The following is a 57,671-nucleotide window of genomic DNA, read 5'->3' as shown; positions in this document are numbered from 1 at the left end:
GCCCAGTTGTCGGCGCAGCAGCTCACCGCCGTGGCCCCGCCACTTTTCTACCTGCTGTAGCAGTTCGGCCCGTTGTCGCAGGCGTTTGCACTGGGCCTGGCTGAGGGATTCGGGGATCAGTGTGAGCAGCTTCTTGCCCCAGCCACTGTCAAACTGTGCGAGCTTGTCACAAATAGGCTCGAGCACCGCGCGCGCGATTCGGATATGCGGCGCGGTCAACCACTCGTAAATTCCCTGGCTGCGGCGCTTGATTGACTGCTCCGCAAAGCGCCCGGCCGCGATATTGAGGCTCCAGAACAGTGGTCGCAGCTCTCGTCGCGACAGCACCGTATTGCGGCTGCCCGAGCGGTAGGGAATATTGTTGGCCAGCAGTGCCAGCTCCAGGGGAGCGGCGAGGGACCACAGCCGCACCAGAATAGCCATGTCCCGCAGTGATTGACCGCTGTTGATACTGCGTCGCACATGTTCCACCAACCATTTGCCTTCGTTGTTGGTGGTTACCTGCTGTAATTGCGTTTCTGCTTTCGGGTTGCCGGAAATACAGAAGATGTCTGCGCGTTCGCGATTGTTGTGAATGAAGTGGTTAGCGGCCAGAGACAGGCTGTGGCCGTAGCGGAATGTGCGGCTCAACTGGTAGACGTTGGATGGGGGGAAATCCCCATCGAACAGCCTGAGCAAAAATTCTGGTCGCGAGCCTCGCCATTCGTAAATGGTCTGGTCAGGATCGCCAATGGCAATCACGTTGCCGGATTTCCCATAGAGTACCCGCAGCAAATAGTGCTGGATTTCATTGATGTCCTGGTACTCGTCTACCAGGATATCCTGGTAATAACTGCCGTATTCCTCGGCAATTTCCGGTTGCAGGCTGAACTGGATGGCGGGGTCGTAAATCAGGTCCGCGTAAGTCACGGCCTTCTGTTGACGCCGCCAGTCTTCGAAATGGCGGAATACTTTCAGAAAGTACATGTACTCGTCGCCGAGCTTGAGCTGCTGGAAAGCGTTCAAATCACCGCTGAGGATGGTTTTGGTGTAATCGATAAAGAACTCTGCCGCTTCGGTTTCCGACTGCTTGCGTGCACGAATATCTTCCAGATCCGCCGGCGCCGCACAGGCCTCGATGGCTTTCCAGATCTGTAATTGCACCAGCGACTGGGGAAGTGGAGTGAGGTTGGCATGGTTGATGTGACCCCGGGCGATCATCCGCTGGTACAGCCGGTAGCCAATACTGTGGAAGGTATTCACCGCCGGTGCCCGGAGCCCCTGGTGGATGTCATCCGGCGTTTCACTCTCGGTGCGACAGAGGTCTTGCAGGCGCCTGCTGAAGTCGTCCCGCGCCCCGCGGTTGTACATGAGAACCAGCATATGTTGTGGGCTGATCCCTGCATCCAGGCGGTTTTTGATGTAGTGAAGCAGGGCCGTGGTTTTCCCTGAGCCCGCTACGGCGATAATTTTCGCGTGTCCACCTGGGTGATTGGCGATGGCCAGCTGTTCTTCCGTGAGGAGTGCGGTATTGCCTGACATGAACGCTCTGTACTTCCGGGTTGGATTTTGTGAATCGGTATTCCGCAACGGGTTTTGCGAATCGGGCGCTGTTTAGATGAGTACTGGATATTCTGCCAGTATTGTTCGTAGTCGTACAGTTTTCGGAAACACCGGTCGTGGCTATGTAGTAGTTTTCGGTGGGGGGGTGGAGGGTGTTTCGGTTGGCAGTGTTTGTGGGGCGTGCTTAAGGGTGGGGGCTTCCGCTTTCCTGGCTGGCGCTGAGGTCGTCTCCATCCTCTGCAGGGGCTTTGTCTGCGGCTTCCTTTTCATGTTTTTCTTTCTGCAGGGCCAGTTCGGCGATGTAGGTCGACAGAAAGATCCTTCCGGTCAGTTTTTCCAGTAGTTTGGAGCGGCTGAGTCTGTCGAGCACGGGCCCTTTGACCTCAGTCAGGTGCAGGCGGATATTCCGGTCCCGCAGGTCTTTGTTGATTTGGTGCAGTCGTTCCAGTGCTGTGCTGTCGATGCGGCTGACGGACGAGAGGATAAGTACCAGTTCCCGGGTGTCGGGGTGGCGCTTCAATTCGCTCAGCAAGCGGTCCTCGATCGCGCTGATGTTACTGAAAAACAGGCTCTCGTCGATTCTGAGAAAGACAATGTCCCGGTGGGTTTCCACGTCGTAGCGCAACACATTGCGGAAATGCTCGGTGCCCGGCATACGACCCACCACGGCAATGTGTGGCCGGCTGCTGCGCCAGATCAGGGTGGCAAACGACAGGCCAATACCGAGCGCGATACCGACTTCCACACCGAACAGCAAGACGCCGACAAAGGTGCACAACATAGCGATACCATCGGTGCGGTCATAGCGCCAGTTATGGATAAACCCCCGAAAATCAAACAGGCTGGCGGCAGCGACGATGATGATCGCGGCCAGTACCGTCAGTGGCAGCTCACTGAACATTCCGGTGAGGTAGAGCAGCACTGGCACCATCAACAGTGCAGCAAGTACCCCGGCGAGGGGCGAGACGGCGCCGGCTTCTGCATTGACTGCGGTGCGGGAGAAACTGCCGGCGACCGGTAACCCGCCCGACAGGCTACTGGTGATATTGGCGGCGCCGAGCCCCAGTAGTTCGCCATCGGCATTCAGGCGTTCGCCGCGCCGCGCCGCCAGTGCCTGGGCGATCGAGAGACTCTCCACAAATGTGAGCAGGGCGATGATCAGCGCCGGTAACAGCAGGCGGTAGATCAGGTCCCAGTTCCAGTCCGGCGCAACCAGTTTGGGGAGGCCCGCGGGAATGTCGCCCACAATATCGAGCTTCTCGCCCAATTTAAGCCAGTGGACCAGGGCGATGGCGCAGAGCACCAGCAACATCGGCATTACCCGGGCCGCCAGTCGTGCAAATTGTTTTGGCGTCCCCAGGCGAAACAGCAGCATTGGCAGCCACAGGCGGCTGAAGATCAATATGGTGGCGGTGGCCACACCAAATGCCATGGTGGGCAAATCGGCGTCCGGCAAGTGCTCCAGGATATGAAATAACTTTACCGAAGCCGTCTCGCCATCGGCTTTTACCCCGAGCAGTGCGGGAAGCTGGCCGACGATAATCAGCGCTGCTGCGCCGGATACAAAGCCACTGATGACCGGGTGGCTCAGGAGGTTGGACAGGGCACCCAGTTTGAACAGGCCCATGGTAAAGAGAAACGCACCGCTTAAGAGGGTGAGCAGTATGGCGGCGCTGATGTATTCGGGGCTGCCAGTTGCCGCCAGGGGGCTCAACGCGGAAACCGTCATCAGTGAAAGAACCGCGGCGGGGCCCACAGACATGGCACTGCTGCTGCCAAAAACCGCATAGGCGATCAGGGGGATCAGGCTGGCATAGAGTCCGACGTGGGGGGGCAGGCCTGCCAGCAGTGCGTAGGCCAGTCCCTGGGGAACCAGCAGCATGCCGGAAACCAACGCCGCGGTGAGGTCGGGAAGCAACCACTGGCGACGGTAGTTTCTAAGCCATTTCGGAATTAGTCGGGTTGCCCGCATCACTTGTGCAGTTATGGTCCTGAGGGCGGATGAAATTCACCGGGGAATTTGATCAGGATAGCCTCTGGTGCGGGTAGGGGGCCAGTTTGGCCCCGTGTGGTGTGGTCAGGCCTGTCGGCTCTCTTAACCGTTCGCGTGGCGGCTCTCCAGCCCGCGGAAAACCAGCATGCCGGTCACCATGGCCAGCACAAACACCAGTCCACCGATCTCCAGTGCGCCTGTGGCCACAATACCCGGGCCCGGGCAGAAGCCGGCGAGACCCCAGCCGATGCCGAATACCAGACTGCCAAGCAGTAGGCGTTTGTCGAGCTCGCGTTTGCCGGGGAGGTTCATCGGCCCGCCGAGCACGGCTTGTTCGCGCTTCTTAGCGATCGCAAACGCGGGCAGGCCCACGGCGATGGCGCCGCCCATGACCAGCGCCAGCGATGGATCCCAGGCGCCGAACAGGTCGAGAAAGCCGAGGACTTTTTCCGGGTTGGCCATCCCGGACAGCAGCAGTCCGAAGCTGAAAATCAGTCCAGAAACAAATGCGGAAAGAGCGACTTTGTTCATCACTTTATTCATGGTTTCAGGCTCCTATGAGATGGCGAATGACGTAAACAGTGGCGAAGCCGCCAAACATGAAGGTCATGGTCGCCGCCAGTGATCGTGGAGACAGTCGCGACAGGCCGCAAACACCGTGCCCACTGGTACAGCCGGCGGCATAGCGGGTGCCGATGCCAACGAGCAGGCCAGCGGCGATCAGTACCGGGTAATTGGCGCGGATCTCGATCGTCGGCAGGGCGAGAAACAGGCCCCAGATCGCCGGGCCGGCAAGCAGTCCCAGAATAAAAGCGAACTGCCAGCCACGGTTACTGGATCCGTCGCGTGCGTTACTGAGCAGGCCGCCGAGAATGCCGGAGATTCCGGCGATACGCCCATTCATCAGGATCAGCCAGGCGCTGGCGAGTCCGATCAGGACGCCGCCGGCGAGGGCGGTCAAAGGGGTAAATGCATTCCAGTCGATGTTCATGGTGCTGAGTTACTCCGCGCAATACAGTTGATACAGGGTTTGTAGCAGAGCCAGGACTTTCGGGTCGGCTACCTGGTAGTAGACCCGCTTTCCCTCCTTGCGGGCTGTGACTAGGCCTTCCCGTCGCAAAACCCCCAGCTGTTGCGACAGGCTCGGCTGGCGAATGGCCAGTCGCTCCTCGATGTCGCTGACGCACAGCTCTTCCTGGCTCAATTGGCACAGCAGCAACAGTCTGTCCTGGTTTCCCAGGGAGCGCAGCAGCAGCGACGCCTCTCCTGCAGCGGTGCGCATTTTGTCGAGCTGGAAATCACTGGTATCGGGCATGGTGGTTTCACGGTTGAGTTTGCTTCTGGCAAATCTGGTGGTTTCACTAATGGTTGCGTAAAAAATATTATATTGAAAAGTATAATATTGGAAGGTATATTTCCCGTAGTTATTAATTTATTCCTAAATCATCTATAGTCCTTCCCATGATGGCTAGAACGGGAGCAGACCATGACCGCAACAGATACTCGCCCGCTTGTGCAGGCCTTTCTCGATCCGGCGACGGAGACCTGGAGTTACGTGATCTTCGATCGGGTCGGCGGTACCGCGGCGGTGATTGACGCTGTGCTGGACTTCGATCAGGCATCTGGGCGTACCAGTACCGAAGGCGCCGAGAAGATTGTCGCCTTTGTGCGTGAGCAGGAGTTGACCGTTGACTGGGTGCTGGAGACCCACGCCCACGCGGATCATCTGTCTGCGGCGCCTTTCGTCCGCGAACAACTGGGTGGCAAGATCGCCATTGGCGAGCATATTCGCCAGGTCCAAGGCATCTTCCGCGACGTCTTCAACCTGGAAAAAGAATTCCTGGTCGACGGCTCCCAGTTTGACCACCTGTTCCACGATGGCGACACCTTCAATATCGGTGATCTGGAGGGGCGGGTGATCTACGTCCCCGGACACACACCGGCGGATATGGCCTGGTTGATCGGCGACGCCCTGTTTGTGGGTGACACTCTGTTCTTGCCCGACGTGGGCAGTGCCCGCTGCGATTTCCCAGGGGGCGATGCCCGCGTGTTGTATCAGTCGGTGCAGAAACTGCTGTCACTGCCGGAAGGCACCCGTATGTTCATGTGTCACGACTACCCGCCAAACGGGTCCCGTGAGCACGAGTACGAAACCACGGTGGGGGCGCAGAAGCGCAGCAACATCCACCTGCACGATGGCATCAGTGAAGACGAGTTCGTGAAAATGCGCCGTGAGCGCGACGCCACCCTGGGAATGCCGCGGCTGATCCTGCCGTCGATCCAGGTCAATATCCGCGCCGGGCAAATGCCGCCGGCGGAAGACAATGGCACCGTGTACCTCAAGGTGCCCATCAACAAACTGTGATTGTCGGAGTGATCGAATGATGGATAGCAAACAATTGGACGCGCAGGTATCCGTATCGGCGGAGCCGGCACTGGATGAAATGGCGACCCTGGCAAAAGCCGGAGTGGAAGTGGTTGTGTGCAATCGCCCGGAGCAGGAAGCGGAAGGGCAGCCGTCCTTTGCCGAGCTGGAGCAGGCGGTTGCGGCGGAGGGCATGACGTTTGTCGCCATTCCGTTTTCCCGCGGCCAGATGCAGCCGGCGCACAGTGAAGCGTTTGCCAAGCTTTTGAGCAGCGGCAAAAAAGTGCATGCCTTCTGCCGTACCGGCAACCGCTCGTGCAACCTGTGGGCCGCGGCCGGCTGCCTGAATAGTGCAGACAAGAAACTGCTGCAGCAGGCCGCGCAAAAGGCGGGTTTCGATATTAGCGGCGTGTTGGTGACCTATTAAGGTTTCACCTGAGGACTCATACCGGTGAACGAGGTATTCAAAAGCGGTTCTGGGCGCCTGCTGAGCCGGTTCCTTCCCGCAGCTCGCTGGCTCCCCAATTACTCCCTTGCGGCTCTGTCCAGGGACTCACTGGCGGCGGTGATTGTTACCATCATGCTGATCCCGCAGTCATTGGCTTACGCCTTGCTGGCGGGGCTGCCGGCGGAAGTGGGGCTCTACGCGAGTATCGCGCCGCTGGTGGCGTATGCGCTGTTCGGCAGTAGCCGCACCCTTTCCGTGGGGCCGGTCGCGGTTGCCTCATTGATGAGTGCCGCTGCACTGGGGCAGGTAGCCGCACAGAATTCGGCGGATTACCTGCTGGCAGCCATGCTGCTGGCAACACTGTCCGGCCTGTTCCTGCTCTTGCTGGGTGTATTGCGCCTTGGTTTTCTCGCCAATTTCCTTTCGCACCCGGTCATTTCCGGTTTTATTACCGCATCCGGTGTGCTCATTGCATTCAGCCAGCTCAAGCACCTGATGGGGGTTTCTGCGCAAGGCGACAACTTGCCAGAGTTGCTGCACTCCATGTTCACAGGGCTCGGTAACCTCAACCTCTACTCCCTATTGCTGGGTGTTGGGGTTGTGCTGTTCCTGTTCTGGTCGCGCAGTGGTGCGGTACGTCTTTTGCAGCGACTGTCTCTGTCACAAAATTCCGCGGCACTGCTGGTAAAGGCCGCGCCGGTGGTTGGGGTGATCATTACCATTTTCCTCGCGGCAGGTCTGAATCTCGAGGACAAGGGTGTGCAACTGGTAGGCGTCATCCCCAGTGGGTTGCCGAGCTTCGGCTGGCCGAGTTTTTCACTGGCACTGATTGAGCAGCTCTGGATTCCTGCAATCATGATTTCGATCATTGGCTATGTGGAATCCATCTCCGTTGGCAAAACCCTGGCCGCCAAGCGCCGCCAGAAAGTCGATATGAACCAGGAGTTGATCGGGCTGGGAACGGCGAACCTGGCCGCGGGATTTTCCGGTGGTTTTCCGGTTACCGGTGGCTTTTCCCGTTCCGTGGTCAACTTTGATGCGGGTGCGGAAACGCAACTTGCCAGTGTACTGACCGCCATTGGTATCGCGCTGGCCGCGATGTTTTTGACCCCTTATCTCTACTACCTGCCGAAAGCCACCCTGGCGGCCACTATTATCGTGGCGGTCCTGTCCCTGGTGGATTTTTCCATTCTGCGAAAGACCTGGCGTTTTTCGCCCAGTGATTTCTTTGCGGTGCTGGTCACCATCGTGATCACCCTGCTGTTCGGTGTGGAGGCGGGGGTGTCTTGTGGGGTTGGGGCCTCCGTGGTGTTGTTCCTGTATCGCACCTCAAAACCGCATATTGCCGAGGTGGGACTGGTGGAGGGCACCGAACATTTCCGCAATATCAAACGGCACAAGGTGCTCACGGTACCGCAGATTCTCGCGATTCGTGTTGATGAGAGTCTGATGTTTTCCAATGCGGCCTTTCTGGAAGAGCGCATTTACGCGGATGTGGCGGCCAACCCGGCAATCCGCCACGTGATCCTGATCTGCAGTGCGGTGAATGAGATCGACTGGAGTGCGCTCGAAACACTGGAATCCGTCAATCTCCAGTTGGCGGAGAGTGGGATTTGCCTGCATCTCTCGGAAGTGAAGGGCCCGGTAATGGACAGCCTGCAGCGCAGCGGCTTCCTTAAGGAAATTTCCGGAAAAATTTTCTTTACCCAGTACCAGGCGTTTACCGAGCTGCGTGATAACTATGCCGGCTGTTCGGGGTAACCGCGGGATGTCAGGGCGAAAACAGGTAGGGAAACAGCGCGCGCTTCTCGCTGTCCGTCAGCGCTTCCACCCGCAGGATATTGTTGTGGGGGATGCTCTCCGGGTCCGGGTAGTTCTTTAAGCCCCGCTCCAGGCTTTCTTCCCGCAACAGGTGAAGAATAGGGTAAGGGGAGCGATTGGTGAGGTTTTCCCCGTCGTCCGGCCGGGTGCCAGCGAACTGGTAGTGGGGGTGAAAGCTCGCGACCTGGTAGGTGCCCTCATAGCCTTCCCGCTGTATAAGCAGCTCTGCTTCCCCCAGGAAAAAATTGTAGTGGTGAAAATCCTGCAGGTGGGTGGGCAGGATCAGTAGAGTCGTTTCCACTTCCTCTGGTGACGTGCGGTCCAGAACCTGGAACTCATCCTGCAGTTCCTCCAGCAACACCTGATCACTGGTGGCGTCGCTCACCACAAAGCGAATTTGTCCCGCGCGCATGGGCTTGCGCGCGAATGGGCACAGGTTGAGTCCGACTACTACATCCTGCAGCCACTGTTCGACCTGGGCGATGACGGGGTCTGTATCTGTCATGGCAAAAACTGCGGTATTACCACATCAGGTCGTCGGGAATCTCGTAGCCCGCGTAGGGATCATCCTCGTCTACGACAGTGCTATTCTCCGGCGGCTGGACAACCATGGCCGGATTGCGCTCGGCGATTTTGTCGGCAACGACACGTGGCACCAGCTCGAACTGGTCTCCCTCTCCCACAATCAGAAGTCGTCCTGCGGTGAGGTGTTCCTGTACCGCGCTAGAGACGTAGATCTTTTTCACTTTCTTGTCGAAGGTGAAGTGGTAGGCGATGTCGTCCTGGCCTTTCGCGCCCTTGGATTGCTTGTGGCGCTCGATCAACTGCTTGATCTGGGCGGCAACCGCCTTTTGCTGCGCGGCGGCTTCGCGTTCGGCATTCAGCTCCCGGTCGCGGGTAATCTTGGCGGCACGCGCTACTTCCGCGGCCTGTTTGGCCTCGTCGACCTGGGTTTCGCCAGACTTCTTGGCCACTTTGTTCTGCTTGCGCTTTTCCTTGCTGATCTGCTTGGCTTTCTTGCCATCTACCAGGCCTGCCTTGAGCAGTTGATCCTGTAGTGATGCCATGGATACATACCTTTGATCGGGTTTCGAGTGATCGGGTTTCGAGATGGTGTGGATTCTAGCGGATTTGTGGGAAAGATCGCAGGGGGAAGATAGTGGGGGGAAGATAGTGGGAGAGGGGCAAGTCCGGGGATTCGAACGCTACTGGAGGTGTGGAAAAGCGGTATCGCCCCGCAGTGCGTCGCAGTCTGCGGGGCGAAGGGGCTGATTAGCCCTGTTTGAATACCAGTTTGACTGTCACCGGTACGATGGGGCTGATGCTGTCGAGACCCGCCACCTCACGCAGCTTCTCAATACCTTCCAGCAGTTTGTAATTGCCGGCATTCACAATAATGGGGGCATTGGTGGTTACCTGTACCTGGTTACCCGCGAGGCCGGTCACCTGGAGGTCGGCCTTCTCGGTTTTCTGCTGGCCGTGCACATCCACAGTGACATCCGCACTCACCGACATGGACTGCCCGAGCTGAAGGCCCTTCAGCTTCGCCGCGTCCACACTGGCAGATATGGTCGCTTTGGCAAACTGTGCTGTTTCAAACAGCAACTTCTGCATACGTTCATTGCGAATCGGGATATTGGTCTCGACACTCGCGAGATCAATGCTCAGCTCAGCCTTGCCGTCGTCGGAAATACTGCCGCTCAACCCCTTGAAGTGGTGGGTTTCGGCGATGGTCGATTTCTTTACCGACACGAAGTTGACACGGGAGTCATCGCCGACCAGTTGCCAGTCGGCAAAAGCAGATACGGGTAGCGCGAGCAGGGCGGCAATGGCGAGAGACTTAAAACGCATCGGGTATTTCTCCTGTTCCAATCGTTTGAGGTGCCTGTATATTCCGTGACCGGGACAGACTGCTGAGTTCTGAGGCTAAACACTATCAGTCGCGAATTCCAGTGGCCAGTAAAGGATTGTTAAAGGCCTGTGACCCAGGCTCCACATAACCGTCGATTAGGCGCTCGAATCGAGGCCAGGGGCCATCACCACAATCCACACCGCAATCCGCACTGCAGTTTGATCCATGGTCTGAGTCAAGGTCGTGACCAGCGCATTGTATGGCGGATTATTCATCGTCCTGTATAGACGGTATTTGCACCGACAGAAAATCCAACATGGCTTCGTTCACCCTGTCTGGCTGCTCCAGCGTAGACAGGTGTCCGGCGTGTTTGATCACCACAAGTTTTGCATCTTTCAGTCGCTCGGCGATCGCTGCGGAGCAGGGTGGCGGCAGCGAGATATCTTCCTCGCCAACAATCACCACCGCCGGTTGGGAAATTGCCGCCAGACGGGATTTCAATGAATCCCGGCCACAAAGGGCGTCGACCATGTTTTGTATGGAGACGAGTGGCATCGCGGCAAACTTCTCTTTCCAATGTGCCACCAGATCCGGCTTTTCACGCAGGGTATGCCGACCGAACATCAGCTTGCTCACAATGTTCAGCATCGGGCGGATTCCCAACAGTTTTGCCAGCAACACCAGTGTTTTGTACTTGGCAATCTTGAAGCGGGTTTCGGTACCCGCGTGGGTGTCCAGCAATACCAGGTGACTGACCCGCTCGGGTACGCTAAACGCGGCACGTAGTGCGATCATGCCGCCAATGGACAGTCCCGCCCAGGTAGCACTTTGAATGCCTTCCTGGTCCAGCACCGCCACCACATCGTCCACCAGATCATAAATATCCAGTGTGGCGTCAGCGACGTCGGAGCGACCGTGGCCGCGGATGTCGATATTGATTACCCGGAAGTGCGCGGAGAGCATCTTTACCTGTGGTGACCACATTTCTCCATCGCACAGGAAGCTGTGAAGAAGGACAATGGCCGGACCGGATCCGTGACACTCATAGTAGATTTGGTAATTTTTATTATTGGCAAAAGACATTCTGTATTCATCATCCTTGTTGCTGTGATCTCACTGTAGAGGAATGCTTCTGTGTAAGTAAGGGGCATCAGGTGAAAGCGGGCGGAAGACGAGTAAACAGCGCAGACAAAAAAAGCCGGCTGGCGCCGGCTACAAGCAATCATTGAGGATGTTTCCCAGAGATGGCGAGCGGGGTGCGCCCGCCGGGAGAGGACCGGATACCGCTGGGAAACCGGCATCCAGGTTTGGGTCTAGTATTGCGCTCAACTCGCCATCGACAGGCTTTCTTCCGCTTCGTCACTGACAGAAGTGCGGATCAGATGGTCGAAGGCTCCTAGCGCGGCAGTGGCACCGGCGCCCATGGAAATCACAATCTGCTTGTAGGGCACGGTCGTCGCATCACCTGCAGCGAACACGCCGGGCATTGAGGTTGCACCGCGACTGTCGATCTCGATCTCGCCCATACGGTTCATGGCCAGGCCGCTGTCTTTCAGGAACTCGGTATTGGGTACCAGGCCGATCTGTACGAATACACCGGCCAGTTCCAGTTTTTTGCTCTCGCCACTGACGCGATCGGTGTACTGCAGGCCATTCACCTTGCTGCCGTCGCCGAGTACTTCGGTGGTCTGCGCGTTAATGATGATGTCGATATTCGCCATGGAGCGCGCCTTGCGTACGAGGACTTCGTCCGCTCGCAGGGTATCGGCGAATTCCAGCACGGTAACGTGCTTGACGATACCCGCCAGGTCGATTGCAGCCTCGATACCCGAGTTACCGCCACCGATCACCGCCACATGCTTGCCCTTGAAGAAGGGACCGTCACAGTGCGGGCAATAGGCCACACCCTTGGTGCGGTACTCGGCCTCACCGGGCACGCCCAGTTCGCGCCAGCGGGCGCCGGTAGCAAGCACCACGGATTTGCTCGCCAGGGTGGCGCCGCTCTCCATTTGCAGCTCGATCATCTGTTTGCGTCTCAGCTCGGCCGCACGCTGACCGGTGATGATGTCTACACCGTATTCTTTCACATGCTGCTCGAGGCTCGCCGCCAGTTTCGGGCCCTCGGTATAGGGCACCGAGATAAAGTTTTCGATACCCACGGTATCCATCACCTGGCCGCCGAAGCGCTCTGCCACCAAACCGGTGCGAATGCCTTTACGCGCCGCGTAAATCGCAGCCGCGGCGCCGGCGGGACCACCGCCCAGCACCAGTACGTCGTAGGGCGCGCGCTCGTTCAGCTCTTCCGCCTTGCGCGCTTCGGCGCCGGTATCAATCTTGGCCACGATTTCTTCCAGGCCCATACGGCCCTGGCCAAAGTGTTCGCCGTTCAGGTAAACAGCGGGTACCGCCATGATCTGGCGCTCGTCCACTTCTTCCTGGAACAGGGCGCCGTCGATCATCTCGTGGGTGATGTTCGGGTTCAGTTTCGCCATCAGGTTCAGGGCCTGAACCACGTCCGGGCAGTTCTGGCAGGACAGCGAAATATAGGTTTCAAAGTGGAATTCACCCTGGATGTTGCGGATCTGGTCCTGCAAAGCCGGATCTGCCTTGGATGGGTGGCCGCCGGCCTGCAGCAGGGCGAGCACCAGGGAGGTGAATTCGTGTCCCATGGGGATGCCAGCAAAGCTGACGCGCGGGGTTTCTCCGGCGGGGGCGATGGCCATGCTCGGAGTGCGCTTGCGGCTCTCCTGCTTCAGTTCAATCTTGCTGGAGAGGCCGGCGATTTCACTGGCGAGGTTGTTCAGTTCAACAGCTTTTGGGCTGCTGTCGGCGGACACACTGATCTTGATCGGAGTGACGATATTTTGCAGATAGGTGTCCAGTTGTTTCTTTACGTTTGCGTCCAACATCGGTGTGTCCTGAAATTCTTGGGTAGTTCTTTTCAAGCGTTGTGGCGGTGCTGCTACCGGGTACAACCTTGTGAGACACGCCGTAAACCCATCCATGGGGGCTCGGCTGCGGCCGTCCTGGCCGCAGACGGTCTCACAAGGTTGTACCCGGTATCAGCACCTTCCCAGCAAGCGTATTACTTCGAATTTGCCGGGGCGGGGAGGCTTTAAATTTTGCCTACGAGGTCCAGAGAAGGAGCCAGAGTTTCTTCACCTTCCTTCCACTTGGCCGGGCAGACTTCACCCGGGTGGGCGGCAACATACTGGGCGGCCTTGATCTTGCGCAGCAGATCCTGGGCGTCGCGGCCGATACCGCCGGCGTTGATCTCAACGATCTGGATCTTGCCTTCCGGGTCGATGACGAAAGTACCGCGGTCCGCGATGCCTTCTTCCTCGATCATCACCCCGAAGTTGCGGGTGATTTTGCCAGTGGGGTCGCCGATCATCGGGAACTGGATTTTGCCGATGGTTTCGGAAGTGTCGTGCCACGCCTTGTGGGTGAAGTGGGTGTCGGTAGATACGGAGTAGATCTCAACGCCCAGCTTCTGGAATTCGGCGTAGTTGTCCGCCAGGTCACCCAGTTCGGTCGGGCACACAAAGGTGAAGTCCGCCGGGTAGAAGAAGACCACAGACCACTTGCCTTTCAGGTCCGCGTCAGACACATCGAAGAAGTCACCAGACTGGTAAGCCTTGGCGTTGAACGGTTTGATTTCGCTGTTGATGTAGTTAGCCATGGTATTTCCTTATCTCCTGAGAGAATTTTTGCCCCGTCGTTTTGGGGCCGTTTTTGAAAACAGGTTATCGGGTACGGGAAAAATACTATTGGATGTGAGTTGTTGATAAAAATTATTGATTTTAATGGTATTGATAGTTTTACCTGATCATTGTTTTTTGTCTGATAGTTTTAGGCCTGGTTGGCTCTTGGCGCGGGGTGCCGCAGACTCTTACCGGGTATAGTCAGGGCGCCAGTGGAGCGAAGACGGTATGGTCACAAATTCAAGGAACCGGTAGATGATGAAACAAGCAGGGGGCGAGGCAGCCGTGGCCGTGCAAGCAGAGAAGGATGAAAAAACGGTGCGCGCGGAAAGTGTGTCGACAAAGCGGATCCTGGTGGCCGCACTCGCCGTGCAACTGGTGGCGCTGGCCATTGCCGGGGTCGGGCTCTACTTCAGTGATGTGACGGTGTTCTGGGGCATCAATGCCGGGACTTTGTCGAGTGCGTTCGGGGCTATTGCATTGGGCATAGCGGGTGCGCTTGTGAGCTACTGGGTTGGCCGTGGGATTACCCGCTCGAATACCGGCGTCGGCGCGACGATGCGGGCCCACTGTGAAGCGCTACATAGTGTATTTCGCCATTTGAGCTGGTGGCATATCTGCGTGTTGGCACTGGCTGCGGGCGTTTGTGAAGAGTTGCTGTTTCGCGGCTTTTTACAGCCCTGGATAGGGTCTTTCAGTACCCCACTGGTGGGGCTGGTGGTGGCGTCTGTGATTTTTGGTTTGTTGCACTACGCCTCGTTTATTTATTTTCTGATTACGGCCGTCATGGGCCTGCTACTTGGCGCCGTGTACTGGTTTAGCGGCAGTCTGCTTGCGGTCATTGTCTGGCACGCTGTTTACGATTTGACCGCGCTTGCCGTATTGGTGAAGTTTCCGCGGGTGCTTGGGCTGGGAGAGTCCCCTGCAGGCTCCGGTCACTCAAAGCCAAATCTGTAACGGGAGCGCAGCGAGCAACCCCGTTACCATCAGTGCAAGTAGAGCAATCAGGCCGTCGTGCGCAACCAGTGCCAGCCCGAATACCATCAAGGCAAGACCGGCGATGCTCGCGGAGAAGGGAAGAATTTCCATTACCGGTAGCGCCAGTGCCAAAGCGGTACAGACCAGAGCAATCAGGTAAGTACCGCCGCGATGCACCAGCCAGGGCAAGCGCGGTTGCAGCCAGCGGTCAACAAACATCGCCGGTCGTTGCAGCCAGCGCAGGCTGCGCTGAAATTTGGCGCCGTTGATGGATTTTTGCAGCATCCACTGGGGTAGCCAGAAATGGCGGCGCAGTAACAGCATTTGTAGGGAGGCCAGCAAGATCAGCAGGCCCATTACCGTCGGCATGCCCGGGATGCCGGAAAGCGGTGAGAAGAGTATCAGCCCGGCTACAAGAATCAGGGGCGCGAAAGAGCGTTGCCCCAGCGCTTCCAGTACCAAGGCGAGGGTAACGCGGTCACGCCCTTGCGAACGCTGTTCCAGCTGCCGCAGTAGTTGGCTCAGGTTATTGATCTCATCCTGCATCAGGGGGCGCCGGAGTTGTTCTGGCCGCGATTGCTCTGGCTGTCTCTGGCGGCGTGTCGCTCATGTCGCTCGTGCCAGTCCAGTGCAAATACGGTGAGCGCCGGAAGCAGGGTCAGCGTTACGATGGTCGCACCGATAATACCCGCCATCACGATGACGCCCACCCCGCGATAGAGCTCAGTGCCGGCACCCGGTAAAAACACCAGCGGCGCCAGGCCACAGATGGTGGTCATGGTGGAAATGGCGATGGGGCGCAGACGGGAATCCACGGCTTCGGATACCGCTTCTACGGCGTGCATGCCCTCATCTTTCAGGTTGGAAATCGCCCGGTGCACGATCAGTATCGGGTTGTTCACTACCGTGCCCATCAGGATCAGGAAACCCAGCATGGAGATCATGTCGAACGGCTGGTGAATCCCTTCAAACCCCATGCTGCGCAGAATGGCCCCCACCAGATTCAACAGCGCGAGGCCGGCAATACCACCGGCAATGCCCAGTGGAATCGTGGTCATGATTAGTAGTGGATACCCCCAGTGAGCAAAGATCGCCACCATCAGTAAATAGATGATGGCGAGCGCTACCAGGTAGTTGCTCCCCAGTGATTCGCGAGTGGCATCCAGCTGATCCGCGGCACCGGAGATATTCATGGAAACACCGAGCGGCACCTGGCCGTTGTCGCGCATAAATTGCACGAGCTCCGAGCGCACAGCCTCCACGCCAGTTTCCAGGGCGACGGAGCGCGGTGGAATGATATTCAGGGTGACGGTGCGGCGGCCATCAATACGGCGCACCGTAGTGGTATCAACTGTTTCCTCGATGTGTGCAAGTTCCGACAGGGGCAGCACGGCGCCGGTGGGGGTGTAGACGGAAATCTGCTCAAGGGTTTCGATGGTCGCTTCCGGCCCCTGCTGGTTGTAGAGGTACATATCGATCTTGTCGTCGTCGAGAAAAAACTCGTTCACGAAAGCGCCGTCGGTCAGTGCCGCAACGGCAAAGCCGATATCTTCCGCCGTCATGCCCACTTCCGCCGCGCGTTCCCACCGGGGTTTTACTTGCAGTAGCGGTTGCGCCAGGGACAGGCTGGTGGGCTGGGTCTGGATGTTCGGATTATCGAAGATCTCCTGGGCACGGCTGTAGGCGGTGCGCGCGACCTGGTAAAGGTCGGCGAGGTTGGCCCCGGAAATGTCCAGGCTGACACTGCGGGTGCCCCCATCATTGCTGCTAATGATGGAGCCGCGGGTAGCAAAGGCGCGCATACCGGGATAGCGCTCGTACTTGCGCACGATAATCTCCATCAGCTCGTCGATATGCCTGGGGTCTGTGGTTTCAGCAATGATGCGCAGGCGCTGCGGAGACACGCTGATAATGAAAAATTTCATTGCCGGTACCTCGGCCTCGCCGGCATTGAATAGGTCCGGGTCCTGATCCACAAATGGCAGAAAATAATCCTGTAGTTCGAGGCCAATGGCGTTCATGGTGGCGAGGTTGTAGCCCGGCGGTGCGTTCATACTGGCGAAGGTTTTGGCTTCTTCGCCTTCGGGTAAATATTCCGCGGGTGGCGTCAACAGCAGGGCAATGGCGAGGCTGATGGCTGTGATGAGGGCGATGCAGTAAAGACGCCTGGTGGCGGTAGCAAGCAGCCATTGAATCCGTCCCACCATCGCGTGACGCAAGCGGCTGTGGGTAATGGTCTCCTCTATTTTTTCCTCTATGTTCTCCGCGCGGTTGCCGTCAAACTTGAGGCGTGCGCTGGCCGTAGGGATGACGGTAATGGCCACCAGCATCGACACCAGAATGGATGCGGAAATGGCGATGGCGATGTCGGAATAGAGTTGCCCGGCCTCCTCGGCAATAAACACCACCGGCAGAAACACCATCACAGTGGTCAGTGTCGATGCGAGTACCGCAGGCCACACCTTTTTAACACCGGTAATGGCGGCCTGCAGCCGATCCAGTCCACGGCGACGTTCCAGTTCGATACTCTCCAGCACCACGATACTGTTGTCGAGGGTCATGCCGATGGAGAAGGCCACGCCGGCCAGTGAAATGACGTTAATGGTGCGTCCGGCCAGCAGCAGGCCGATAAAGGCGGCAATGGTGCAAATGGGAATGCCCACCACGCCCAGCGCGGTAGTGCGAAACGACCGCAAGAACCCGTACATGATTGCGGTGGCAAGCAGCGCACCCAGCAGCAGGTTCTTCCAAACGTTGAACACCGACGCTTCCACATAGCCCACATCGTCAGCGGTGAGGGCCATAGTCATCCCCTGGGGTTCCAGAAGTTCGCGATTGATCCTCGCTACCTCTTCCACCATGGCCCGCTTGATATCGATGACATTGGATCCACTCTCCCTGCGTATGGACAGGAAAATCACCGATTGTCCGTTCACATAAGCGCGACTGCGGATCTTGAAGTGGTCCAGCTGGATTTCGGCGACATCACCCAGGCGCACAATACCGTCGCCATCTCGGCGCAGAATCAGTGCGCGCAGCTCTTCCTGATCTTTGAAGCGGCCGAGGGTCCGCAGCAGGTAACGGCGCTTGCCGCTTTCCACTTCGCCACCGGAGATATCCCGGTTGCGCGCGCTGATCGCTGCACGCACCTCGGCCAGCGTGAGATTGCGTTCGGCCAGCCGCTCAGGCTTGAGGCGGATCTGGATTTGCCGTTCGGCACCGCTGCCCACATCCACCTGGGCTACCCCCGGGACGCCAGACATCCGCGGGCGCACATTGTCTTCCACGTAGTCCCGCAATATATCCATGTCCAGATTGCGCGGGTTGCCCGGCAGTGGGTAAATCCGGTAATACATAAACGCGTTGGATGAAAAGGAAGTGGCGTAAACCCGCGGCTCGTCGACATTTTCTGGGTAGGAGGGTACCTGGGTGAGGGCATTGTTGACGCGAATCTGGGTTTCCAGGATGTCCACCCCGAAGGGGAATTCCAGCTCGATATCCGCGGAGCCTAGGTCAGCGGTGGACTGCAGCTCCTGCAGGTAAGGAATGTTGCGCAGATTCTCGACCTTTTGGGGTGATCTGTAGGAAAACGTTGCTATATAAGGGTTTTCGAGATTTTCGCGTGGCGCCAAAATCAAATTAGGTAGTCGATTAGGTAGTTTTTTGTTTTTAGGTTGTTGGTCAAAAAGTGACCGGGGCCAAAGCAGGTAGTTTTCAGCCGATAGGGGTAGGTGGCGGGACAATGCCTGCAGGGGTAGTGGGGCGGGGTTCCTTCCGGGGTAGTCCATCTTGTCCACGCTGCCGGGGGTTATCGAGCTTGCCTAAAAGCCATGCCCGGTCGATTGCTGAGAATGGCCCGACAATCTCACCTTTGAATCCAATGTATCCGTACTCAGTTCGCTGCCTGATTTCCGGTTGAGGTTCTGGGGTCAGTTGGCGAGGCTCTTCACCGGGTCGGCACGCGACGCCAAACCGGGAAGTGTTATCAGGCTGCCAGTCTTCCGTTCCGTCGCTCATATCGCCACCGCCCTGAAGTCAGCACCGCCACCAGTCACGCGCGGTTCCTGTCCGTTGCTGGTCACTGCGACGCGCTGGAACAGCGGGTAGCCATCCAGCCCCCAGAACCATGCACCAGCGGGCACGACTTGCCCGGTGGCGTTGTAGAGTCCCGTCGCGGGGTCTCGTTGCCCAACAGGTATGTCAGTGCTGGCCTGAATGAATCGCGTTTGAACGCCTTGCACCAATATCTTGTCTTCAGGGTCGCTCTGACCTATGCCGATATGCTGGCCCATCAGGTTTTCAAAATATATCTGCCGCCACCATCCTGAAGTCAGCTCTTGATTCAGATTGTAGCTGCCAGTGTGGACGCCATCGGCGTTGCTGTTACTGCCACCGGGGTTCAAGCCGCCATCCAAGTCTGCCGCTGTTGGGTTCGCCAGCTCTGACATTCTCGGGGTCAGCCGGGGTTCTGCCGGTAGGTTTGACGGTCTGTTCTTTGCCATCAGTTCAATACCTTTTCCGGGCGGTTGCGTTGTATCCAGCGCTGCGCACCTGCAGCGAGCATTTCACAGAATCGCTCTTCGGCTGCGTAGGCTTCGCGAGGGCTTAGATGGCCTGCGTAAAATGTTTGTGCGACCGTGCCAGCGAGTGAATACGCAAACTCATCAAGATTGATTGGGTCGGGGTTCTCTTCAAAATGTTCCCGGTATCCCATCGCGGCCAAATCCAAAATTGCCTGTACGCCTTCTTGGTTAATTTTCATCGTCGCCCCCTGTAATGGCACTGGCACGCAATGCAGCCGCCAGCGCCCGCTGTCGGCTCATTGGGCTAGGGCTGGTGCCGGTCAGTAGTTTGCGCATCGGTTCGGACGCCATAGCGCGAGGTATGCCATACGCTGCCATCATCGCCGCCCCGGTCGCAGTGGGATCAATCATTGCGCCAGCACCGCCGCCCAGTACCGCGCCGGGATATGTCACTGCCTGCAGGGGAAGGCCCATAAACGTGCGCTCTGTGAGTGGCCTTCCCACGGTGTCCCTAAACAGTCTGGACGCATCCTGTAGCAGTGCCTCGCCTTCCGCCATCTTGCCGCCGCGACCACCTTTAGCGACCGCCATTGATAGCTGCCGGGGGCCAACTACGCCGCCGCGATCTTCCGAGGCGATGTATTCCTTGGCGTCACGCAGTCGCACATATTCCGCATACTTACCATCGACAAACCTTAACGCCTGCGCCTGCTCTGGAAATGCACGATGAAAACTGTCGCGTAGCCCGGTAAAGAATTCTTTTTCGAGCTGTCTACCAGAATCGGAAACGGCGGCTTTGAGGTCTTTATCAAGGTCTTTGATGATCTGCGGGTTGCCGGTCTGTTTAAATTTAACGATCTGGTCTTTAACGTATTCGATCGTATTGCTTGCCGTTTTCACGTTGTCTTCTGGTAGCTGCGGAAAATAACGACCAGAAAGTGACGCTGCCCCTTGCTCAAAACTCTGTTGATCGAGCGTTTCCGGTCTGATACCGGCGTATACATCATTGTATGCGTCGTTAAATTCTGCTTTTAGTTGCTTTATGGCGGCATCGGGATCACTTGGGCCGGAACGGCCATAAGGTGACACGGCCCGATAAATAATTTTTTGTGCGCCAGCGGTTGCGGCGTCCTGCATTTTCCCAATTGGGCCAGCGGCGCCCGGTATTGCACCGGCCACCTTTTCGAGAACTGCAGGGGCATCGCTTTTGTAGGCCATGCCGGGGGACAGGGGAATCCCCTGATCCAGCATTGCCTGTGCTTCCGGCTTGATCTGGCTGCGGGCGAGTGCGCGAGTAAGGACAGACGCACCGCGCCCCGCTTCATGCGCACCGATAGGCGCAGCAAGGCCACCAAGCATTTCGCCTACCTGTCTTCCGGTGTCACCACCGATACGTTCGCCAATAGCACCACCGGCAACGGCACCGCCACCTGCAACCGCACCGGCAACGGCTTCACGCCCCGGTGTACTGCCGCTCATGCCGCGTAGCGCTTGCGCCAACAGGTTTTGGTAGGTCGGCATTTGTCCCGGCGCGCTCATTGCTTCAAAGGCGGCGGGGCCTGCAGACTGTGCGGCACGGGTCGCAATGCCAGCGCCAGACAATGCGGCGGGTACGACTTCACCGGCACCGCGCACAATGTCACGGGCCAGTCCCGGTTGCATAAAGCCGCCAGCGGTCGCTGGTGATAATGTTTCCGTGATTGAAGGCATTCGGAAATCACTACCCATCAATTCGGAAACGGCGTTGACCTGATCTGTCGTTAGAAAATCCGCAACGTTGGTGACGCCGCGATTGACTGCCGCTGCGAATTCGGGCGCCCACGCGAACATTTGATCGTATTCGGGAATTTCTTCTGACTGCGGCGACGGTGCGGGCGCTGCAATTTCTTCGCGGCCCAATGTCTGCCGCAATTGCTGAATGCGCTGTTCGTCTACGGGTTCTGCAGGCGCGGGCACTTCCTCAACAGACAGGCCGAGTCTTTCCCGCAGTTCACGCCTGCGCTGTTCTTCCTCTTCCGAAAGTGCCATTGTCGTTACTCTTGTTGTTGTTTTGCCCGTTTTTCAAGGCGATTAAGTTCTTCCTGCATTTCGTACCACTCGCTTTCCGTTCCCTTGTTTTCCAGAAAGCGCGCATAGGCAGATATGCCGTTTGCAAGGCGCTGTTGTGCGGCAATGCGATCCTGTGCCCACTTCCGGGTTTCTGCAGGGGACAGGCCCGGCGGGACTGCCGTTTGTTGCAGCAATTTCACATCGGTATCACTTGCAGGGCCAGTGAGGAAAGTATTCAGCATCTTCAAACCGAGGCGGTTCTTCACGTTGTTAAACAGAATCGAACCTTGGCGGATTGTTGGCAGAAAATCTGAAACTTTTCCTGTCCATGCCCCCTGATCTATCGCGCTAATCAAGCCCTCATATTCAGGGATCGTGGACGTTAATTCCTGAGCCTGCTTAAACAAGTCGGTTGCGCGGTCTTGCCGATTGGCTGCGCCTCTTTCAGAGCTGGAAATATCACCGGCTGTTTCCGCTACGGTTTCAGGATCGACAATCGCGCCTTTGTTTTCACCGCTGGCTTGATCGTAGGCATAGGTAACACCGCCAACGTTGACCGTTTTTAAATCCGGGCGCAGTTTCAGTGATGACAAACTTCCGGTGTTTAAATACTGGTCATAGCTTTCGCCGGTATATAAATCCGGGTTGGGGGTGCCGCGCTTGATCTTGTTCCCGTTGCTGGTCAATTTGTACATCGCCTGCAGGGCCTGAAGTTCGGACGCTTTTTCGTTTGCCGCCTGTTGCTTTGCAAGTAGTGCCTCTTCGCGCTTGTCAACGTTGTAGTTGTTGAGCAATACATCAGCGGCTTTGAACGCAGAGGGGGCGGTGGCGGCCATACCTTGACCGCGCACGCCGCCCAACTGTGACCGTCGCTTAAAATTCCGGTTGCGCTCATCTTGCAGTTGTTGTGCTTGCTGCTCTGCGCGAATACCTTCCCGAATTTTATTGATAGCCATTTTGGGAATTCGCATTCCCCCAAAATCTTCGTACTCTTCCACGGTATCACCTCATTAGTGAGCCAAGTGTGAGCGCAGCAAGGCCAGCCCATCCAACGGGGCCAAGGGCACCAAGGCCAGCACTTAAACCGCCCTGTGCCATCGCGGCTGCTGCAGGTTTTGCGACTGAACCGAGTGCAGTTGTGCCAAGGCCCATAATGTCGGATTGCAACTGGGCTTTGCGTTCCTGTTCGGCTTGGTCATACGCTTGCTGAATTCTGGCTTGCCCATAGGCTGCGTCAGCAAGTGCGGGGGTTCTTGCGCGTTTAGCGAGTGCAAAGTTCATGGCCATTGTCGTTCCCTCTTAAAGTCCGTGTTTCTGAAAGGCGGCGGCGATGTCAGCGGTACGACTTGGGATTTCTTCGCCATCGCGATTGATTTCGGTGTGGTTAAGGTAGCTTTCGTGAATCTCTTCACGGTCAAAAGTTTGTGGCTCATTATCTGCGCACGCCTGCAGGATTTGTGCGCGGCGTTGGTCGCGACCGTCGGGTTCGTAGTCCACTTCGTCTGGTAAATCTTTGGTGCGTTCCGCCAGTCGTTTTTGCATACCGATTGCGAGTGATCCACCTTCGCGCCACTGTTTCACGTCTTCGTGACTGAATTCAGATTTTGCCAGTGCGCGCTTGTACTCTTCTTCACCGCGCAGCCGGAATATATCGTTTAAGTGATCCAGCTTTTTTTCGCGTTCGTGCATTTTCTGTTTTGTGGTTCCGGCTGCCTTTGCAATCTTGTCTTCGTCCCACGATTGCTTTTCTTTATTGCGGCGTGTGACTTTTTCGCCTCTGGAAATGGCAGCGACTTCACTCGGGGTTAAACCACCTTCGATACCGGCCATGCCATCGGTAACTTCCTGAATGCGATCAAGTAGTTCGTTGGCGGTCTTTTTGTTTTCCTGCATTTGGTGATGGTCTTTAAAGCGAACGCTTAAATCATGTTGGCGTTGGTCGCTTTGCCGCATCATGTCCTGAAGCTGGAATTCGTTGTAGTTGGCGCGGGCAAAATTTTCTATATCCCGAATGTGACTGATAACGTTCGGGTCAACGGCTTCGCCGCGTCGCATAGATTCTTGGGCTACTGCCATCAATGTTGCGTGCTGATTTATCAGGATGGCTTTTTGCTGAATTAAGTTGCTCACTAAATTCTTCCTTTGTTCCAAATTTTTCGGTCTGATTCGCGTATATCGAATAACTCGTCGATGGTGCCGTTGAGCGCGAAACCGCGTTCGTGTGGTACTAACTGCCGTTGAAGTTCCGGCGCCTGTTGCAGTGGCAATTGCGGTAGCGATATTTGCGGCAGTCGCCGTAGTACCAGACCGAGCGCGTCAACAAAATCGTCGTGCTTGCCGTGGGGGAATTCTGTCATTTCACGGAACACGTCAGCGTTCCAGCTTGCAGGGGAAAAGAATACGCGATCATTTAGCAGTGCGGCCCGTAGCGCAGCCGCTCTGACTTCTTTGTCAGCGTTCGCCATCGGTACTAGCTGAAGGGGAACAAATACATTCGTACGACGGGCGCCTTGCTGCAGCAATTGCCCCCACGTTTTACTGTTGTTGTCGTTGTCGCAGAAAACGTGTTTAAACTGGTGTTGCTTCTGTAGTGACAGCATTACCTCGCAAGATAAATCTGCGCTGCATTGCTTCCGGTACAAATCCAGAACGTAAACGTTTTTGTTGGCGTCAACGCCACAAACGACAATGCAGGTAAAATCACCGCGCCCAATCGTCAATGCAATGTCGATACCGCATACCATTGTCAGTGAGCGCGGGATTTTATTTGCCCGGTGGAAGTGCCGGGGGTGTACCCATTCACCTTTCTGGATTGCCGGTAACTGCTGGTACTGCGTTTTGTAATCTTCAGGGCGGCTCTGAATGTTGCGCACTTCGTCTGGCGGGTACTGGTCGGGCCATAACACTTCGCCCTTTTTGCGACCAACAGGGTCGTCGTCACTGTCAGCGACCAAGGGGATGCGCAAGTAATTCCAGTTCTCTTTGTCATCCTCGACCGCTTCCAACATTTTCGCGGTGAGGTCATAGCCAGACCATCGCGTACCGATCATCAGTTCGCGGCGGAATTTGCCAGACAGGCGAGTGCGCAGTTCCTGAAAATACCAGCGTTCCAGTTTTTCCATTTGTTGCCGACTGGCGGCTTGCTCTGCGGTTTTAATCGCGTCATCGCAGACAATCAGGTTGGCACGGAAACCGGAAATAGTACCGAGGGCCACAAGCGAATAAATCACGCCGCCCGAATCTAAACCGAGGCGTTCCAGACTTTTTGAATTGCTTGCAGGGGAAGTACCGGACAGCGCCTGCCATTCTTTAGTGTTCAAAATGTTCCGGCGCATCCGAGAAAATTCTTCAGACAGGCTTTTACGGTTCGATACGCAAACAACAGACAGGTCGGGAAATTTCGCCAACAGCCATGTGACAAAAATGACGGTGCAATAGGTGGACTTTGCAGAAGCCGGGGGCATCGACACAATCTGTTTCAGCACGTCACCCGCTGCAAGATTTTCAAGGCGTTGGATAACAACCTTGTGATGCGGTTCAGGCGGATACAGAAACGGTTTCAAACCAGTCGGGCGCATATAGTCCATATACGCCTCGATTGATTCGAGCGCCCGTTCCCGGCGCTGCAGTTCCCGTTGCAGTTTGTTCAGTGCGACCTTATTCATTGCGCGGCACCACGGTTAGTGCAGGAATAGGTCGGTCGGACTTTTTTGGGGTTGAATTTTCCAGTAGAAAAAATTTGGGTAGGGGCTTAGTTGCACTTTCAAGTGCGCATTTCAAGATGACCGGGGGGGCCTCTTCAGCATCGACGCCATGCCCACGGTCGTATCTGGCTTCCAGCTCGTTTAAACGCAGTAGCTTTGCCATCAAGCGTTGTCGGCTTATTGCGGTGTTTAAACAGTCCATGTCGTATCACCTGTATATCTATCCAGTTTGTGAAAGGGGGTGAACCCATCCTAGGTATTCACCCTGTCGCTAAAAGCCTTTATTTATAGGGGTAAATGGCTGGTAGCGGTGTTTTAGGTAGTCGTTTTAGGTAGTCGTGTCCTCTTCAATCGCCTGTTCGCGTTCAAGCATTGCCTGCAGGTCTGCAGTTGAGGTGGCAGTAACGTCGATGACTTCGCCATCGGCTCTGCGCTCTTCTTCCGCCCGTTTCACCTCGTCTGCCGGTGAACCATGCCCATACGCAAGGCGCAGCTTAATCGCGCTCACAACCACTGCTGCGGGCGTTTCTTCGTCTTCGATAAGGGTGTCGAGGCGTTCGAGGTCTTTGACGGTGCGCAACTGGCACTGGTGCCGCATTTCGTTGCGTTGTTGGCCGTACCACCATGCAGGGTTGTTGCGACCACCGGGAAGGCGTCGGGAATCGTGACCGCGTTTAAACGTACCGGGTCGATTGTCCGAATCGGTGGCGTCGCCCGCCCCCTCTGTAGGGGTGGGGTGCAAGCCACCACCATTCAATACCGCATCACTCATAACGTTTCATCCTTGAAAGCGTTTGAAGTAAAACCACAATGTGGTTCCAGAAACTATGCGCCTGCTTGCTTTGGTTGTCTAGTTAATCTGCCGGTCATCCACATCACTGAAGAAGTCTTCGACAATCTGCTTCGCTGCCTCTTCACTGCAAAAGGTATCCGCGATTATCTGGTGCAGCTCTTCTGGGTCGTGCTTGCAGGGGAAACTGGTCGTATACATTTCCGCTTCAACGTGGCGAATATGGCGTTCGATCATATCCACGCGGTCAGTAAGGCGTTCAACGGTTGCGTGAATCTCTGCAACAACCGGGAAGATGAAAGGGTTGTCCACGTCTTTGCAGGTGAGGTCTGCAAGCTCGGTCAGGTTGTTAATTTGAATCTGCATAACCTGCAGGTCAGCAAGTGCAATATCGAGGATTGCGGTTCTTGGATTACTCATTGTCCCATCCTTGGTACGTTGTGAGTTTTGCGAAGGTAGTACCAAGAAGGTACTAACGTGTGTTTATTACTACCTTGGGGTTTTTTTACATTCTTGGGGCCTTTTTACCTTCTTCGCGAAGGTGGTAAAAGTTGCGAAGATTGCACCAGACACACATTGGCATTCTTCACTTGCCATCTTCCTTCTTCCATTCAAGGCACCATGACCATTTGCCCGTCTTGCCTTCCTGATCACCGCTGAAGCCATCCTTTTTCGGCTGCAGGTTTAACTTGCGGCGTGCGTAGTTCGTCTGATCCTTTGTGAATCCCAATCCTTCCATGCGCTCGAATATCTCGGTCGCTGGCACTGGCCCATCTGCCAACACTTCCTGCAGGGCAGACTTGGCATCGGTGCTTTCGCCACTTTCGGCTTGATCCATCAAGTCATCGGCATCGCCAGCCCGGAATTCGCCCCACTGCGCCTTTTGTGCCGGTATATCCGTACACACAACGGTTTGCACAAGGTCATAGTGGTATCCGCCATCAGAGGGGCCAAGGTTCGCCATTGGTCGGCATAACAGTTTGCGGTTTGTCTCTTTGTCATTGACGGTGGTCAGCGTTCCCCGTGCGAACGCAACGAATGCCCCGCTGCCTGTTACACGATCCCCGGTCGATCCATAGCGGTGCTTGCTGAAGTGGTGAATGCCGAGAACACAACAGCGCTGAACCGCCGCCATCTCAACCACCGGGGCCAAGCTCTTGCGCACGTCTGTAGCCTTGTTCATATCGCCGGTCACGGTCTCTATGATGGGATCGACAATCACAAGCGCCACGTCGCCTACGCGCTGCATGGCGGCGCGCAGTTGGGGCAGGTCAGTGGCAGGATCGAAAGGGCGCTCTGAGCCATCTATGGCGTGTGCGGCGGCGACAAAATGGATGTAATCCATATCGACGCCTGCAGCGATAGCGCGGGGGACTATCGTGTCTTGCACATCATCTTCTGAAGACCACAACACAACATGGCGCGGCCCGGTGTACTGGCTTCCGTCTGGCCATTGGCCATGAGTGGTGATCGTGGCGGCAATCGCAAGTGACAGCGTACTTTTGCCGGTTTTGCTGGGGCCAGCCAACAGCATTAATTTGCTACGGGGCAACCAGCCTTCCCATAGCCATTCGAGTTTAACGGGCACGATTTCACTTCCTTTGAGTAGGACTGCAGCTAAGGGGGCGGGTTTATCTGGTTGGGGTGTCTGGACTACTTCGGGCGGTTCCACGCCTTCCGGGTAGAACGCTTCGGCAAGGGTGGCTGTCACCGCCTGCAGGCCCTGCGCTCTGCGCTGGTCATCAAAGTCCGTACCGGCTTCGGGTGTCAGTGTCGGTATCGCGATTTTGCAGTTGTAACGAATGGCCACATCGCGAGCGAGGGCGATAGGGTTGGTTTTGGATTTGTCCGGGTCGGGCTGTTCGGCACAGACAACAATTTCATCAGTGGGGCATTTCTGGCGAACGTTCGCGGTCAGCGTTTCGAGGTTGCCAAGGCCGAACGCGCAAAAAGCCTGATCCCCGGTGGCGAGGTGTACGGTGTAGGCAGTGGCCACGCCCTCGCAAATGTACCGGGTCTGTTTAAATGTGCCGAAGGCGGTAAACAGTCCGGGGTCACTGGTGCCGTAGATGGCCTTTTTGTAACTGCCATCGTGCGCGATCCGTTCGAGGCTGCGCACCTCGCCATCCATGTTGAGTTTGCGGAACAGGATAACTTTGGTGCCGTCGGTTTGATTTATGTCCCAACGGGTGCCGGGAATAGGCTTGTCGAATCCCTTGTCGGTTTCGTACTTGAATGGCGTGTCCCGGTCTTGCGCGGCGTTCCATCGCTTTTTTGCGCGGCGGGCGGTGTCATCGCGATCCTGTTGTTCCTTTTCCGCTACCTGTGCCCGTAGCTGTTCACGCTGCTGTTCACGCTGGCGGATATTGCCTGCAGGGACAGCGCCGTTGATATAGCCGTGTTCCTTCGCCTTAAAGAAAAGGGACGCAATAGTGACGCGGCCATTGGGTTTTATTGAGCGCCAAACTTCACTGGCGGCTTTCGCGTCATAATTAGCGGCAGTCTGTGACCAGTTTTCCCATACCGAACGGGCGGCGTCGCCGTATTCACTTTTTAGCGCATACCCCATATTCACCCAGTCGTCACGATCATCGGCGGGAATATGAAATAGCGCGTTTTTTGCCTTTTCCAATTCTTCTAAATTGAGGCGTACTGCGTCAGTCATTATTTATTTCCCCAGTGCGGGGCAGAGGCGGTTTCGCGGCGCGTCGGCAGTGGTTACAATCTGGTCATCTATCCAGTGTGATGCCTTGCGCAGAGTTTCCGCTCTGCGTTTTTTTTGCCTGTGATTACGCGCTTTGTTTTTTCTGTTGCGCCGCCTGCAGCGGGGCATTGGCGTCGGCAAAATCTGGAAACTCGTCTGTCAGGTTCTCTTCGAGCCACTTATCAATAACGTCTTCGTTCCAGATGGCGATGCGCCCCAGATATTTCGGCTTTGGAAATTTCCCTTCCGCGATCTTCCCGTTAATGCAGCTTCGCGAAAACGGTACTTTTTCCTGCACTTCTGCAAATCGAAGATTTCTACCCATGACACTTCCCCTGTGTGGTGTACTTGCCGAGACAGGCCACGTCCGTGTACCTGTGGGGAAATAGTAAGAACGGGCGGCGGGACAAGCCCGCCACGGATTGAAGGAAGAAAGGGGATTTAAACGACTTGGTGGCGGGGCTTTTTCAGGTGAAGGCTGCGGGCGGTGATGCTCAGACCGGCGTACTCGAATGCGGCGTTGGCCAGCAGGGAAGGCAGTGCTTCCCGGTGGCTGGTGATGGGTATGTTGTTGTCACTGCAGATAGCGCGAAGTAGGGTACTCATGTGAATGGACAGCTCTGCAGTCTTGTTAATGTCACTGGCCTGTTCTTCGCCGGGTGGCAGTGGTTCCCGGTGGTTCTGTTTATGCGCGATCACAAGCCCATTGGCGGCCATGCCGAGTAGGGTGTTGGCGAGGGCTTCCGCCTGATCATCCCACGATGACCACTGCAAGCGGTGCGGGGGCGGTGCCCATTCCCGTTCACGCAGTAGCTGTTTCACTTCCTGCAGGAATTCCCGGTAGTCCTCAATATCGGTTCGGGGTTCGCAGCGTTCCTTATCAGGCCCTTTGCCAGACTCTTCTGTATACAGTTCACGGCCAGTGGTAAAGCGGTGGTAATTCATACTGCTACCCCCGGTAGTGCCAGACGCTCGAATTCAATGTCGATAACGTCACCCTCTTCGTCAGGGCGAACGCGGTTGTCAGGTACTGGCAACAGCTTTTCCGGGTCAACCAGACAGTCGGCATACCGGGACAGGTATTCAGCGCGCTCTTCCAGATACCCGGCTTTGTTGTAGGTCGCGGCGATACCTTTGATGCAGTGCCCCAATAGCTTTTCGATCACAAGCGGGCGGGTGTCCCGCATTGAGTTCAGGTAGGTACTGAAACTGCGGCGAAGGTCGTGCGCGTTGATCTTGTCGCCTTCGGGGATCAACAGGGGAATCCCGGTCTTGTACCGGAACCCTTCCTGCAGGCGATCTAAGGCGGTGCCGATACCACCGGGGGGCAGGTCGCCAAGAATCCAGTAGCCATCCTGATATACGTCCCTGCGCTTGGCAGTGGTCTTGTTAAAGCCGGTGATCTCAAAGAGGCGTTTGAACAGCGGGCGCACTTGCGCGGGAATGGGGATCAACTGGGGTTTGCCGCTCTTGTGCTTCCAGCCGGGAAGATCCCAGTAGCTGAAGTCTGCGCTGAAGTCGTGCCATTCGGCCATCAGCAAATCACCAGTGCGAACCCCCAGTGACATCAACAGATAGATGGCGATTTTGGTGCGCTCTGCGGTGCGGCTCTGTTCAAGTGCTTCCTGCACCATACGCAGTTCACGGCGGGACAGAATGCGACCACGAATGGCGGATTCAATATTGAGGTGGCTGTTGTCGATATTCTCGAACGGGTGGGAAGTGTGAAATTCCTTCTTGAACCAGTCCGCCATGTTGCGTAACTGCGTCGCCACCTTCGCGGCGGGGCCATGACCACCGCACAGTTTGCCTGTTTCCGGGTGCTTGTGTTTCTTGTCGCGCACTCTGCGGATTAGGTCATTGGCTTTCTTCACCGGGAAGTTGGCGAAGTTATGACCGGCCAGCAGGGGGTCGAGGTAAATGTCAAAGACGCGGGCGGTCTTGTTGGCGGTGTTGGTGCTCAGTTTGGGCAGGTACTCACCGAGGTATTGATCACGCAGTACATCGTATTTCTGCGAACCTTCCCGGCCCACTTCCAACAGTACCTTGATGGCGGCGGCGGCTTTGGCCTTGGTGTAGTCCTGCGGGTGGAACTTATCGAGCCTTTCCTTGCCAGTGGGCAACAGGGCGTAGAACGTCTTGCTGCGCTTGCCCACTTGCACATACAGATACTCGACGCCGTTGACCTTGTACATCGGCTGGCCGTCTTCAGCCGGTAGGCGGGCAATCTGCAAGTCGGTAGTTACTACGCGATTGGGTTTGTCTTCCGATACACTCTTCTTTGCCATTGGCGATCCCCTTCTGATCGTTGGTGGCTGCCCCCTTGGCAGTGGCTGCTGCCGGGGGGGCACCTTTCAAAATTAGGTAGTCAATTAGGTAGTTTTAGGTAGTCGTTGGGCCTGTTTGGCGCTGGTCTGTTCTGGCAGAGTATAAGCGGCGGGAAAATGTGGGTAAAGCGCGAAAACACTGTAAAAATAGGGGTTTTTTGCGACTTTATGGCACTGAAATTCTCAATTTGGCGGGATAACGAACCACCTGTAATCCTGTGAAGGGTATCTTGCGCAGGTATTCCTCCTGCTCGATCAGGATTTCCTTTTCAATATCCTGCGGTGTGGCGCCGGGCCAGCTGGTGCGGATGGAAATGGTGCGCACTTCGAGGTCTGGAATCATCTGCACCGGGATGCGAAAGGCCGCGACCAAGCCGAGGATCGCGATGATCAGCACGACTACCGTCACCAGAATCCCATTTCTGACGATCCACTCGAACATCAGCTTCCGTCCGCTCCCGCAGCGGTAATTGGCGCCCGTTTGGGAATGACCTTCTGTCCTGCCTGCAGGCCTTCATTACCCCGCACCACGACCCGCTGGCCGGCTTCCAACCCTGACTGGATTTCGATCATGCCATTGAAGCTGAGACCGGTGGTCACCTGCTGCTCCTTTACTGCCACAGGCTGCTCCCAGTCACTGCCGGGGGCGGTGACCCAAACTGTAATGCGCCCGTCCGGGTAGCGCAGTACCGCATCCCTGGGTACGGCAATGCCCTGCTTGTGATTTTTTAGCTGCAACACCGCGGAGGCAGACATGCCGGGAATCAAGCTCGGAAGCTCCCCCCCTGCACCACGGGCAACGATGGTACGCAGCAGAAAGGTACGGCTGCCACTGCGACTGATCGGGATTTTGTGTTCCACCCGGGCCGTGAAGGTGTCACCGCTGTCGAGCGTCACCCGAATACCCGTCTGCGGCTGAATCCGGGAAAAGTAGCGTTGTGGCACCTGGAAATCCGCGCGCAGGGAATCCGTATCCACCAGCTCAAACAGGCCGGTGCCAGGTTCTACCCATTCGCCGACTTCTATTTGACGGAGACTGATGGTGCCGGAGAAGGGTGCGTTGACCTGATGACGCCGGAGCAGGGCGCTCAGCCGCTCGGTTTCTACCTGTGCCGCCTGCAACTGCGCGCTGCGCTCGCGGACTTCCGAGCCAAGGCTCTCCACCTCTGTTTCCGCCACATGATTGTCGCCCACCAGCCTTTCCAGCTCCGCCAGGCGTCGGCGGCTGTCTGCCAATGTTTCTCTAACACGCGCGACCTCAGCCAGCGCGGCATCTCGACTGATACCGCTGAGCTCCGGGTCAAGCGTAAGCAGCAGGTCGCCTTTTTTAACCCGGTCGCCAATATCGGAGTGAATATCCTGAATCAGCCCAGCAACTTCCGCCGACAGCAGTGCCTGTCGCAGTGGATTGATGGTGCCGGTGACGGGCACTTCCTCGACAAGCGGTTGCTTCTGCGCAATGACCGCTTCAACCGCAATGGGTCTTGCCTCAGCAGGCTCATTGGCTGTACTGACTGAGGAAATGACAAGCAGGGCAAAGGCAAGGAATCTGGTTAACCACATAAAGGAAGATCGGAAAAGGTATCTCGCTAGTGTAGTAATCGTGCGGAGGGGCATCAGAAGCGACGGGACTGAAGAGAACCATCTCAACGAATAAGCAAAAACAATAAGGCTAATTTGTGCTGTTTATCGATGGGGCGGCACTTTCCGATATATCTAGTTGTACGGCATTTGTTGGCGCAGGATGGCTTTTCTTGCGCGCTCAGTGCTTGTGTCAGTGCCTATAGTCAGAACTAACCAGTTTCAGGCAACTCGCTGACTTCTCTCAGGAGACACACCAATGATCAAAAAAGCGATTCCCTTATGTACCGCCATTGCGATGACAGTGGCGACACTCTCCGCCAGTGTTTCCCTGTGGGCACAGGAAGCACCCGCGCGCGGCGAACCCAAGCCCAATAGTTTCTGGTGGCCGGATCAGTTGGACCTGTCACCACTGCGCGATCACAGCAAAACCTCAAGCCCTATGGGAGAGGATTTTGATTACGCCAAAGCATTCAACAGTCTTGATCTGAATGCGGTGAAAAAAGATATCGAGAAGGTGCTCACCACGTCCCAAGATTGGTGGCCCGCGGACTACGATCACTACGGCCCGCTGATGATCCGTATGGCATGGCATGCCGCGGGTACCTACCGCGTGGGTGACGGCCGCGGTGGTGCGGGCGGCGGCCAGCAACGGTTTGATCCGCTCAACAGCTGGCCGGATAACGTCAGCCTGGATAAGGCCCGCCGATTGCTGTGGCCCATCAAGCAGAAGTACGGCAAGTCCATCTCCTGGGCGGATCTGATGATCCTAACCGGTAACGTGTCGCTGGAATCCATGGGTTTCAAGACCTTTGGCTTTGCCGGTGGTCGTGAGGATGACTGGGAGCCGGAGCTGGTCTATTGGGGTCCGGAAACCCAGATGCTGGATTATGAAAAGCGCTTCAAGGGCAAAGACCTTGTTGACCGCAAACTGGCGGCCACGGTAATGGGCCTGATTTACGTAAACCCGGAGGGCCCGGGTGCCAACCACGACCCGAAATCGGCGGCAGAGCGGATTCGCCTGTCCTTTGGTCGTATGGCCATGAATGACGAAGAGACGGTCGCGCTGATTGCCGGTGGCCATGCCTTCGGTAAAACCCATGGTGCGGTCAAGCACGATTGCGTTGGCAAGGAGCCTGCCGCAGCCCCGATAGAACAACAGGGATTCGGCTGGAAAAACAAATGCGGCAAGGGTAATGCGGAAGATACCTTTACCAGTGGCCTTGAAGGCGCCTGGACCATCACTCCGGCCCAGTGGAGCCACAACTTCCTTGATAACCTGTTCCGCTTTGAGTGGAAGCAAACCAAAACCCCTGCAGGCGCCACGCTGTGGATTCCCACCGATCCGAATGCCGCCAGCATGGTGCCGGACGCGCATCTCAAAGATAAGCGTCACGCACCGATCATGCTGACAACGGATCTGTCACTGAAGGAAGATCCCGCTTACCGCAAGATTGCCGAGCGCTTCAAGGACAACCCGAAAGAGTTGGAAGATGCCTTCGCCCGGGCCTGGTTCAAACTGACCCACCGGGATATGGGGCCCAAGGCGCGATATCTGGGCTCTGAAGTGCCCAAAGAAGATTTGTCGTGGCAGGATCCTGTGCCAGTAGTCGACTATACACTCTTGGACGAGCGGGATGTGTTGAAGCTGAAAAGCGAAATTCTGGCGTCCGGACTTACCGTACCGGAGCTGGTGCGGACCGCCTGGGCTTCAGCTTCCACTTTCCGTGGCTCTGATATGCGCGGTGGCGCCAATGGGGCGCGTATTCGTTTGGCCCCCCAGAAAGACTGGCCGGTGAACAACCCGCAGGAATTGGGCAAAGTACTGGGCAAGCTGGAATCCATCCAGCAAGGGTTTAACAAGTCCCTGTCTGGCGGTAAACAGGTTTCACTGGCAGATACCATCGTGCTGGCCGGTAACGCGGCTGTAGAGCAGGCAGCGAAGAAGGCCGGGCACAATGTGCATGTGCCATTCAAACCAGGTCGAACCGATGCAACCGTCGAGATGACCGACGTCGAATCTTTTGGCTGGCTGGAGCCAATGGCCGACGGTTTCCGCAATTACTATGGCAAAGGTAACTCCGTATCGCCGGCAGAAATGCTGGTGGATCGCGCAGATCTACTGACCCTGACCGTGCCTGAAATGACCGTACTCGTGGGTGGTATGCGTGCCCTTGGCGCTAACACCGGTAACTCCAAGCTCGGGGTACTTACAGACAAGCCCGGAACCCTGACCAATGACTTCTTTGTGAACCTGCTCAGCATGGATTCCGAGTGGTCCAAGTCTTCGAAAGGTGACGGTATTTACGAAGGCAAGGACCGCAAAACCGGCAAGGTGAAGTGGACCGCGACTCCGGTCGATCTTATCTTTGGTTCAAACTCGGAATTGCGCGCAGTCGCAGAGTATTACGCCATGGAAGATTCCGATCAGGCGTTCGTCAATGATTTCGTCGAAGCTTGGACTAAAGTCATGAACCTGGATCGTTTTGACTGAGTTAGGCAGCGCAACGCACCGCACATCAATTCAAGTGCGAACAGTGAACAACAGGCGGCCCAAGGGTCGCCTGTTGTTGTATTTGGAAGGGGAAACCTGACATTGAATAGATAAGCAGGATGGCAGGTGCCTGATGGGGGTGATGATCCAGTGGCAGCCTGCTTGCGTATGATTAGCTTGAATTCTTGAACGGACGTGACGGCGTAGATGAAAAAACTGACAGTCAGACTTTGCTTAATTTGCTCTCTGTTATTTGTTGCGGGTGCCAGTGGCGCTGAGCTGGAAATACGGGTTTTGAATGCGCCTGCAGATGGCACCCTGGTGTTTCAGGTATACGACAACCCAGATGCCTTCGGCGATTTCCGCAGCCCACGGACCGAGTCCCGCTTACCGGTGAACCCGGAAGGCATCTACCGGCTTACCGGATTGCCATCCGGCGCCGTGGCCTTGCTGGTCTATGCCGATCGCAACAACAATCAGGCCCTAGACCGAACCTTTATTGGCATCCCCAAAGAGCCAATCGGTCTGTCTAACGGCTACCGCCCGAAGGGGCCGCCCAGTTTCCAGCGGGCGAGCTTTTCCCTGTCAGAAAGCGAAACCAAACCCCTAGAGATTGAGTTGTACCAGGTGTTGGGTGAATCCGGTCAGTGGGGAGTCGGCCTCGGCGTTATTGGCCGCAGCAGCCCCTATGTGGGCTCAGACTCCGCGGTTACTCAGGTAATCCCTGCCATCACTTACTTTGGCGAACGCCTGCAGTGGGTGGGCCCGAGCCTGCGCTACGGGCTCTGGGGTAGTGACACCTTCCGTTTCGCGGTCAATGCCACTTACCGGGTCGGCGCTTATGAAGAAAACGACAGTCCGATACTGGTCGGGCTGGGGGACCGGGATAGCACCCTTATGGCCGGTGTAGGGCTGGTTTACGACGGCCCCAACCGAATCGACGTGGATTTTCGCTATCAGCACGATGTACTGGACCGATTTGGCGGCGGTACTGCAGAGCTGCGGATATCGCGGGGTTTCCAGACTGGCAATGTCAGCTGGGGACCTTCGCTCGGCCTGAATTGGCTCAGCAGCGACCTGGCTAACTACGATTTTGGTGTGCCGACCTGGGCCGTGCTGCCCGGGCGTCCAGCGTATGACGTAGGCAGTACCGTGACGGTGGAGGCGGGTATCGGTGGAATGCTGGAAATTACCGAGCACTGGCGCCTGGTTCTGGATATAAACGCCGAATACCAGGGAGGCGATATTTCAGACAGTCCGATTGTCGGTGACGACTATGTACTCAAGGGATTTGCCGCGATTACCTATACCTTCTGAGATTCTGTGCCTTAACGCCTCTAAAACAGCCCCATCTGGGGCTGTTTTTCGTTGAAGTGCAGGGCGGGAGCTTCTGGCAAACGGGCATTCAGGAGTTCGCTCCAGAGTGTGACCAGACGCAGCGCGTCGCCATTGTCGGGCATATGGATAAATACAAAAGGCCGCACGCCCTGTTCGATCCACTGGGCGACACGCTCTACCCACGGTGCCAGGTATTCGCCGTTGCTCTCAAGTACCGGATGGCCGATATAGCGAATGACCGGCGGCGCATCCACCGGTAACAGGTGCACCGGTACATTGGGCTTCTTGCGCTGGGCGTCAATGATCGCGGGGCTGTCCGCCTTTGCCGCGAACAGACCGCGGCTATCCAGGCACACCCGGGCAGCCTTCCGCTCACGCAGCCCCCGGTTCAGTGCCCGCTCGGCGTCACCTTTTTGAAAAAATGCCGGGTGGCGAACCTCAACGGTGCAGGTCAGTGGCGCCGGGAGCTGATCTATAAAACGCCACAGGTTGCCCAGGTGCTGGGGGCCGAAGGTGGCCGGTAATTGCAGTAGAAAGGGGCCCAGCACATCGTTCAGGGGGGAAATAATCTCCAGAAAGTCTCGCACCTCTTTCTCCGGCGGCGCCAGCAACTGATCGTGGCTGATACTGCGCGGGAACTTGAGCAGGAAGCGGAAGTTTTCAGAGACCTGGCTTCGCCACTGAGCGCATTGCGCCTGAGTCGGGGTTGCATAGAACGTGGTATTACCTTCCACGCAATTCAGCACCTGACTGTAGCGTTCAAGTGGCGTGGAGCCCGCCGGCAATCGAGGGTTCCACGCCGGGTGTTGCCATTGTGGGCAGCCGAGGAAATAGGGGAGATTCATGGATTTGCAGTGATAAATATTCCCGCGCAAATGTAACGAGAGAGATCCGCAAGTCAAGTCTGCACTTTTACTTTTAAATCATTAGAATGCGCGGCCTTTTGGCGGGTCATATTTTGGTGAACAGGCGATTCACCATCGACCCGGGCATTTGAGTTCGAAGAGGTTGACTGAAGTTCTATGATCGTATTTACCCTGACCAATGAAGACACGGATCAAGTATGGGTGGGCACCGCGCGCGACGGGGTATCCCCGGAAGCCCGTTTTCAGCAGATCCAGTCCGCCGTTGCACTGGGAATCGATCACCCCTTCTTTGAAGAACTCAAGAAGTTCGGTGCAAGCGCCTTTACCCCAAGCCTGTTCGCCGTTGCCGAAGACCGTATGGAGCTACAGGAGCTGGTGGAAGAAGCGCTGGACTCTTTGAATGCCAAGAGTCTTGTTGGCATTAAAACGGTGAAACCCGGTACCACCAAATCCGCACTGGCCCCCAAGCCAAAGACCCGCGTGAGCCGAGTAAAACCTTCGGCCAGCGCAGCTAACAAGCCAAAAGCGGTTAAGCCCGTGAAAGAAAAGCTGGCCACCGGTCGCACCGGCAGTGCTGCCAAAGAGCGTGCAATCAAAGCGGGTATCGAGGCGGAAAAAGCGCGCATAGCCGCCGCCAAAGCCAAAAAAGCCCAAGACGAGGCGGACGAAATGAAGGCCATTCTGGCCGGGTTGGATGCTCGCGGATCTACGCTTTCCCGCCGCTGAGGAAGTGGGGGGCAGGGCGAACGTTCGCTTCGCCCCCGTTCTGCCTAAGATGCCCCGGGGCTGTACTCACAAGCAGTCCTTAACTCCCGTCATAAATTTCCGTCATAAATTCCTGGCATAGAAACCCGCGCGATCCAGCGCCTCCCGGATCTTAGTTACCGTCGCATTGCTGAGCTGGCGGTAGTCGGGGTAGGGTGTCAGCAGTATCTGCTTTTCACGATCGAGGGCAACGTCTGGCGCCGCTCGCAGAGGCTTCGCATTGAGGCCATCAATGGTGAAGCGCTGCAAGTTGTCCTTCCCTCCAATCCAGTGCCACGCGTCCAATTCCTGCAGGCGCGCGCTAAAGCACAGTGCCGTGTGCTCGAATAAAACATCATCCCTGAAGCTACGCCACTCCTCATGAGGGCTGGCAACCTTGGCCAGCAGCGTCACAATTTTTCGCCAGTGGTTGGAATTGTTTGCCATCAACCGTTGGGCATCGGGCGCATTTATCAGCTCATCCAGGCCCCCAGGGCGGTGGGGCAGGTAGAGAATGAGGGATGGTCGGAGCGACCCCAGGTAGTCTGGATCTTTCACAGTAGCGTGCAAGATGCTCTGGATTCCCGGTGGAATGCGGCAATCAAGGAATAGTTCAAAAACGGTGCGCAGGTGGTCAAGTAATCTTTGATCCAGTATTGAACATCCTCGGCAAATTCTGATACCCGAGATTCCCATTCACTATTCGGTTGAGTATTTTCAGGAGTTAGCTTTTTGTCGATTGCTGTCAGCTGACACTTCACCACATATTGCGAATCTTTTTCTTTCGCGTCGTCAGTGACGACGATCGTCAGCATCGAGTAGACCACATCCCACTCAAAAAGAAGGTACCGGGAATCGTCCCGAATATTTTTCTCCAAGAGCTCGCAGGCCCTATCGACACACGCGTTGATTGCCTGCTGTACTTCATTATCTGAAGTGCCATTGAATTCGGAAAAATGGATGGTGTACTGCGTGTGATCCCCTACCGCTGCCGCAAAGGGATCTGTTCCACTATTGATGGCCCAGCTCAATTCCATGGTGTTTCCTGAGTATCTTTCGTCTTACAAAAATTAGGGTGGCAGGTTTAAGTTGACCGAGTAAAAACAAAAAAGCCCCACTCTTCCGAGCGGGGCTTTCTGAACCTCAGCCTGTCACTTAAATCGCAACATCCTGAATCTCGGTCGCGGCAATGCGCTTACCTTCTTCGGCAGACTTCTGGAAGTCTTCGATCTGATCGAAGTTCAGGTAGCGGTAGATTTCCGCAGACATGGAGTTCAGGTTCTGGGCGTATTCCTGGTATTCCGCCGGGGTCGGCAGTTTGCCCAGGATGGCGCCTACGGAGGCCAGTTCCGCGGAGGTCAGGTACACGTTGGCACCGTCGCCGAGGCGGTTCGGGAAGTTACGGGTAGAGGTGGACAGCACGGTGCTGTTCGGGGCTACACGCGCCTGGTTACCCATGCACAGGGAGCATCCCGGCATCTCGGTGCGTGCACCGGCGGAGCCGTAGATGTTGTAGTAGCCTTCTTCCATCAGCTGGTGCTCGTCCATCTTGGTAGGCGGAGAGATCCACATACGGGTGGAGATGCTACCTTTGTGCTGCTGCAGCAGTTTACCGGCGGCACGGAAGTGACCGATGTTGGTCATGCAGGAGCCGATGAATACTTCGTCTACCTTGTCGCCGGCTACGTCGGACAGCAGCTTGGCGTCGTCCGGGTCGTTCGGGCAGCACACGATCGGCTCTTTCACTTCCGCCAGATCGATTTCGATCACAGCCGCGTATTCTGCGTCGGCGTCGGCGCTCATCAGTTCCGGTTTTTCCAGCCAGGCTTCCATGGCGCGTGCACGACGCTCCAGGGTGCGCTTGTCACCGTAGCCTTCCGCAATCATCCAGCGCAGCAGGGTGATGTTGGAACGCAGATACTCGGCGATGGAGTCTTCCGGCAGCTTAATGGTACAGCCAGCGGCGGAGCGCTCGGCGGAGGCGTCGGACAGCTCAAATGCCTGTTCTACGGTCAGGTTGTCCAGACCTTCGATCTCGAGGATGCGGCCGGAGAAGATGTTCTTCTTGCCTTTCTTCTCGACGGTCAGCAGACCTTCCTGAATCGCGTAGTAAGGGATCGCATGTACCAGGTCACGCAGGGTGATGCCCGGCTGCATTTCGCCCTTGAAGCGCACCAGTACGGATTCCGGCATATCCAGCGGCATGACGCCGGTGGCAGCGGCAAATGCAACCAGACCGGAACCGGCCGGGAAGGAGATGCCCATCGGGAAACGGGTGTGGGAGTCACCACCGGTACCCACGGTGTCCGGCAGCAGCATGCGGTTCAGCCAGCTGTGGATGATGCCGTCGCCCGGGCGCAGGGAAACACCGCCGCGGTTCATGATGAAGTCCGGCAGGGTGTGCTGGGTGTCGATATCAACGGGCTTCGGATATGCCGCGGTGTGACAGAAAGACTGCATGGTGAGGTCAGCCTGGAAGCCAAGACACGCCAGATCTTTCAGTTCGTCACGGGTCATTGGGCCAGTGGTGTCCTGGGAACCAACGGTGGTCATCTTCGGCTCGCAGTAGGTGCCCGGACGGACGCCTTCCATACCGCAGGCTTTACCAACCATCTTCTGCGCCAGGGTGTAGCCCTTGCCGGTGTCGTTCGGCTGCTCTGGCAGGCGGAACAGGTCAGAAGCGCCCAGGCCCAGGGATTCGCGGGCTTTGGTGGTCAGACCGCGGCCAACGATCAGGTTGATACGGCCACCGGCCTGAACTTCGTCCAGCAGTACGTCGGACTTCAGTTCGAACTCGGACAGAACCTTGCCGTCTTCGGCCAGGATCTTGCCTTCGTAGGGGCGGATCTCGATCACGTCGCCCATGTTCAGGTCGTCAACCGGGGCTTCGAATACCAGCGCGCCAGCGTCTTCCATGGTGTTGTAGAAGATCGGCGCGACTTTACCGCCGATACAGATGCCGCCGCCTTTCTTGTTCGGTACACCCGGCAGGTCGTCGCCGAAGAACCACAGTACGGAGTTGGTGGCGGACTTACGGGAAGAACCGGTACCGACTACGTCACCCACGAAGGCAACGGGAATGCCTTTGGCCTGGATTTCTTCGATCTGGCTCATCGGGCCGGTAACGCCGTGCTCTTCCGGCGTGAGGCCGTCGCGGGTCATTTTGTACATGGCGCGCGCGTGCAGGGGGATGTCCGGGCGGGACCAGGCGTCCGGAGCCGGGGACAGGTCGTCGGTGTTGGTTTCGCCAGTCACCTTGAAGACGGCAACCTTGATGCTCTGGGCCACTTTGTTGCGCTTGGTGAACCACTCGCCGTCGGCCCAAGACTGGATGACAGCCTTGGCCACTTCGTTGCCGGCTTTGGCTTTTTCTTCCACATCGTGGAAGGCGTCGAACATCAGCAGGGTGCCTTTCAGCTGCTCGCCGGCCAGCTCGGCCAGATCTTTGTCGTCCAGCAGTTCAACCAGAGTGGCGATGTTGTAGCCGCCCAGCATCATGCCCAGCAGTTTGGTCGCGTGTTCTTTGTCGACCAGCGGGGACTCTGCTTCGCCCTTGACGATCGCAGTGAGGAAACCGGCTTTAACGTAAGCCGCTTCGTCCACACCCGGCGGGACGCGGTTGGTGATCAGCTCCAGCAGTTCCTGCTCTTCACCCGCGGGCGGGTTTTTCAGCAGTTCTACCAGGCCGGCAACCTGTTCGGCGTTCAGCGGCTTGGGTGGGATACCTTGTTCGGCGCGCTCGGCGACGTGTTTGCGATAGGCTTCAAGCACGGAAATGTCCCTCTTGTGTGTGGGGTAAAACCAACAGCGTTGTGAAGTCCGGTAGGGCGAATTCTTCTCGACCGGACGGTACGTGTAGATCAGTGGCCGTTGGAAACGGGTGGCGAATTCTACAATGAAACAGATATCCCTGTTAAGTTCGTTGAAAAATCAATAACTTACGCGAATTTTCACCATTCATAAAATAAATAATGGTCGCAAAGCGAGCGTTTCTGAAGTGAGAATTAATCGCACTTGCGGCCGGTTGTATCCATCTTATGAATGGGAAAATCCACTGCAAAAAATGCTATTCTCTGCGGCACGATTTCACACTGATTTTTATTCGACTGATCCTTCAGAAACCTCGGTCGCAGCCGGCAAAAGAACACAAGGTATTCCAGCTTCATGGCGATATATAAGAAAGTGCGCACGCCCTGCATCGGGGTCTGCTCCACCGGGATTGGCGATAACGTCTGCCGGGGTTGTAAGCGCTTTGCCCATGAAGTCATTGACTGGAATGGCTATTCTGACGAGCAGCGGCGCATTATCGCCGAGCGTCGTGAAGGTTATCTTGCAAATGCCGTCCGCAGTCAGCTGGAAATTATCGATCGCAACCTGTTGTTCTCCCAATTGCGCCACCAGCAGATTCGGTTTAATGAAGACGAGAACCCCTATTGCTGGGTGTTCGAGTTGCTGCGTGCCGGTGCCAGCCAGATCAAGGACCCTTCCGAATACGGACTCGCACCCACTGCGAGCGCTCGAGGCGTACCGCTGAAAGAAGTGCGTCGCCGGATCGACGAGGATTTCTATGCGCTGTCTGAGTCTTATTACCTGCGCTTTGTCGCGCCGGGGCTGAGGACTGCCTGAGCCCGGTACCTTAACGTTTGCCCCGATGGTTGAATACAGGGAGTCGCGCCATCAGCCCACAATCTGACGTTTATCGTCGCGCTTTGTTGATTCGCAATCCGGGTAGCCGCCAGGGGGACAGCGCAAATCTGGATGCCGGGCTTGCGCGACTCGAAGCGGCGGGTATCCAGCTGAGCCCAGTGATCTCGGAGTCTGCGGCGCAATCCTGCGAGATCATCTGTCAGCGGTGTAATGACGTTGACCTCGTAATCATCGGTGGTGGTGATGGCACCATCAGCTCCTGCGCACGAGCGTTGCTCGAGTGTAAGTTACCTTTTGCCATACTTCCTCTCGGTACTGCCAATGATCTTGCGCGGTCGCTCGCGATCGAAAGCGTCGAGCAGGCAATTGCTGCCATCTGTGATGGACACACCGCCGAGATAGACCTGGGCGTGGTCAATGAACATGTGTTTTTCAATGTCGCAAACCTCGGCCTGGGTGTGCAGGTGACCGAAGAGTTGACACCGGAAGTAAAGCAGCGCTGGGGGGTGTTCAGCTATCTGAAAGCGCTGATGTCCGCATTTGCGCGGCATCGTCAATTCAGGGTGGAGCTGCAGATCGATGGCGAGCGTCGTGTGATGCGCTCGATTCAATTGGCGGTTGGCAACGGGCGATTTTATGGCGGCGGGAATATTGTGCACCAGGAGGCGACCATCGATGACGATCTACTGCATTTGTACAGTCTGCGTCCGCAAACATTTTGGGAATTGCTGACCCTGGCGCCATTACTGCGTGGAGGGCGCCACGATATTGCGCGCCGAACTTTCGCTGCGTCAGGTCGTGACATCCGGATTTCCACTGGCAGTAAACCGATGTCGATCCATGCCGATGGCGAGCCGGTCAGCGAGACTCCGGCGCACTTCTCAGTAAAGCCCGGTGCCCTGAACGTGGTGGTGCCGTCAGGCTCTCCTTTATTGAAACGGTGAAACACAGATGGGTATTTTCCGCAGCGATGTTCAGGTGGCTCTTAACGACTTGCATCTTGCCTTGCAGGAAAGTGCGGATCACTACCGGTTTGCCGCAGAATTTCTCGGTGAGTCGCCGGCATGTCAGGTGTGCGAGCAGCTGGCGGGTGCGCGCGAGGCGCTTGCGCTGAAAGTGGCGGATTTGATTCGTGCCGCCGGTGAATTGCCAAGTGAGCCGGACCGGGATCTGGAGGCGGCGGCGCAGCTTCGTCAGCAATTTGAAGCCTTGTTTTCCGAAGATGCGGCAGCTGGCGTGGTTCGCCAGCGTATTCGGTCTGAGATGGACCTTGAAAACTTGCTCAAGGGTGATGTTGTGTCACCGCTTGAGGCCGAGCATGCTGCGCTGTTACGTGATTGCCGGAATAGCGCTGAGCGGGCCCTCAAGCTGATGGCACCTCTGGCGGATCCGGAGACGTAAGCGTATTAATTGCCGGTGTGCAGGTGTACGCGTAACGCTGGCAGAAATGGTTCAGTGGATATTTTCAAGTCGCGCCGCTGCCGCCGTCTGCTGACTGGCGGCTCGTGCTCAACCCGAGTGTGTTCTGGCAGTCGCCCGTCGCTTTCTACCAACACCGGCATCGCGGAATAGCCAACCTGGCGGTATCGTTCGCCAGTCACTTCACCCTTAACAGCACCTTTAACTTCGCCTTCATCGTAAAAAATTTCTGCCACCTGCAGGTTAGGGCGGCTCTGTACCTGGACCTGGCGCAACAGCTGATGCTGGCTGGGGTGCAGTCCTGCCAGTAACTGGCGCTGGTATTGAATACCGGAATCCAGTCCTTGCGGGTCCAATTGGATCAGCTTCTTTTCACACCAGTCCGCCGTGACCTTGCGTATCGATTTACGGGCTTTGATCCAGCTCAGGGCAATCGCGTCTGGTCGGTGTGGGCACAAGAGTATCTGGCGGTAGCTCTGGCGCAGATGAGTGCGCGGGTGACCCGCGTCTGCCAGGGCGTCGCGCAATCGCTCGTTGCGCTCGAGGGTAGGGCGGTCGGACAGGCAGGTTTTGATGTCGCCGGTAAGTTGCTGAAAAGCACCCTTGGCTTCATTCAGGGATTGGGCGACCGCGATGACCTTGCCCGGAACGGCGAGTACGCCGGGGATCTGTAGCGTCTGCCGGGCGTCGCTCAGCTCGGAACCCTCACTGTAATCCAGCAAGGCGAAGAGGGATCCCGCGAGGCGGAAGGGGGCATCGAAGTCCTGGTTCAGTGCTAGCGCAGCGTCACGGGCGAAGCCGGGTTGTAGCAGGTAACTCTCCCATTGGCGGTCACTCTGCTGAATGGCCTCCAGCGCGGATTGCAGCTCAGTGGCGCGCCGGTGTAGCTGATCAAGCGCTTCCGGGAGCTGCTGCAAGAGGGCTGGCAATTGCTTTGGTGTAAGTTCGGTGTTGGCGACGTGGGACAATTTTGCTGGCCTAAAGAGAATGTGAGGATAAATATTAATCCACTTATTACGCCGTTATCAAATTATCGTGACTAAGCCGCCACACAAACTTGCTCCTGTGCCGCCGTCCCGGTTATCCAGTTGCGGGGGGGGGCGCTATAATGCGCGCCCTGCAGTGGGAGCGTGTGCGGATGGTCGCCCGGCTCACCCGCTGTTGTCTCTGACCACCAATTAGCGCTAGTGCCCATGTCTAACGAAGTGCCCGATCTTTCTGCCATTCACGAATTTCTGTTGTGCCCGACACCGGATGCATGGGTTGAGGCCGCGCTCGCGGAGCCGGAAATGATGCTCGTGGATCACGCGAACTGTGAGAAAAAGGCCGCGGGCACAGCGCTGAATCTGATGTTTCGGTATCTGGACAATTTCGAGTTGCTCAACAAGATGTCGCGCCTGGCGCGGGAAGAGTTGCGGCATTTCGAGCAGGTGATTGCGCTCATGAAAAAGCGGGGGATCGCGTACCCCCACGTGAGTGCGTCCCGCTATGCCGCGGGATTACGCAGCGAGGTGCGTAGTGCGGAACCCGGGCGCCTTGTCGATACGCTGATCTGTGGCGCCATTATCGAGGCACGTTCCTGCGAGCGGTTTGCGCGCATTGCGCCGCACCTGGATGAGGAATTGCAGAAGTTTTATCTGTCACTGCTGAAATCCGAGGCGCGACACTTTCGGGATTACCTCACCCTTGCGCAAAAGGCGACTGACGAAGATATCGCGCCGCGAGTGCAGTCTTTGCTGGAAGTGGAGCGCGAGCTGATCCAGGGCGGTGACGGAGAGTTCCGCTTTCACAGTGGCGTACCGGGGTTGGCATAGTGGTGGTTTAGCGGTGATGTAGCGACGCCGTTGCTCAGCGGTTTACGGTGACCACATCCCCCAATCTGTCTTCAATAATTTCCCGCAGGTGCGCCGCCAGTTCCCGGTAAAAATGCCGGGCCGGCGCACTGGCGCGCCACACCAGGCCGTGCTGCCGTCGAATGGGTTTCGCCTTCAGCTCACTGACATGAAGCGCTTCCGGATTGTGCATTTCAGAATGCACGTATAGTCCTGGCAGAAAAGCCACGCCCAGTCCCATCACCACCATCTGGCGCAGAGTGTCCAGGCTGGTCCCTTCGTAATCTCGTTGCAAATGGGCGCCGAGACGCTCGCAGATTTCTTGTACCTGATGGTGAAAGTGATGCTGGTCTTCCAGGGTCAATACCTTTTCTCCGCGCAGCTGGGAGGGCGTCACCTGGGCTTTGCCCGCGAGACGGTGGTCTGCGGGTACTACAAATTTCAGTGGCTCGGTAAATAGTGGTACTACCGCTAGGTCATCCCGGGTCACCGGGAGCGGGACTATCGCAATATCGTAGGTCCCGTCCGCCAGGCCCTGTAGCAGCAGCCGGGGAGGGCCTTCGCGCACATAAAGCTTGAGGTTGTGGTGTTTGGCGTGCAGTGCGGGCAGTACATTCGGCAGGAGATACGGGCCAAGGGTCGGGGGTACCCCAAGTTTATACGTGCTCTGGTGCCCCTGGCTGATCAGTTCTGCTTTGGCGGAAAACTCGCGCATGGCGAGGATTAACTGGCGCGCCTGATCCAGCAAGTCCCGGCCTTCCGGCGTAAGTAGTGTGCCGGACCGGGAGCGTTCGAACAGTGACAGGCCGAGGGTGCTTTCCAGTGCCCGGATCTGAGTGGTGAGTGCCGGTTGGCTGACCCCCAGTTCTTCCGCCGCTCGGCGATAACTTGCGCGTGACGCAATGGTCACAAAGTACTGCAGCTGCTTGAAACTCGGGGGGTTCACGCTTTTTGGCATGGGGGCTCCAGGTGACTTTGATAACCAAGCATTATCAGCAAATGGTATTTTAACTTATTGAACTATCACAAAATAATGGATTCGAACCTGATTGCCCAGTTTTGTTATTCAGTAAGGAGTTTTCATGGAACATGTAATTTCTGGCGTAGCGAAGTTTCAGAAGGAAGTCTTCCCGTCAAAGCAGGAGCGTTTTTCTAAGCTGGCGGATGGCCAGAATCCCGAAGTCTTGTTCATCACCTGTGCGGACTCCCGTATTGACCCGAACCTGGTAACCCAGACCGAGCCGGGTGAACTGTTTATCTGCCGTAACGCCGGCAATGTCGTTCCTCCCCACAGCAGCCAGACGGGTGGCATGACGGCATCGATCGAATTTGCCGTGGCGGCACTGGGTGTGTCCCATATCGTGGTTTGTGGTCACACCGATTGCGGTGCCATGAAGGGCGCGATTGCGCCGGAAAAACTGGAAACCCTGCCGCACGTGAAGGAGTGGCTGGGCCACTGCCGTTCTGCCACGGAAGTGGTGCGCGGTCGTCACGGTGATCTGTGTACTGATCACCTGGACGAAGTAACCACGGAAAACGTCATTCAGCAGCTGCAACACCTGCGTACCCACCCTGCGGTAGCCAACGGTATCGCCAATGGTGGAATCACCCTGCATGGCTGGGTGTACAACATCGGTAGTGGTGAGGTGTTGTGCTTCGACGAAGAGACTCGCGAATTCAAGCCGATGGAAGAGCGTTACCGCTCCCTGTTCGGTGAGTTGCCAGAAGCGGTAACCGGTGGAGCTTGTGGCGCCTGAGGCGCCAAAACTCTGTCGCGCGATATTTTATCGCCTGGATTGGTAGCGTTTTTGCAGGGAAGTTGAGTAGTTTCAAGAAGGTTTAGCTGTCATGAAGTTTGATTTAACCAATTTGCGCGGCGACATCACCGGCGGTATTACCGCCGGTGTTGTTGCGCTGCCCCTGGCGTTAGCCCTGGGCGTGGCCTCGGGTCTCGGCCCTATGGCGGGTATGTATGGTGCAATTGCCGTGGGCTTTTTTGCCGCGCTGTTTGGCGGTACCGGCCCGCAGATTTCCGGGCCAACCGGTCCGATGGTGGTGGTGCTGGCGGGGCTGTTTGCCAGTCTGTCCGGCGATGCTTCCCTGATTTTTACCGCGGTGATTCTGGCGGGGGCCCTGCAGGTCGCCTTTGGCGTGCTTGGGGTCGGCCACTATATCCGGCTGGTACCTTACCCGGTGATCTCCGGTTTTATGACCGGTATCGGTGTGATCATTATTATCCTGCAGTTGAACCCGTTGCTGGGGCATGCCTCCCCTAGTGGGACTCTTGGTGCCTTGGGTAATGTGCCCGAGGCGCTGTCGGATATTCACCCTGCCAACCTGCTGTTGGGCCTCGCCACGTTGGCGATGGTTTACCTGTGGCCGGCAAAATGGGGGCGCTTTGTACCCGCGCCGCTGGCTGCGCTGGTGGTGGGTACCGTCGTTGCCTTCTTTGCGCTGAACGTACCTGTTCTCGGCAGTATTCCCACCGGTTTGCCGGAACTCCATATGCCCGTTTTTGGTGGTGACCAGATGATGTTGGTTGTCGAGGCCGCCATTATCCTGGCTGTTTTGGGGTCGCTGGATAGTCTGCTGACCTCGCTCGTAGCGGACAACATGACGCGCACCCGGCACCACAGTAATAAAGAGCTGATCGGGCAGGGTATTGGTAATGCCGCGGCGGGCTTCATCGGTGGTATTGCCGGTGCCGGCGCCACCATGCGGACTGTGGTCAATATCCGTTCGGGTGGCCAGACCCGCATTTCCGGCATGGTGCACTCGCTGGTGCTGCTGGCGGTAGCGCTGGGGCTAGGACCTTTGGCCGAAAATATTCCTCAGGCAGTACTGGCCGGTATTCTGGTGAAAGTCGGTCTCGACATCATTGACTGGAAATACCTGAAGCGAGCCCACCAGGGTCCTCGCTGGGACCTGTTGCTGATGGTGCTGGTGCTGGGGATGACCGTATTTGTCGACCTCATTACTGCAGTAGGTGTTGGTGTGGTGCTGGCAGCCCTGGCTTACGTGAAGCAGGTGGCAAGCCTGCAGATCGAGCGTCTGCGCAACCTGCCTGAGCATCTCGACAGTGAAGAAGACAAGGCAATTTTGCAGCGCAATCGCGACCGTATCGCGCTGTTTGAGTTCAGCGGGCCTCTGAGCTTCGGCGCTGCGGCCGATCTCGGTCACCACGTCCGCGAGCAGAGTGCGTCAGGCTCCAAGGTGTTGATCCTGGACTTCTCTGCAATGCCGTTCCTGGACCTGTCGGCTGCCATGGCGGTGGAAACCATTGCCTCCGATGCTCGGGATAGTGGCAAGCAGCTATTCCTCGCAGGGATGAATGAAGAGGTGGAAAAGGTGCTCAAGGGCCTGAACGGACGCGTGCCAGCCAATAGCAGCTTCGCGGATCGGAGTGAGGCGCTTAAGGCGGCTGAGGCGGCACTGCAAGTACCGGCTTCAGGAGCCACTGGCGGCCTGTCAGCTGCTGCCAGCTAACCGGTCCTTGTCATAATACGGCGCTGAATATTAAGTGGTGCCGTAAAACCCGTGCCAGGGTTGTTATCAGAGATGGTGACACCTAGAGCGCAGTAAAAATGCCGCGAGGAGTTCTGTAGAGCACTCCTCGCGGCATTTTTTATTGGGTTTGATTTTTGGGCATGGTTTTGGGGTGTGGGTTTTGGGTATGGTCTATTCGATCCCGCTGACGCTGCTCACTACCGCTCGCGGTGCCAGTTCTTCAAGAATGTCTTCCAGATCTATCAGTGTCCAACAGGGGCGGGCGCCGGGGGCGCGATAGTGACCCCGCACTATTTTTCTCGCCATGGCCGCGGCAGGCGCCGCCGGTATCCAGGGGCCGTCACCATTCAGTCCCAGAATCTCCCAGCGTAAGCGATATGCCCCCTGGGTTTTCGCTCTCTCACCGGTCGCTTCACTTTCCTCAGTTTTGAATCCGGTGATGTCCAGTTGTATGCCGCCGTGGTCACTGCCACCTGGCCAGTGTGCAGCCAGCCAATGGCCGATACGGGCCATCAGCGGGCGTGGGGCGGGGAAATAAGCGGGCAAATCCAGTCGCGCCAATCGGGCGCATAGCGCCAGTCCAAACTGGAGGGGGGCTGGCTGTACTCCGGTACCGAAGCGCAAGTCCTGAACCTGAGGCAGCAGCTCAGGGATCAGGTGCAAGTCCGGGACCTCAAAGTTGCACACCCAGCGAGGTCCGACCGGGTGGCCGATCTCGACCTTCCGGAGTTCATCGCCCACGTATGTGCTCATGGGTGCGCCGTTGCGGGGGGTACCGAACTTTTGGCCCAGGGATTCCAGTCCGGAGCGCACGGTGGCCAGTCCGCGGCGAATTCGGTGCGCGGGTGCGATACTGATCTCGATACTGTGAATTTTTGAAAAACTGGGGCTGAGGGCGGCGATGACTGCCGAACTGAGGGCGGGCAGGGTGCTCGCACCGCTGATTACGCTGCAGTTGGCCGCGCGAGCGGCGGCGTCCAGTTCGCGGATGCCACACACAAGGTCGGCACTGTCGGCGATATCGAGGTAGTGAATGCCGTTCTCGATACAGGCATTGGCCACATGGAAGCTCTGCGCCTTAAATGGGCCGGCGCAGTGAATCAGTAAAAGCAGGTTGAGGCCGCGCAGCTGTGCTGCCAGATTGATCGAGTCGTGCTCTAGTCGCAACCCTTCGATATTGGCATCGGGATATTGTTGTTGCAGGCGGTTGGCGAGGAGTTCGGCTTTGAAGCGGTCATGGCCGCCAATAAGGATCTGGATATCGGGTTCAGTGGCGAGCATTTCGGCAACGCGGCTGCCAAATTCCCCGTATCCACCGAGTATCAATACCCGTTTGTGCAGCGTTTTCAATGGTGACAAATGGCTGGCTCCTGATCCCTGGCGCGCTGATGGTCAATTCGCTTTGGGCTAGTCTGCCGTGGGCCAGTGGATCAGTTCAAGTCCATTTTTTTCGGCGCGGATACACCAGCCCTGGTCGCCCCAGTCTCCCAGCACGATGCGCTCGGCGGCCTGGCCGTCGATGGTCAGCGGGTGGCGGGCAGGGCGGTGGGTGTGGCCGTGAATCAGGGTGTGGACCTGATGCTTGCGCATTTCCCCCATCACTTCGTCCGGCGTCACATCCATGATGTCTTCCGCCTTGCGGCTATTCATGGATTTGGAGACGGCGCGAATCTGGGCGGCGATCTGGCGGCGCTCTTCCAGGGGCTTGGCAAGCAGCGCCTGCTGCCATTGCGGGTTGCGTGCCTGTTGCCGGAAGGCCATGTATTCCTGGTCCAGCGTACACAGGCTGTCGCCGTGCATCAGCAGGACCGGACTGTCGGCCAGCTCGACCAGGCTTGGATCCGGGAGCAGGGTGGCTCCGCAGCGTTGGGCGTAGTCTTCGCCCAGTAGAAAGTCCCGGTTGCCGTGCATCAGGTAGAGGGCGGTCCCCTTGTCGCTGTATTGGCGGAGTTGGCGCGCAACTTCGTCAGCCAGGGGGGCATCGTCGTCATCGCCGATCCATACTTCGAAAAAGTCGCCGAGGATGTACAGGGCTTCGGCATTGGCCGCCTCACCCTTGAGGAACGCAAAAAAGGCCCGGGTTATGTCCGGGCGGGTTTCGTCCAGGTGCAGGTCTGAAATCAGGTAGGTCGCCACTGGTTACTTTGCTCCGCCCGTTCGGCCCGATTACTTGTCTGCGTAGGCGTCAGAAACGGATACGCCAGTGATTTCAATGGTTTCGGTCGGTACGTCCTGGTGGAAGCCGTTGCTGCCGGTGGCAACTTCCTTGATCTTGTTGACTACGTCCATGCCTTCGACGACTTTGCCGAAAACGCAGTAGCCCCAACCTTGCGCATCCTTGGAGCGGAAGTTCAGGAAGTCGTTGTCGTTCACGTTGATGAAAAATTGGGCAGTGGCGGAGTGCGGATCCATGGTGCGGGCCATGGCCAGGGTGCCGGTGTCGTTTTTGAGGCCGTTGTCGGCTTCGTTTTCTACCGGGTCACGGGTCGCTTTTTGATCCATGTTCGGGGTCATGCCGCCGCCCTGGATCATGAAGTTGTTGATTACCCGGTGAAAGATGGTGCCGGTATAGAAGTCGTCGCGGCAGTATTGCAGGAAGTTGGCGGCGGACTTGGGCGCCTTGTCAAAATCCAGTTCAATGTTGATATCGCCGTAAGTGGTGTGCAAAGTGATCATAAAATGTCCTTTCCGGGGTCGGTTTGGGGCGGCATGATACTCTGTTCACAGACCGACGCAAACCGCACCGGCTCGCGACATAGAAGCAATGAAAACCCCATGCGGCGGCAGTCATCTGCGTTATAATCCGCCGCTTACTTCGAGTAGTTGATTTTAGAGAAAGCTATGACATCCGAGAGCAAGCCCGCTCACTTTTTACAGAATATCATCCGCGAAGATCTGACCGAGGGCCGTGTCAGTCAGCTGACCACCCGTTTTCCGCCAGAGCCCAACGGCTACCTGCATATCGGTCACGCCAAGTCTATCTGCCTGAATTTTGGCCTGGCCAAGGAGTTTGGCGGTCAGTGCAACCTGCGCTTTGATGACACCAACCCGGCAAAAGAAGAAGAGGAATACGTAGACGCGATCAAGCGTGACGTCTCCTGGCTGGGCTTCGAGTGGGCTGGGGATGTCAAATACACCTCGGATTATTTCGACCAGCTGCACCAGTGGGCCATCTACCTGATTGAGCAGGGCAAGGCGTATGTCTGCGACCTGTCCCCGGATGAGGCGCGCGCGCACCGCGGCACCTTGAAAGAGCCGGGCAAAAATAGCCCCTACCGTGACCGCTCTGTGGCTGAGAACCTGGATCTGTTTACCCGCATGACTGCTGGTGAATTTGATGAGGGCAGCTGCAGCCTGCGCGCCAAGATTGATATGGCGGCGCCGAATATCAATTTGCGCGACCCGATCATCTACCGCATCAAGAAAATTGCTCACCACCAGACCGGTGATAAATGGTGCGTGTATCCGAGTTACGACTTTGCTCACGGTCAATCCGATGCGCTGGAAGGGATCAGCCACTCCATCTGTACCCTGGAGTTTGAAGACCACAAGCCGCTGTACGATTGGTTTATTGAAAACCTGCCGGTACCGGCGCGCCCGCGCCAGTACGAATTTGCGCGTCTGCACCTGAACTACACGGTCGTGTCCAAGCGCAAGCTGAAGCAGCTGGTGGACGAAGGCTTTGTGGATGGCTGGGACGACCCCCGCATGCCGACCATTTCAGGCCTGCGTCGCCGTGGTGTTACACCTGCAGCGATCCGTCAGTTTTGCGAGATGATCGGGGTAACCCGCGCCGATTCCACGGTGGATGTGGGAATGCTGGAATATGCTATCCGCGACGACCTGGACAAGAATGCCCCCCGCGCCATGTGCGTGATGGAGCCGCTCAAGGTCACCCTGACCAACTACCCGGAAGGTCAGCAGGAAATGTTGAGTGCTCCCGGTCACCCGGTGCGCGACGACCTGCCCGCGCGGGAGCTGCCGTTCACCCGCACGGTGTACATCGAGCAGGAAGACTTCCGCGAGGAAGCGAACAAGAAATACAAGCGCCTGGTACTGGGCAAAAAAGTGCGTCTGCGCAATGCCTATGTGATTCAGGCCGATGAAGTCATCAAAAACGATGCCGGCGATATTGTCGAGATCCTGTGTTCCGTGGATCTGGATACCCTGGGCAAAGACCCCGCTGACGGCGTCAAGCCAAAAGGCGTAATCCACTGGGTGTCTGCGGACAACAATGTAGACTGCGAGGTGCGCCTGTACGATCGCCTGTTTAATGACGAGTCACCGGATGTAGGCGACAAGAATTTCCTCGAGTCGGTAAACCCGGACAACCTCCAGATTCTTTCGGGTTGTAAAGCCGAGATCGGCCTGGCCGAAGCCCAGCCGGAAAAGGGCTACCAGTTCGAACGCAACGGTTATTTTTGTCGCGACAGTAAGTTCGGCACCCCGGAAAAGCCCGTGTTCAACCGCACCATCGGCCTGCGGGATTCCTGGGCGAAAGAACAGAACAAGTAGTTTCGGGACAAGTTAGCTGGAACCTTCGCAAATAAGTTAGCGAGATAAGTCGCAACTTCCCAAGGTGGGTAGGCGCAGCCTACCCACCGGATCACTACCAGAATAGATAGCGGAAAGAGATGTCTCTCAAGCTCCATAACACCTTCTCCGGTGAAAAAGAAATCTTCACACCCCTGCAGGAAAACCGTGTGCGCATGTACGTGTGCGGCCCCACGGTCTACAACCGTGTGCATATCGGCAACGCGCGCCCGGTGGTTGTCTTCGATACCCTTTATCGGGTACTGAAGACGCTATACAGCGATGTGGTCTATGCGCGCAATATCACCGATATTGACGACAAGATCATGAAGGCGGCGCGGGAAAACGGCGAGGAAATTGCCGCACTCAGCGCGCGCTTCGCGCAGGCCTATGTGGAGGATATGCAGGCGCTTAACAACCTGCAGCCGGACGTCACTCCCTATGCCACCGAGCACCTGCCGGAAATGATCGCCATGATCGAAAGTCTGGTGGAAAAAGGGCATGCGTATGCAGCGGAAGGGCATGTGCTCTTCGCCGTGGAATCCATGGACGGCTATGGCCAGCTTTCCAAGCGTTCCCTGGACGATATGCTTGCCGGCGCACGGGTAGAGGTCGCGCCTTACAAGAAGTATGCCGGTGATTTCGTGCTCTGGAAGCCGTCTTCCGATGAAGAGCCCGGCTGGGATAGCCCCTGGGGCCGCGGCCGTCCGGGCTGGCACCTGGAATGTTCGGCAATGATCAAAAAGCACCTCGGGGATACCATTGATATCCACGGTGGTGGTCGCGACCTGACCTTCCCGCACCACGAAAATGAGCGCGCACAAAGCTGCTGCGCTAATGGCGTGGATTTTGTGCGCTACTGGATGCACAACGGTTACGTAAACATCGATGGCGAGAAGATGTCCAAATCCCTGGGCAACTTTCGTATGGTGAACGACCTGCTGACGCAATACCCCGGTGAGGTGCTGCGTTTTGCACTGCTGTCGGCCCACTATCGCTCGGAACTGAATTTCAGCGCAGATCTGCTGGACCAGGCCTGGCGCACCCTGGATGGCCTCTACGGCGCCTTGCGTGAGAGCCAGTCAGTGGAACCCGCAACGGCAGATTTGACTGGCTCTGCATTTTTGGCTGCGCTGCACGATGACCTGAACACGCCCATCGCAATCAGTGAGTTGCACCAGCTGGCCAAGGAACTGAACAAAGCAGAAAGTGCAGATCAGGCGCTACTCAAAGGGCAGCTGCTTGCTGCGGGTGCGTTGCTGGGTATCCTGCAGCAGGACCCGGAAGCCTGGTTCAAGCAATCCCGGGGCGGGGACGAAATCAGTGAGTCGGAGATCGAGGCCCTGATTGCCGAGCGTCAGCAGAGTAAAAAGGATAAGAACTACGGCCGTGCCGATGAGATTCGGCAGGAATTGAAAGCCAAAGGCGTAGTACTGGAAGACAGCCGCGAAGGCACCAAGTGGCGCAGGGAGTAATCCCTCGCCGCCACTGCCAATAAACATCGACAAAATATCAGCGGATAACAACATGAAAAATTTACTGGCCATTCTTACTGCCACTATCGCCGTCCTGACCCTTACTGCCTGTGAACCCAAGCGCGGATCTGACGCCTGGTGCAAGAAAATGGACGGAATTCCCAAGGGGGAGTGGAGCTTCAATGACGCTGGTGATTACACCAAATACTGTGTGCTGAACCAGAAGCCTGAAGACAAGTAAGCGTCAGCTCCAAGGAAAACTGCCCGTTGTTTTTTGCAGATTCCTATCAGCACTTTTTCCGACCGCTCACCGGTAAGTACCGGGAGCAGGTAGTGGAATGCTTGCGCCTGTTGTATGAGCGGCTGTATACCGCCAAGGCCGACTACGGCGAGTCGCTGACGCGCGAGCAGATCCTGGAGACCTTTGCCGAAGCGCTCACCCGCGCCCCGCAGCTGGACAGCGACGGTGGCGCCGAGCCGGAAGGGCGCTTCCGCAATTTGCGCGAGCAATCCGTTTGGGTACTCAATATCCTGGTTGAGTTTGGCTGGCTTGAAAAGTTGGTCGACAGCGCTACCTTGACGGTTTCCTATCCCTTCAGTCGCCGTGGCCGTCTGCTCACCCAGCCGATGGTGGAGCTGAATAGCACCCGCGTGCGCACTCGACACCGCAATACCCGCAATACCCTCAATGCGCTGGAAGCCTTTGCCAGCCGCGGTGAAGTCTATGACCTGATCGATGCCTGGGAGTATTCCGAGCGTATCGTGGCGGATTTCACCGATATGATCGCCGAGCTGGAAGAGCGCAAGCGTGAACTGGTGCGGGAAGTGGAGGCGCAGATCCTGATTCAGCAGGCCACGGATGAATTCTTCTCGTTCATGGAAAGCCGTTTCCAACCGGATCTGGCCATTCGTCTCTCTGCCGATAGCGTAGAGAAGCACCGCGATAGTATCACTCGGGTTATTACCCTGATCCGCCGCAAAGACAACGCAAAGAAAGCGGAGTGGGAGCGACGCCTGCGGCAGCAATTGCCAGAGCTGCACGTGGAAACGCAGTCCATTCTCTGGTTGATGCTGGACACCATAGAAGATCGCATGCGCCGCGCCTGTGAAGTCAAACTGCCTGCATTACGCCACGCGCTGCACGGTTTCACCAAACGCGCGGAAATTATCATCCGCCAGCTGAGCTACCTGCAAAGTACCAGTGAGGGAGCTTTTACGGATCTCTGCAAAGATCTGGGTGAATCACCACAGCGAGACCAATTGCTGTCAGCACTTGGCGATCAACTTTCCGCATTCCAGCTGCGGTTGTTTGACCCGCGCCAGGCGGTGTTGTGGCAGCGCAATCGCCGTCAGCCGGTGAACACGCTGGTTGAGGATGATGTCCCCATGACCGACGACGGCCAGCGGGAGGTGGTGTTGCAGCAGCTGCTGGATCAGGCGTTCAATTTCAATAGTAGCGATTTACGCAATTATCTGGCGACGGCCCTTGGCCGTGGCCAACGGGTAAACAGCCGCGACCTGCCATTGCGGGATGCCCGTGATCTGTTGGCCATGAGTCACGCCCTGGAAGCGGCCGCCGTGTCACAGGATGGCAGCGGGCCTTTTGTGCAGGTGACGTTCACCGGTGAGAAGGCCAGCAATGACTATTTTGCAGAATTTGATGAGTACTCCCTTGAGTTAAAAGGGGAGCAAAAAGAAGAGTGAACAGGTCGTGATTGAACAGGCTCTCGAAGAAGCCCTGGCCCAGTGCCGGGTGACCCGCAGCGAGTTTTCGGAATTGCTGGTGCGGCTGTTGGATTACGGGGTGATCTGCCGCGATGAAAGCAATGTGGAAACCCTGCTCTACGACCGCTTTCAGCGCTGTGAGGCGCTGATCCGGGAGTGGTTGGCGCCTCTCGGGCTGCGCCTGCAGCACGATAGCCGCTTCCAGTTCATCCGTGTCTATCCGCCGGGGGCAGAAGTGCCCGGAATGCCGGACCAGGAAGAACCCCATCACGGCGGCTTCCGTGCGCGCCTCAGTCAGCAGGAAGTGGCGGCAATTCTGGTACTGCGTGTTGAATACGACAAGTCTCTGCGGGAAGGGCAGGTAGACGACCAGGGCTGTGTAGCTTTGACCCTGGAAGCACTGGAGCTGGGTTTGCGCAACCTGCTGAAAATGTCACTGCCCGACAAACTCGCAGAACGTAAGCAATTGTTGAAAAAACTGCGGCAGTTGCGCCTGATCCAGTTCAATGGTGAAGACAGCGAAGCGGTGGCAGAGACTCTGCTGCGGGTGCGGCCCACTATCGCGCAGTTCGTTAGTGAGTCTGCACTGCAGCAATTGCTGGATACGCCGGAAACATCCGGCGTTGGCCAAGACAGTGCGGCGGCAGCGGAAAGAATCACCCCGGCCAGTGAAGATCACAGCCTGTTCGCTGCAGAATCCGAGTCCTGAG

Annotated in this window: 54 protein-coding genes (1 of these 54 cut by a window edge); 18 read left to right on the top strand and 36 right to left on the bottom strand. The window is 56.9% G+C overall.

The window, feature by feature from the left end:
• The 5 genes from M0G74_RS09150 to M0G74_RS09130 all read right to left on the bottom strand — a co-directional run.
• Positions 1–1,521, bottom strand: the 5' portion of a protein-coding gene (locus tag M0G74_RS09150) for an ATP-dependent helicase (RefSeq protein ID WP_248216304.1). It extends 807 nt beyond the left edge of the window; the window shows 1,521 of its 2,328 coding nt (coding positions 1–1,521); its start codon is at positions 1,519–1,521; the stop codon falls past the left edge of the window.
• A gap of 205 nt (positions 1,522–1,726) precedes the next feature.
• A complete protein-coding gene (gene sulP, locus M0G74_RS09145) occupies positions 1,727–3,514 on the bottom strand; it encodes a sulfate permease (RefSeq protein WP_248216699.1) in 1,788 nt (595 codons plus the stop codon).
• Positions 3,515–3,637: 123 nt separating this feature from the next.
• Positions 3,638–4,078: a DUF6691 family protein gene (locus M0G74_RS09140; protein WP_248216303.1), complete on the bottom strand. Its 441-nt coding sequence runs from the start codon at positions 4,076–4,078 to the stop codon at positions 3,638–3,640.
• Positions 4,079–4,082: 4 nt separating this feature from the next.
• Positions 4,083–4,526 (bottom strand): YeeE/YedE family protein, encoded by a 444-nt coding sequence (locus M0G74_RS09135; protein ID WP_248216302.1) that lies wholly within the window; start codon positions 4,524–4,526, stop codon positions 4,083–4,085.
• Positions 4,527–4,535: 9 nt separating this feature from the next.
• Positions 4,536–4,850 (bottom strand): metalloregulator ArsR/SmtB family transcription factor, encoded by a 315-nt coding sequence (locus M0G74_RS09130; RefSeq protein WP_248216301.1) that lies wholly within the window; start codon positions 4,848–4,850, stop codon positions 4,536–4,538.
• A gap of 171 nt (positions 4,851–5,021) precedes the next feature.
• Here M0G74_RS09130 and M0G74_RS09125 point away from each other — a divergent pair, with 171 nt between their 5' ends.
• Genes M0G74_RS09125 through sulP (M0G74_RS09115) form a run of 3 tightly spaced genes read left to right on the top strand, consistent with a single transcriptional unit; the run spans position 5,022 to position 8,109 of the window.
• A complete protein-coding gene (locus M0G74_RS09125) occupies positions 5,022–5,900 on the top strand; it encodes an MBL fold metallo-hydrolase (protein WP_248216300.1) in 879 nt (292 codons plus the stop codon).
• 16 nt (positions 5,901–5,916) lie between these two features.
• A complete protein-coding gene (locus tag M0G74_RS09120; protein ID WP_248216299.1) occupies positions 5,917–6,327 on the top strand; it encodes a TIGR01244 family sulfur transferase in 411 nt (136 codons plus the stop codon).
• A 24-nt stretch (positions 6,328–6,351) separates the two neighbouring features.
• Positions 6,352–8,109: a sulfate permease gene (gene sulP / locus M0G74_RS09115; RefSeq protein WP_248216298.1), complete on the top strand. Its 1,758-nt coding sequence runs from the start codon at positions 6,352–6,354 to the stop codon at positions 8,107–8,109.
• Positions 8,110–8,119: 10 nt separating this feature from the next.
• Here sulP (M0G74_RS09115) and M0G74_RS09110 read toward each other — a convergent pair whose 3' ends face one another.
• From M0G74_RS09110 to ahpC, 6 genes are all read right to left on the bottom strand, one after another.
• A complete protein-coding gene (locus tag M0G74_RS09110; protein ID WP_248216297.1) occupies positions 8,120–8,674 on the bottom strand; it encodes a DUF1415 domain-containing protein in 555 nt (184 codons plus the stop codon).
• 16 nt (positions 8,675–8,690) lie between these two features.
• Positions 8,691–9,236: a DUF2058 domain-containing protein gene (locus M0G74_RS09105; protein WP_248216296.1), complete on the bottom strand. Its 546-nt coding sequence runs from the start codon at positions 9,234–9,236 to the stop codon at positions 8,691–8,693.
• Positions 9,237–9,441: 205 nt separating this feature from the next.
• Positions 9,442–10,020 carry a YceI family protein gene (locus M0G74_RS09100; RefSeq protein WP_248216295.1) on the bottom strand — a complete coding sequence of 193 codons (579 nt, stop codon included), beginning with the start codon at positions 10,018–10,020 and terminating at the stop codon, positions 9,442–9,444.
• 268 nt (positions 10,021–10,288) lie between these two features.
• The gene (locus M0G74_RS09095; RefSeq protein ID WP_248216294.1) at positions 10,289–11,104 is read right to left on the bottom strand and encodes an alpha/beta fold hydrolase; all 816 of its coding nucleotides are present in this window, start codon (positions 11,102–11,104) and stop codon (positions 10,289–10,291) included.
• A gap of 242 nt (positions 11,105–11,346) precedes the next feature.
• Positions 11,347–12,930, bottom strand: a complete 1,584-nt coding sequence (gene ahpF / locus M0G74_RS09090) for an alkyl hydroperoxide reductase subunit F (protein WP_248216293.1) — start codon at positions 12,928–12,930, stop codon at positions 11,347–11,349.
• 206 nt (positions 12,931–13,136) lie between these two features.
• Positions 13,137–13,703 carry an alkyl hydroperoxide reductase subunit C gene (gene ahpC / locus M0G74_RS09085; protein WP_160153878.1) on the bottom strand — a complete coding sequence of 189 codons (567 nt, stop codon included), beginning with the start codon at positions 13,701–13,703 and terminating at the stop codon, positions 13,137–13,139.
• A gap of 277 nt (positions 13,704–13,980) precedes the next feature.
• Here ahpC and M0G74_RS09080 point away from each other — a divergent pair, with 277 nt between their 5' ends.
• Positions 13,981–14,682, top strand: coding sequence for a CPBP family intramembrane glutamic endopeptidase (locus tag M0G74_RS09080; protein WP_248216292.1), 702 nt, complete (start codon positions 13,981–13,983; stop codon positions 14,680–14,682).
• Here the strand turns inward: M0G74_RS09080 and M0G74_RS09075 are convergent.
• The 16 genes from M0G74_RS09075 to M0G74_RS09000 form a co-directional block, all read right to left on the bottom strand.
• The gene (locus M0G74_RS09075) at positions 14,665–15,249 is read right to left on the bottom strand and encodes an exopolysaccharide biosynthesis protein (RefSeq protein ID WP_248216291.1); all 585 of its coding nucleotides are present in this window, start codon (positions 15,247–15,249) and stop codon (positions 14,665–14,667) included. The genes M0G74_RS09080 and M0G74_RS09075 overlap by 18 nt on opposite strands.
• Positions 15,249–18,335: an efflux RND transporter permease subunit gene (locus M0G74_RS09070; protein WP_248216290.1), complete on the bottom strand. Its 3,087-nt coding sequence runs from the start codon at positions 18,333–18,335 to the stop codon at positions 15,249–15,251. The genes M0G74_RS09075 and M0G74_RS09070 overlap by 1 nt, the downstream gene beginning before the upstream one ends.
• Positions 18,336–18,716: 381 nt before the next feature.
• On the bottom strand, positions 18,717–19,205 hold the full coding sequence (locus M0G74_RS09065; RefSeq protein ID WP_248216289.1) for a hypothetical protein: 489 nt from the start codon (positions 19,203–19,205) through the stop codon (positions 18,717–18,719).
• Positions 19,205–19,465 (bottom strand): hypothetical protein, encoded by a 261-nt coding sequence (locus M0G74_RS09060; RefSeq protein ID WP_248216288.1) that lies wholly within the window; start codon positions 19,463–19,465, stop codon positions 19,205–19,207. Before M0G74_RS09060 ends, M0G74_RS09065 begins: the two co-directional genes overlap by 1 nt.
• Complete coding sequence (locus M0G74_RS09055; RefSeq protein WP_248216287.1) at positions 19,455–21,125, bottom strand: MEDS domain-containing protein; 1,671 nt, start codon at positions 21,123–21,125, stop codon at positions 19,455–19,457. The genes M0G74_RS09060 and M0G74_RS09055 overlap by 11 nt, the downstream gene beginning before the upstream one ends.
• A gap of 134 nt (positions 21,126–21,259) precedes the next feature.
• Positions 21,260–22,273, bottom strand: a complete 1,014-nt coding sequence (locus tag M0G74_RS09050) for a hypothetical protein (protein WP_248216286.1) — start codon at positions 22,271–22,273, stop codon at positions 21,260–21,262.
• Positions 22,274–22,574: 301 nt separating this feature from the next.
• A complete protein-coding gene (locus M0G74_RS09045; RefSeq protein ID WP_248216285.1) occupies positions 22,575–23,405 on the bottom strand; it encodes a hypothetical protein in 831 nt (276 codons plus the stop codon).
• Entirely contained in the window at positions 23,405–24,940 is a 1,536-nt protein-coding gene (gene terL / locus M0G74_RS09040; RefSeq protein ID WP_248216284.1) for a phage terminase large subunit, read from the bottom strand. The genes M0G74_RS09045 and terL overlap by 1 nt, the downstream gene beginning before the upstream one ends.
• Positions 24,941–25,307: 367 nt before the next feature.
• Positions 25,308–25,751: a hypothetical protein gene (locus M0G74_RS09035; protein WP_248216283.1), complete on the bottom strand. Its 444-nt coding sequence runs from the start codon at positions 25,749–25,751 to the stop codon at positions 25,308–25,310.
• A 78-nt stretch (positions 25,752–25,829) separates the two neighbouring features.
• Complete coding sequence (locus M0G74_RS09030) at positions 25,830–26,189, bottom strand: hypothetical protein (RefSeq protein ID WP_248216282.1); 360 nt, start codon at positions 26,187–26,189, stop codon at positions 25,830–25,832.
• 166 nt (positions 26,190–26,355) lie between these two features.
• Positions 26,356–28,434, bottom strand: a complete 2,079-nt coding sequence (locus M0G74_RS09025; protein ID WP_248216281.1) for an AAA family ATPase — start codon at positions 28,432–28,434, stop codon at positions 26,356–26,358.
• 124 nt (positions 28,435–28,558) lie between these two features.
• Entirely contained in the window at positions 28,559–28,798 is a 240-nt protein-coding gene (locus tag M0G74_RS09020; RefSeq protein ID WP_248216280.1) for an AlpA family phage regulatory protein, read from the bottom strand.
• Between the two features lie 116 nt (positions 28,799–28,914).
• On the bottom strand, positions 28,915–29,418 hold the full coding sequence (locus tag M0G74_RS09015) for a hypothetical protein (RefSeq protein WP_248216279.1): 504 nt from the start codon (positions 29,416–29,418) through the stop codon (positions 28,915–28,917).
• The gene (locus M0G74_RS09010) at positions 29,415–30,761 is read right to left on the bottom strand and encodes a tyrosine-type recombinase/integrase (RefSeq protein WP_248216278.1); all 1,347 of its coding nucleotides are present in this window, start codon (positions 30,759–30,761) and stop codon (positions 29,415–29,417) included. Before M0G74_RS09010 ends, M0G74_RS09015 begins: the two co-directional genes overlap by 4 nt.
• A 205-nt stretch (positions 30,762–30,966) precedes the next feature.
• Positions 30,967–31,242, bottom strand: a complete 276-nt coding sequence (locus M0G74_RS09005; protein ID WP_248216277.1) for an efflux RND transporter permease subunit — start codon at positions 31,240–31,242, stop codon at positions 30,967–30,969.
• The gene (locus M0G74_RS09000; protein WP_248216276.1) at positions 31,242–32,363 is read right to left on the bottom strand and encodes an efflux RND transporter periplasmic adaptor subunit; all 1,122 of its coding nucleotides are present in this window, start codon (positions 32,361–32,363) and stop codon (positions 31,242–31,244) included. The genes M0G74_RS09005 and M0G74_RS09000 overlap by 1 nt, the downstream gene beginning before the upstream one ends.
• Positions 32,364–32,640: 277 nt before the next feature.
• On the opposite strand from M0G74_RS09000, the gene katG reads away from it, so the two are divergent.
• Positions 32,641–34,875 (top strand): catalase/peroxidase HPI, encoded by a 2,235-nt coding sequence (katG, locus tag M0G74_RS08995; protein WP_248216275.1) that lies wholly within the window; start codon positions 32,641–32,643, stop codon positions 34,873–34,875.
• A 294-nt stretch (positions 34,876–35,169) separates the two neighbouring features.
• Positions 35,170–36,192 carry a MipA/OmpV family protein gene (locus tag M0G74_RS08990; protein ID WP_248216274.1) on the top strand — a complete coding sequence of 341 codons (1,023 nt, stop codon included), beginning with the start codon at positions 35,170–35,172 and terminating at the stop codon, positions 36,190–36,192.
• A gap of 20 nt (positions 36,193–36,212) precedes the next feature.
• Here the strand turns inward: M0G74_RS08990 and M0G74_RS08985 are convergent, their stop codons facing one another.
• Positions 36,213–37,058, bottom strand: coding sequence for a DUF72 domain-containing protein (locus M0G74_RS08985; protein ID WP_248216273.1), 846 nt, complete (start codon positions 37,056–37,058; stop codon positions 36,213–36,215).
• 177 nt (positions 37,059–37,235) lie between these two features.
• On the opposite strand from M0G74_RS08985, the gene M0G74_RS08980 reads away from it, so the two are divergent.
• Positions 37,236–37,805, top strand: coding sequence for a hypothetical protein (locus M0G74_RS08980; RefSeq protein WP_248216272.1), 570 nt, complete (start codon positions 37,236–37,238; stop codon positions 37,803–37,805).
• Positions 37,806–37,907: 102 nt separating this feature from the next.
• On the opposite strand, the gene M0G74_RS08975 is transcribed toward M0G74_RS08980, so the two are convergent.
• The 3 genes from M0G74_RS08975 to acnB form a co-directional block, all read right to left on the bottom strand.
• Positions 37,908–38,381: a hypothetical protein gene (locus M0G74_RS08975; protein WP_248216271.1), complete on the bottom strand. Its 474-nt coding sequence runs from the start codon at positions 38,379–38,381 to the stop codon at positions 37,908–37,910.
• Complete coding sequence (locus M0G74_RS08970) at positions 38,378–38,860, bottom strand: hypothetical protein (protein WP_248216270.1); 483 nt, start codon at positions 38,858–38,860, stop codon at positions 38,378–38,380. Before M0G74_RS08970 ends, M0G74_RS08975 begins: the two co-directional genes overlap by 4 nt.
• A gap of 118 nt (positions 38,861–38,978) precedes the next feature.
• The gene (acnB, locus tag M0G74_RS08965) at positions 38,979–41,594 is read right to left on the bottom strand and encodes a bifunctional aconitate hydratase 2/2-methylisocitrate dehydratase (RefSeq protein ID WP_248216269.1); all 2,616 of its coding nucleotides are present in this window, start codon (positions 41,592–41,594) and stop codon (positions 38,979–38,981) included.
• 393 nt (positions 41,595–41,987) lie between these two features.
• On the opposite strand from acnB, the gene M0G74_RS08960 reads away from it, so the two are divergent.
• The 3 genes from M0G74_RS08960 to M0G74_RS08950 are packed head-to-tail and all read left to right on the top strand — an operon-like array spanning position 41,988 to position 43,871.
• The gene (locus tag M0G74_RS08960) at positions 41,988–42,449 is read left to right on the top strand and encodes a DUF1289 domain-containing protein (protein WP_160153865.1); all 462 of its coding nucleotides are present in this window, start codon (positions 41,988–41,990) and stop codon (positions 42,447–42,449) included.
• Between the two features lie 17 nt (positions 42,450–42,466).
• Positions 42,467–43,414, top strand: a complete 948-nt coding sequence (locus tag M0G74_RS08955; RefSeq protein WP_248216268.1) for a lipid kinase — start codon at positions 42,467–42,469, stop codon at positions 43,412–43,414.
• 7 nt (positions 43,415–43,421) lie between these two features.
• Complete coding sequence (locus M0G74_RS08950; RefSeq protein WP_248216267.1) at positions 43,422–43,871, top strand: hypothetical protein; 450 nt, start codon at positions 43,422–43,424, stop codon at positions 43,869–43,871.
• Between the two features lie 5 nt (positions 43,872–43,876).
• Here M0G74_RS08950 and M0G74_RS08945 read toward each other — a convergent pair whose 3' ends face one another.
• Positions 43,877–44,806 carry a hypothetical protein gene (locus M0G74_RS08945; RefSeq protein ID WP_248216266.1) on the bottom strand — a complete coding sequence of 310 codons (930 nt, stop codon included), beginning with the start codon at positions 44,804–44,806 and terminating at the stop codon, positions 43,877–43,879.
• 276 nt (positions 44,807–45,082) lie between these two features.
• Here M0G74_RS08945 and M0G74_RS08940 point away from each other — a divergent pair, with 276 nt between their 5' ends.
• Entirely contained in the window at positions 45,083–45,703 is a 621-nt protein-coding gene (locus M0G74_RS08940) for a tRNA-(ms[2]io[6]A)-hydroxylase (protein ID WP_160153862.1), read from the top strand.
• Positions 45,704–45,737: 34 nt separating this feature from the next.
• Here M0G74_RS08940 and M0G74_RS08935 read toward each other — a convergent pair whose 3' ends face one another.
• A complete protein-coding gene (locus M0G74_RS08935) occupies positions 45,738–46,679 on the bottom strand; it encodes a hydrogen peroxide-inducible genes activator (RefSeq protein WP_160153861.1) in 942 nt (313 codons plus the stop codon).
• A gap of 124 nt (positions 46,680–46,803) precedes the next feature.
• Here M0G74_RS08935 and M0G74_RS08930 point away from each other — a divergent pair, with 124 nt between their 5' ends.
• Complete coding sequence (locus M0G74_RS08930; protein WP_248216265.1) at positions 46,804–47,478, top strand: carbonic anhydrase; 675 nt, start codon at positions 46,804–46,806, stop codon at positions 47,476–47,478.
• 91 nt (positions 47,479–47,569) lie between these two features.
• Positions 47,570–49,207, top strand: a complete 1,638-nt coding sequence (locus M0G74_RS08925) for a SulP family inorganic anion transporter (RefSeq protein WP_248216264.1) — start codon at positions 47,570–47,572, stop codon at positions 49,205–49,207.
• A 192-nt stretch (positions 49,208–49,399) separates the two neighbouring features.
• Here M0G74_RS08925 and M0G74_RS08920 read toward each other — a convergent pair whose 3' ends face one another.
• The 3 genes from M0G74_RS08920 to M0G74_RS08910 are packed head-to-tail and all read right to left on the bottom strand — an operon-like array spanning position 49,400 to position 51,904.
• Positions 49,400–50,587 (bottom strand): saccharopine dehydrogenase NADP-binding domain-containing protein, encoded by a 1,188-nt coding sequence (locus tag M0G74_RS08920; protein ID WP_248216263.1) that lies wholly within the window; start codon positions 50,585–50,587, stop codon positions 49,400–49,402.
• A 48-nt stretch (positions 50,588–50,635) separates the two neighbouring features.
• Complete coding sequence (locus M0G74_RS08915; protein ID WP_248216262.1) at positions 50,636–51,364, bottom strand: UDP-2,3-diacylglucosamine diphosphatase; 729 nt, start codon at positions 51,362–51,364, stop codon at positions 50,636–50,638.
• Positions 51,365–51,394: 30 nt separating this feature from the next.
• Positions 51,395–51,904 (bottom strand): peptidylprolyl isomerase, encoded by a 510-nt coding sequence (locus tag M0G74_RS08910; RefSeq protein WP_160153856.1) that lies wholly within the window; start codon positions 51,902–51,904, stop codon positions 51,395–51,397.
• A gap of 165 nt (positions 51,905–52,069) precedes the next feature.
• Between M0G74_RS08910 and M0G74_RS08905 the strand changes: the two genes are divergently transcribed.
• The 5 genes from M0G74_RS08905 (at position 52,070) to M0G74_RS08885 (ending at position 57,670) form a co-directional block, all read left to right on the top strand.
• A complete protein-coding gene (locus M0G74_RS08905; protein ID WP_248216261.1) occupies positions 52,070–53,743 on the top strand; it encodes a glutamine--tRNA ligase/YqeY domain fusion protein in 1,674 nt (557 codons plus the stop codon).
• 119 nt (positions 53,744–53,862) lie between these two features.
• Positions 53,863–55,236 (top strand): cysteine--tRNA ligase, encoded by a 1,374-nt coding sequence (cysS, locus tag M0G74_RS08900; protein WP_248216260.1) that lies wholly within the window; start codon positions 53,863–53,865, stop codon positions 55,234–55,236.
• A 52-nt stretch (positions 55,237–55,288) separates the two neighbouring features.
• Positions 55,289–55,477 (top strand): DUF3012 domain-containing protein, encoded by a 189-nt coding sequence (locus tag M0G74_RS08895; RefSeq protein ID WP_248216259.1) that lies wholly within the window; start codon positions 55,289–55,291, stop codon positions 55,475–55,477.
• Positions 55,478–55,503: 26 nt separating this feature from the next.
• Entirely contained in the window at positions 55,504–56,940 is a 1,437-nt protein-coding gene (locus M0G74_RS08890) for a Wadjet anti-phage system protein JetA family protein (protein ID WP_248216258.1), read from the top strand.
• A 7-nt stretch (positions 56,941–56,947) separates the two neighbouring features.
• A complete protein-coding gene (locus tag M0G74_RS08885) occupies positions 56,948–57,670 on the top strand; it encodes a DUF4194 domain-containing protein (RefSeq protein WP_248216257.1) in 723 nt (240 codons plus the stop codon).
• The last annotated feature ends 1 nt before the right edge of the window (position 57,671 follow it).

It is taken from the genome of Microbulbifer sp. CAU 1566, assembly GCF_023156515.1.
Classification (GTDB): Bacteria; Pseudomonadota; Gammaproteobacteria; order Pseudomonadales; family Cellvibrionaceae; genus Microbulbifer.
Note: the sequence above shows the minus strand (reverse complement) of the source record. Positions and strands in the feature narration are given on the sequence as shown.

Bases quoted from the DNA above. Each gene is read 5' to 3' on its own strand.
- M0G74_RS08940 (WP_160153862.1), top strand. From the start codon at position 45,083: ATGTCTAACGAAGTGCCCGATCTTTCTGCCATTCACGAATTTCTGTTG.
- katG (WP_248216275.1), top strand. From the start codon at position 32,641: ATGATCAAAAAAGCGATTCCCTTATGTACCGCCATTGCGATGACAGTG.
- M0G74_RS09080 (WP_248216292.1), top strand. From the start codon at position 13,981: ATGATGAAACAAGCAGGGGGCGAGGCAGCCGTGGCCGTGCAAGCAGAG.
- M0G74_RS08960 (WP_160153865.1), top strand. From the start codon at position 41,988: ATGGCGATATATAAGAAAGTGCGCACGCCCTGCATCGGGGTCTGCTCC.
- M0G74_RS09005 (WP_248216277.1), bottom strand. From the start codon at position 31,242: ATGTTCGAGTGGATCGTCAGAAATGGGATTCTGGTGACGGTAGTCGTG.
- M0G74_RS09140 (WP_248216303.1), bottom strand. From the start codon at position 4,078: ATGAATAAAGTGATGAACAAAGTCGCTCTTTCCGCATTTGTTTCTGGA.
- M0G74_RS09075 (WP_248216291.1), bottom strand. From the start codon at position 15,249: ATGCAGGATGAGATCAATAACCTGAGCCAACTACTGCGGCAGCTGGAA.
- M0G74_RS09100 (WP_248216295.1), bottom strand. From the start codon at position 10,020: ATGCGTTTTAAGTCTCTCGCCATTGCCGCCCTGCTCGCGCTACCCGTA.
- M0G74_RS09095 (WP_248216294.1), bottom strand. From the start codon at position 11,104: ATGTCTTTTGCCAATAATAAAAATTACCAAATCTACTATGAGTGTCAC.
- M0G74_RS09135 (WP_248216302.1), bottom strand. From the start codon at position 4,526: ATGAACATCGACTGGAATGCATTTACCCCTTTGACCGCCCTCGCCGGC.
- M0G74_RS09125 (WP_248216300.1), top strand. From the start codon at position 5,022: ATGACCGCAACAGATACTCGCCCGCTTGTGCAGGCCTTTCTCGATCCG.
- M0G74_RS08980 (WP_248216272.1), top strand. From the start codon at position 37,236: ATGATCGTATTTACCCTGACCAATGAAGACACGGATCAAGTATGGGTG.
- cysS (WP_248216260.1), top strand. From the start codon at position 53,863: ATGTCTCTCAAGCTCCATAACACCTTCTCCGGTGAAAAAGAAATCTTC.
- M0G74_RS09000 (WP_248216276.1), bottom strand. From the start codon at position 32,363: ATGTGGTTAACCAGATTCCTTGCCTTTGCCCTGCTTGTCATTTCCTCA.
- M0G74_RS09015 (WP_248216279.1), bottom strand. From the start codon at position 29,418: ATGAATTACCACCGCTTTACCACTGGCCGTGAACTGTATACAGAAGAG.
- M0G74_RS09065 (WP_248216289.1), bottom strand. From the start codon at position 19,205: ATGGCAAAGAACAGACCGTCAAACCTACCGGCAGAACCCCGGCTGACC.
- M0G74_RS09130 (WP_248216301.1), bottom strand. From the start codon at position 4,850: ATGCCCGATACCAGTGATTTCCAGCTCGACAAAATGCGCACCGCTGCA.
- M0G74_RS08935 (WP_160153861.1), bottom strand. From the start codon at position 46,679: ATGCCAAAAAGCGTGAACCCCCCGAGTTTCAAGCAGCTGCAGTACTTT.
- terL (WP_248216284.1), bottom strand. From the start codon at position 24,940: ATGAATAAGGTCGCACTGAACAAACTGCAACGGGAACTGCAGCGCCGG.
- M0G74_RS09105 (WP_248216296.1), bottom strand. From the start codon at position 9,236: ATGGCATCACTACAGGATCAACTGCTCAAGGCAGGCCTGGTAGATGGC.
- M0G74_RS08985 (WP_248216273.1), bottom strand. From the start codon at position 37,058: ATGAATCTCCCCTATTTCCTCGGCTGCCCACAATGGCAACACCCGGCG.
- M0G74_RS08925 (WP_248216264.1), top strand. From the start codon at position 47,570: ATGAAGTTTGATTTAACCAATTTGCGCGGCGACATCACCGGCGGTATT.
- M0G74_RS09060 (WP_248216288.1), bottom strand. From the start codon at position 19,465: ATGAAAATTAACCAAGAAGGCGTACAGGCAATTTTGGATTTGGCCGCG.
- M0G74_RS08970 (WP_248216270.1), bottom strand. From the start codon at position 38,860: ATGGAATTGAGCTGGGCCATCAATAGTGGAACAGATCCCTTTGCGGCA.
- M0G74_RS08950 (WP_248216267.1), top strand. From the start codon at position 43,422: ATGGGTATTTTCCGCAGCGATGTTCAGGTGGCTCTTAACGACTTGCAT.
- ahpF (WP_248216293.1), bottom strand. From the start codon at position 12,930: ATGTTGGACGCAAACGTAAAGAAACAACTGGACACCTATCTGCAAAAT.
- M0G74_RS08910 (WP_160153856.1), bottom strand. From the start codon at position 51,904: ATGATCACTTTGCACACCACTTACGGCGATATCAACATTGAACTGGAT.
- M0G74_RS09120 (WP_248216299.1), top strand. From the start codon at position 5,917: ATGATGGATAGCAAACAATTGGACGCGCAGGTATCCGTATCGGCGGAG.
- M0G74_RS09110 (WP_248216297.1), bottom strand. From the start codon at position 8,674: ATGACAGATACAGACCCCGTCATCGCCCAGGTCGAACAGTGGCTGCAG.
- ahpC (WP_160153878.1), bottom strand. From the start codon at position 13,703: ATGGCTAACTACATCAACAGCGAAATCAAACCGTTCAACGCCAAGGCT.
- M0G74_RS09010 (WP_248216278.1), bottom strand. From the start codon at position 30,761: ATGGCAAAGAAGAGTGTATCGGAAGACAAACCCAATCGCGTAGTAACT.
- M0G74_RS09035 (WP_248216283.1), bottom strand. From the start codon at position 25,751: ATGAGTGATGCGGTATTGAATGGTGGTGGCTTGCACCCCACCCCTACA.
- M0G74_RS08930 (WP_248216265.1), top strand. From the start codon at position 46,804: ATGGAACATGTAATTTCTGGCGTAGCGAAGTTTCAGAAGGAAGTCTTC.
- M0G74_RS09025 (WP_248216281.1), bottom strand. From the start codon at position 28,434: ATGACTGACGCAGTACGCCTCAATTTAGAAGAATTGGAAAAGGCAAAA.
- sulP (WP_248216699.1), bottom strand. From the start codon at position 3,514: ATGCGGGCAACCCGACTAATTCCGAAATGGCTTAGAAACTACCGTCGC.
- M0G74_RS09020 (WP_248216280.1), bottom strand. From the start codon at position 28,798: ATGGGTAGAAATCTTCGATTTGCAGAAGTGCAGGAAAAAGTACCGTTT.
- M0G74_RS09030 (WP_248216282.1), bottom strand. From the start codon at position 26,189: ATGAGTAATCCAAGAACCGCAATCCTCGATATTGCACTTGCTGACCTG.
- M0G74_RS08895 (WP_248216259.1), top strand. From the start codon at position 55,289: ATGAAAAATTTACTGGCCATTCTTACTGCCACTATCGCCGTCCTGACC.
- M0G74_RS08905 (WP_248216261.1), top strand. From the start codon at position 52,070: ATGACATCCGAGAGCAAGCCCGCTCACTTTTTACAGAATATCATCCGC.